This window comes from Fundidesulfovibrio magnetotacticus, assembly GCF_013019105.1.
Lineage (GTDB): Bacteria > Desulfobacterota > Desulfovibrionia > Desulfovibrionales > Desulfovibrionaceae > Fundidesulfovibrio > Fundidesulfovibrio magnetotacticus.
Genome location: NZ_BLTE01000024.1, coordinates 1 through 46,216, shown reverse-complemented (window position 1 = coordinate 46,216; position 46,216 = coordinate 1). Strand labels below are relative to the sequence as shown.

Here is a 46,216-nt window from a genome sequence, read left to right as displayed (position 1 = left end):
CGAACTCGGAAGTTAAGCCCTCCTTCGCCGATGATACTGCCAGGACCGCTGGTGGGAAAGTAGGTCGCTGCCAGGATCCTTTAAACAAGCCGCCCGCTCTTTCGAGCGGGCGGCTTGCTTTGTTGCAACCTCAGCAACCCCTCCTCCTCCACGGGCGACCTGCTCAATACTCGAACTCGCGGGCGGGATACTGCCCAGAGGCCCCGACCGTTAGCCCAGGCTCAGGGTTCCACTATCCATTCATTCCAGTAGAAGCGCGCCATACACGATTCGTCAATGGAGACTTCCGCAGGAGAGAAAGTGGTTGCGGTCGTTCGCGGTGTGTGGTCAGACCCGGGCAGTCATCATCAGGGAAATGGAACACCATGCATTTCGCACCATCCTCGCCCATCGGCATCTTCGACTCCGGCGTGGGCGGGCTCACCGTGGCCCGCGCGGTCATGGAGCGTCTGCCCCGCGAATCCATCGTCTATTTTGGCGACACGGCCCGCGTGCCCTACGGCGTGAAATCTCCCGACACCGTGGCCCGCTTCGCGCGCCAGATCGCGGAGTTCCTGCTGGCCAGGGACGTGAAGATGCTCATCATCGCCTGCAACACCATGGCGGCCGTGGCCTATGAAGAAATCCGCGCCATATCGCCAGTGCCGGTGCTGGAGGTGATCGACGCCGGGGCGCGCACGGCCGTGGCCCGCACGCGCAACCGCCGCATCGCCGTGATAGGCACCCCCTCCACCATCGCTTCCGGGGCCTACCTGGAGGCCATCGAGCGTCACGACGATTCGGGCATGTTCATCGCGGCCCAGGCCTGCCCCCTCTTCGTGCCCCTGGTGGAGGAGGGCTGGCTGGACCACCCCGTGACGCGACTCACTGCCTTCGAATACCTCACCCCGCTCCTGGCCCAGAACGTGGACACTCTGGTGCTGGGCTGCACGCACTATCCGCTGCTCAAGCCCATGCTGGCCTCGGTGATGGGGCAGGGCGTGCGTCTGGTGGATTCGGCGGAGGCCGTTTCGGAGCGCGTGGAGGACCTTTTGCGGGCCATGGACCTGGAAAACCCCGGCCCTGGCGAACCCGAGCACGTCTTCCACGTCACCGACGTGCCCCAGCGCTTCAGGGAGGTTGGCGAGCGCTTCTTGGGCCGCAAACTGGGCACGGTACTCGTGGAGAGCATCTGACGGTTGACGGAATGGCCCGTCCCTCATTCAGGGAGATGCATCACAAAGGGGCGACATGGTTCATTGAAAAAGTCCATCCCCTCTCCGTTACGATCGCGACGCAATGGAGGCATAGCATGAAAGGACTCGACGTTCCATACTGGACCAAAGAAACGGCAGCCCAGTGGGCGCGAACCCAACCCGCAGGAGGTGGAACATGCCCGCAGGCAAGACGGTCATCGTCATCCGCGAGGAGGACGTGACCATCCGAAAGAAGCAGGCCCCGCCGTCGCGCGCGCAGCGCGACCGCACGGTTTACACACGCAAGGAGAAGCACCGGCGCTCGCGACCGGAACGGAACGAAGAAACGCCCGGCAGGCAGGGCCCGCCGGGCGTTTTCGTTTTATTGAGGGGGGGGTCGGTTAGTCGGTCAGCCGCTCCTCGATGAGCTTCTTGGCGCGCAGGGCCAGCTGGCTCACCTCGGGCTTTGAGATCTGATCGTCCGCGCCCACGGCCTCGCCCTTGTGACGCAGCTTGTCCGTGATGAGCGAGGAGAACAACAGCACGGGCAGCACGCGCAGCATGTGGTCGTCCTTGATGCGCTTGGTGAGGTTGTGGCCGTCCATGGTGGGCATTTCGATGTCTGAAACCACCACCTGCACGTAGTCCGTGATGTCCTTGCCTTCTTCCTCGGCCTTCTGCTTGAGGATCTGCAGGCGCTCCCAGGCCTGGAGGCCTGTGGTGACCACCTCCACGTCGAAGTTGGCCTTTTCCATGAGGTCGCGCAACATCTCGCGGATGAGGGCCGAATCGTCGGCGATGAGGGCGCGGTAGCGGTTGCTGGAGCGCCAGTCGATGCTGGTGTCCAGGCGCAGGCCCAGCTGGGGGTTCAGGTCGGCCACGATTTTTTCCAAGTCGAGCAGGAAGACGATGCGGTCCTCGAGCTTCACCACGCCCGTGATGGATTCCCCCGAAAGGGTGGAGACGTAGTTGTTGGGCGGCTCCACGGCCTCCCACGAAAGGCGGTGGATGCGCGTGACGCCCGAGACCATGAACGCCGTGGTGACCTTGTTGAACTCCGTGACGATCACCTTGGGCGATTCCAGTTCCACGCGGTTCTTGTCCAGCCAGACCGAAAGGTCCACCAGGGGGATGATGTGGTTGCGCAGGTTGAACGCCCCAAGCACGGAGGGGTGCGACACCTCGGGCAGGGCCGTGATCTTGGGCAACCGGATGATCTCCAGCACCTTGGCCACGTTGACCCCGTAGTAGCCCTTGTAGGACTTCTTGTCGGCCGGGGCGTCCTCGGGCAAGGCCTCGTCGAGGAAGAACTCGACGATTTCGAGTTCGTTTGTGCCGGCTTCCAAGAGAATGTTGGTCTGGGCCATTGAAGTCCTCCAGGTCTAGAGCGTGCGCAGGGCCGATTCCACGGCATCGATAATCTTTTTGGGGGTAGACGCCCCCGCTGTCAAGCCGATGCGGGAGAGCCCGCGCATCTTTTCAAGCGGCAGTTCGGCGGCGGTCTCCACCAGGGCGCACGGCGTGCCCTGGGATTGGGCCACTTTGGCCAGACGGCGGGTGTTGCCGGATTCGCGCCCGCCCACCACCACCATGAAGTCAACGGACCGGGCCAGGGCGATGGCTTCGGCCTGGCGCTTCTGGGTTGCGTCGCAGATTGTGTGCAGCACGGGGATGGCGCGGCCCAGGGTGGTGAAGAGGTGGTCGCGTATGCGCTCGAACTCCTCTTCGTCCTGGGTGGTCTGGGCTGCCAGGAAGTAGGAGTCGGCCCGGTCGAGGGTGTGGCCCTGCAGTTCTGCCAGGCTGTCGAAGATGATGGCCCCGTGGGAGGCGTGGGAGAGCAGGCCGCGCACCTCGGGGTGGGCTTCCTCGCCGTAGAGCAGGAGAATGCCGCCCTCGTCGGCCTGCCGGGCAATGAGTTTCTGGGCCTTGGTCACCTTGGGGCAGGTGGCGTCGGCTATGATGGCCCCGCGCGCCCGCAGGCGCTCGAACACGCCCTTGGGCACGCCGTGGGCGCGGATGAGCACCACGGCCCCCGGCTCGATGACTTCGGGGTCCTCGCAGAGGCGCACGCCGCGCTGGGCGTATTCCCTGAGCACCTGCGGATTGTGGATGAGCGGGCCGAAGGTGTAGATGGGCGCCTCGGACGCGTTGCCGGCCAGAAGTTTGTCGAGCTTGCGCAGGGCCAGGTCGACCCCCATGCAGAATCCGGCCGTCTCGGCCCTAAGAACGTCCATCCCATTCCTCCCTGATGTGCGCCCCGTGCAACCCGCCGGGCGCGGAAGCCGAGGCGGCGATGGCCTCCACGATCTCCTCCAGGCGCTCCCACGAAGTACACGATGACGCCTCCTGGCGCAACGCGCGCGCGCCGAGGAGTCCGCGCACATAGCGCGGCACGATGGAGCGCATGCGCAGAAGAGACTTCTCGGGCCTGCCGTGCACGCGGATGAGTTCGGCGTGGCGCCGCACCAGCCTCGCGATCTCCGGCCCGGAGGGCGCGGCCAGCGTGCCCGACAGGAAGTGGCGGAACACGGCCGGATCGTAGAGCGCGCCCCGGGCGAACATCACGCCGTCCACGCCGGTGGCGTCCAGGCAGCGCCTTGCGTCGTAGGCGTTGAAGAGGTCGCCGCTGGCCATCACGGGCACGCGGGATTGGGCCTTGAGCCGCGCCAGGTGCTCCCAGGCCGCCGTGCCCGAATAGCCCTGGCGGGCGTGCCTGGGATGCAGGGTGAGCCAGCCCGCGCCCTCGTCCTCCAGGGCCCGGGCCAGCTCGAACACCAGGGGCTCGGGCTCGCCCCAGCCCAGGCGCAGCTTGACGCCCGCCCGGCCGGGACCGGCCTTGGCGGCCATGACCCGCACGATCTCGCGCAGCAGCGCGGGCTCGCGCATGAGCGCCGAGCCGCACCCGGCCTTGACCACCTTGGGAACGGAGCAGCCGCAGTTGAGGTCGAAGTATTCGTAGCCGTGCTCCAGAAGGTGGTCCATGGCGCGCTCGAACATCTCGGGCTCGCAGCCGAAGAGCTGCACCACCAGGGGGGCGTCGCCCGGCAGGGTGTTCAGGAGGTCGCGCGTGCCGTGGGAGTGGAACACCAGGCCCTTGGCGCTGACCATCTCGGTGACGGCGCAGGCGGCCCCGTATTCCCGGCAGAGCAGGCGGAAGGGCAGGTCTGAATATCCGGCCAGGGGGGCCAGCCAGGGCAGGCCCGGACCGATGGGGGGAAGGCTCATGACGGCCGGTTCCTCGGGGGGTGGAGTGGGCGCGATGGAGTGCCGCGCGGCCGCTTAGTACCCGCTGGTGGCCGCGAAGGCAACAGCGCGTCGGCTTTCGGAAAACAGGCCGTGGCCGCGCCAGGAGGCTCCGCGCCCGCCTTGACCTGGACGGGTGTTTTGCCTATCCGTAACCGTTCAGGCCCGGCACGTCCCGTGTCCGTATGATCCTAATCAAAGAGGAACCTATGTCGCCGAAATCCGAGCTGATCTGGTTCGATGGAGCGCTTGTGCCCTGGGAAAAGGCCCAGGTGCATGTGATGACCCACACGCTGCACTACGGCGTGGGCGTGTTCGAGGGCATTCGGGCCTACAAGAGAGCGGGCGGCGGCTCCGCCGTGTTCCGTCTGGCCGAGCACGTGCACAGGCTCTTCGATTCGGCCAAGATCGTGGAGATCAAGATCCCCTACACCGAGGCCCAGGTCACGGAGGCCATCCTCCAGACGCTCAAGGCCAACAAGATGGCCGAGGGCTACATCCGCCCCATCGCCTTCATCGGCACGGGCCAGTCCATGGGCGTGTTCCCGGGCAAGAACCCCATCCACACGGCCATCTGCGTCTGGCCCTGGGGCGCGTACCTGGGCGACGAGGCCCTGGAGAAGGGCATCCGCATCCGCACGTCGTCGTTCACGCGCCACCACGTCAACGTGATGATGACCAAGGCCAAGGTCTGCGGCAACTACGTCAACTCCGTGCTGGCCAAGAACGAGGCCCTGGCCGACGGCTACGACGAAGGCCTGCTGCTCGATACCGAGGGCTACGTCTCCGAGGGCTCGGGCGAAAACATCTTCATGGTGGTGGACGGCGTGATCAAAACCCCGCCGCTGACCTCCATCCTCTCGGGCATCACCCGCGACTGCGTGATCACCCTGGCCAGGGACCTGGGCTACGAGGTGCGCGAGTCGCGCTTCACCCGCGACGAACTCTATACCGCAGACGAGGCCTTCTTCACCGGAACCGCCGCCGAGATCACCCCCATCCGGGAGCTCGACCGCCGCGTGATCGGCCAGGGCAAGGCCGGTCCGGTGGCAAAGGCCATTCAGAAGGAGTTCTTCAAGGTGGTCAAGGGCGAGAACACCAAGTACGCCTCCTGGCTCTCGGGCTACGAACTCTAGAAGATCCATCGCCGGGGGAGGGCCGCCCCTTCCCCGGCATCCACCATGTCCAGCCAGAGCCTTACCGCCAAATACCGGCCCCAGCGCTTCAGCGAGGTTGCAGGGCAGGAAGCCGTCAAGACCATCCTCTCGCGCGCCTCGGCAGAGGACAAGGTCGCGGCCGCCTACCTCTTTTCCGGCACGCGCGGCGTGGGCAAGACCACCCTTGCCCGCGTCCTGGCCAAGGCCCTCAACTGCCTCAAGGCCCCCACGCCGGAGCCCTGCAACGAGTGCGCCCAGTGCCGCCAGATCACCGCGGGCGTCTCGCCCGACGTGGTGGAGATCGACGCCGCCACCCACGGCAACGTGGAGGAGGCCCGCCGCCTCAAGGAAGACATCGGCTACGCGCCCCTGCAGAGCCGCTACAAGGTCTTCATCATCGACGAAGCCCACATGCTCTCCAAGGCGGCCTTCAACGCCCTGCTCAAGACCCTGGAGGAGCCGCCCGGGCGCGTCACGTTCATCCTGGCCACCACCGAGCCCCACAAGATCCTGCCCACCATCGTCAGCCGCTGCCAGCACTACGTGTTCAAGCGGCTGCTCCAGCCCGAGCTGGAGGCGCACCTGGGCGCGCTGCTCGACCGCGAGGGGATCGCCTTCGAGCCCCCGGCCGTGAGCCTCATCGCCCGGCGCGGCGCGGGAAGCGTGCGCGACTCCATGTCGCTCCTGGCCCAGGTGCTGGCCATGGGCCGAGAGACCCTGCGCGAGCAGGACGTGCGCGACGTGCTGGGTCTGGCCGGTCAGGACGTCTTCCTGGCCCTCATGCAGGCCTTCAAGGACCAGGACTGCCTGGAGGTGAGCAGCGTGCTGCGCTCCGTGCTGGACCGGGGCCTGGACATCGGCTTCTTCCTGCGCGAACTGGCCGCCTGCTGGCGCGACATGTTCCTTCTGAACCAGGCGGGCGAAAAGGCGCTTTCCACCCTGGAGCTCACCGAGGAGGAGGGCAGGCAATGGCTCGCCTGGGCCCAGCTCTTCGACGCCCGGCACATCCACGCCTGCTGGCAGATGACCCTGGAAGGCCAGCGCCGCGTGATGACCAGCCTGGAGCCGGCCATGTCGCTGGAGCTTCTGTTGCTCAACCTGGCCTACGTGCCAAGGCTCCTCTCCCTGGAGGCCCTGGAGGCGCGATCCGCGCCAGCCCAGGGTCCGGGCGGACAGAACGCCGCGCCCCGGCCCGCGCCGTCGCGACCGGCCCCCCACGGAGTCCAGCCGCCCTTCGGCGCGCAGCCCCAGGGCGGACGCTACATCCCTCCGACGCGGCCGGACGCCCAGGCCGCTCCGCGCCCAGGCCCCTACGGCGCGCCCGGCCAGGCCCAGGGGGCGGTTCCGCCCAGGCCTTCGGCCCCGGCGTCCCCGGCGGCGGTCCATGCCCCGGCCGACCCGGAGGACCCCGACGCGGAGCCCGACGCCGAAGACTTCGAGCAGCCCCGGGAGATCCCGGCCGTCACGGCCAAGCCCCTCGGTCCGGCCACGTGGAAAGGGTTCGTGGCCCACGCCCGGCACGAGCTGCGCGAGAACGCGCCCCTCAAGGTGGCCGTCTCCCAGCTTTCGGGGATCTACGAGGACGGCGGGCTCCACGTGGAGGGCAACGATTTCCAGCTGCGCCAGTTCAAGGACAACCGCCAGAACCTGGCCGCGCTCCAGGCCCTGGCGGACGCCTACTTCGCCCGGCCCGTGCGCATCCGCTTCGGGGCCGCCGCGCCCAGGGCGCAGCTTTCCCAGAAAGAACTCAGGACCAGGGCCGAGAACTCCGCCCTGTTCCAGGAGGCGCGCGAAACCATGGGAGCGTACATCATCGACGTGCGCTCCAAGGCGTAACGCCCGAAACCACCACCGGAGGAAACCATGAAAGGCATGGGTGACATGCTGCGTCAGGCTCAGATGATGCAGCGCAAGATGCAGGAGATCCAGGAAGACATGAAGAAGCGCACCGTGGAGGCCACCGCCGGTGGCGGCATGGTCACCGTGGTGGCCACCGGCGCGCAGGACATCGTGTCCATCGCCATCGACAAGTCCGTGGTGGACCCCGCGGACGTGGACATGCTCCAGGACCTGGTGCTGGCCGCGGTCAACGACGCCCTCAAAAAGGCGCGCGACCTCCAGCAGTCCGAGATGGCGGGCCTCACCGGCGGCCTGAAGATCCCGGGGCTTTTCTAGCGTCTCGCGGGGGAGATGCCGGGACGTTCGAAGCGCGCCGCGGTCCGCTTGTTTCCCGGCGTCGTCTTGTCCGCGCCGTGATGGAGTGCGCGGACAAGGCCTCCGGCCCACGCCCGAGGGCGGCCCTGACGGCCGGTCCATGAAGCCGACGGGCCGGTGGGGGCGCAAGTTCCCCGGCGGCCCGCCACGCGGGCGCGGAGGCGCCCGACAACCCGAACCGGACATTCATGAAAGCACTGCCCAAGCCGTTGGCCGACCTGGTGGCCGAGCTCTCCTCGCTACCGGGGCTAGGCCCCAAGTCCGCGCTGCGCGCGGCGCTCACGCTGCTCAAGTGGCCCAAGGCCCGCACCCAGGGCCTCGGCCGCGCCATCCACGACCTGCGCGAGAACCTCTTTTTGTGCTCCGGTTGCGCCGGGCTGGCCGAGTCCGACCCGTGCCCCATCTGCGCCGACCCCGCCCGCCACGCCGAGCAGCTCTGCCTGGTGAGCGAGTGGGACTCGCTGCTCTCCCTGGAGGAGACCGGCCTCTACAAGGGCCGCTACCTCATCCTGGGCGGGTTGCTCTCGCCCCTGGACGGCGTGGACCCCGGCAGCCTGGAGTTCGACCGCTTCCAGGCCCGCCTTTCCGAAGGCGCGGTACAGGAGGTAATCCTGGCCCTGGGCTCCACCCTGGAGGCCGAGGCCACGGCGAGTTTCGTGAAAAACCTCGTGGAGCGCTCCCACCCGGGCGTGCGCCTGACCCGCCTGGCCCAGGGCATCCCCCTGGGCGCGGAGGTCAAGTACGTGGACCGCGAGACGCTCAAACAGTCCATGATCCACCGCCAGAACGTCTAGGACCCATGCCCAGCGAAATCACCTGCGAGGTGCACACCGTCACCTTCTTCAACGACTCCACCGGCTGGCTGGTGGCCAAGGTGCGCGTGCCCGGCGAGCCCGGCACGGTGAGCATCGTGGGCGTGATGGGCCAGGTGACCCCGGGCGAGACGCTCAAGCTCGCGGGCGAGTGGACCACCCACCCGCAATACGGACGCCAGTTCGCGGTGGAGCGCTTCGAACAGCAGATGCCGGCCTCGCTCACGGGCATCAAGCGCTACCTGGAGTCCAAACAGATCAAGGGCGTGGGGCCGGTGCTGGCGGGCAAGCTCCTGGAGGCCTTCGGCGACAAGGTGCTGGAGGTGCTGGACGAGACGCCCGAAAAGCTCCTGAAGGTGAAGGGCGTCACGCCCCGCGTGCTGGAGAAGATCACCAACAGCTGGAACGAGCAGCGCGAGGTGCGCGGGCTCATGCTCTTCCTCCAGACCCACGACGTGCCCACCACCTTCGCCCAGCGCATCTTCAAGCACCACGGCGCGGGCGCGGTGCACAAGCTCAAGGAGAACCCCTACGGGCTGGCCCACGAGATCCAGGGCATCGGCTTCAAGACCGCCGACGCCATGGCCCTCAAATTGGGCTTCGCACACGACTGCCCCCAGCGCCTGGAGGCGGCCATCGTCTACGGCCTGTTCAACCTCTCCGACTCGGGCCACCTCTTCGCGCCCCGCGACAAGCTCCTGGAACGCGTGGACGCCCTGCTGGGCGGCGTGGGCGCGCACCTGCTGGACGAGGCCCTGGAAAACCTGGCCGTGCAGAAGCGCGTGCGCGTGGTGAATCTGCCCCAGCAGGGCATCGAGGAGGCCGTCTACCTCACCCATTTCTACAACTGGGAGCGAGAAATCGCCGAGCGCCTCCACGCCATCGCCAGCCACCCGGCGGCCTCCCTCTCGGAGAAGGTGGCCAAGACCCTGCCCGCCGTGGAGGCCGAATCGGGCATCACACTCTCCAGCGAACAGCATCTGGCGGTCTCCCAGGCCTGTTCGGGCAAGACCTTCATCATCACCGGCGGTCCGGGCACGGGCAAGACCACCATCACCCGCGCGGTGGTGCGCGTGCTGGACCGTCTGGGCCTCAAGGTGAAGCTCTGCGCCCCCACGGGACGCGCCGCCAAGCGCATGAGCGAGGCCACGGGCTTTCCGGCCTCCACCCTGCATCGGCTCCTGGGCTCGGAACCCGGGGGCAGATTCTCCCACAACGAGGAGAAGAAGCTCAAGGCCGACGTGGTGGTGGTGGACGAGGCCAGCATGCTCGACGTGAGCCTCTTCCTGAACCTCCTGCGCGCCCTGCCCCTCACGGCGCGTCTGGTGCTGGTGGGCGACGTGAACCAGCTGCCCTCCGTGGGCCCCGGTAACGTTCTGGGCGATCTGCTCGACTCCGAAACCATGGAGCAGGCGCGCCTGACGCACATCTACCGGCAAGCCCTGGAATCGATGATCGTGGTCAACGCCCACAGGGTGAACGAGGGCAAGCTGCCGGTGCAGTCGCCCAAGCCGCCCCCGGACGCGGATTTCTTCTGGGTGGAGTGCGACGACCCCCTGGACGTGCAGGCGCGCATCATCGACCTGGTGTCCACGCGCATCCCGCGCACCTACGGCTTCGACCCGCTGCGCGACATCCAGGTGCTCTCGCCCATGCACAAGGGCGAGGTGGGAGCCCAGGCCCTCAACGAGCTGCTCCAGGCCCGGCTCAACCCCCGCGGCCGGGAGGTGGTCCGGGGGAAGTCGCGCTTCCGCGTGGGCGACAGGGTCTTGCAGATGCGCAACAACTATGAAAAGGACATCTTCAACGGCGACCTGGGGTGGGTCGTGGAGGCCGATCCCCGTGAACAGTCGCTCACGGTGGATTTCGACGGCCGCATCGTGCCCTTCGAGTCTTCCGAACTGGACGAACTGGCCCTGGCCTACGCCGTGAGCGTGCACAAGTCCCAGGGCAGCGAATACCCCGCCGTGGTGATGCCCGTGGTCACGCAACATTTCGTGATGCTCAAGCGAAACCTCATCTACACCGCCCTGACCCGCGCCCGGAAACTGGCCGTGATTCTGGGCGCGAAGAAGGCCCTTTCCATAGGCCTGGGCGCGGTGGGCGCCTCCAAGCGTCATACACACCTGCGCTACCGGCTCCAAGAGAGCTTCAACCGCTAGCCTGGACCAAAAAACACGCACATGCTCGTGAAGAAAACCGTCAGCCTGGCCCTGCGCGTGGGCCTGGTCGGAGCCTGTCTGGTCTACGCCTTCTGGGGCGTCAATTTCCGGGAACTGGGGGGGGCCTTCGCCCGTTTCGACGCCACGGCCCTCGTGGTCTCCACGTTGTTTTCCTTCCTGGGGTGGGGGGCCATGGCCCTGCGCATGCACTTCCTTTCGGGCTACACCTGCGGCAACTGGGTGGGGCTCAAGGCCTTCGTGCTCTCCATGGCCGTGAACAACGTGGTGCCCGCCAAACTGGGCGAGCTGGCCAAGGCCTTCTACCTGCGCAAGGAGTGCGGCTATTCGCTCAGCCAGTCCATCAGCATGGTCTTCTGGGAGCGCTTTTTCGACCTGAACGCCATCCTGGCCATGGGCCTTGTGGTGGCTTTCCACTTCAAGCTCAAGATGGCCTTCTTCCCCCTGGCCGTGGGAGTGGGCTCCATCTGGGCCTGCCTGTTCTTCGTGCGCAAGTGGCCGGAGAAGGCCGAGAAGATCATCGCCCTGGTGCCCGTGGCCAGGCTGCGGGAGTTCATCTACGAGGTGAAGCTCCAGCTGGTGCACGGGGTGACCCTGCGCTACCTGATCGGCCTGGGCTTCTATACGGCCCTGGTCTGGGCGCTCTACGCCATCCCCACCTTCATGGTCATCTCCTGGGTGGCCGGGCTCCAGCTGACCATGGGCCAGATCCTGGCCGTGTTCATCCTCTCGGCCCTGGGCATGGCCATGCCTTCCTCGCCCGGCTCCGTGGGGGTGTTCGAGGCGGCCGTGATCTTCGGGCTTGGGCTTTTCAAAGTGGACAAGGAGCTGGCCCTGGCCATCGGGCTTGTGATCCACATGATGCAGTACATCCCCACCACGGTGACCGGGCTGATGGTGCTGGCCAAGAGCGGTCTCTCGCTGCGCAACCTGCGGCGCAGCGGGGAGGGGCTGGACGCATGAGCGCGCGCCCCTGCGTGCTGACCATTGCCGGGTCCGATTCCGGCGGAGGGGCGGGCATCCAGGCCGACCTGAAGACCTTCATGGCCCACCGCTGCTACGGCGCCAGCGTCGTGACGGCGCTCACCGCCCAGAACACCCGGGGGGTTACGGGCATCCACGCTCCGGAACCGGGCTTCGTGGCGCTCCAGCTGCGCACCGTCCTGGAGGACATCCCCGTGGCCGCGGCCAAGACGGGCATGCTCTTTTCGGCGGCCATCGTGGAGGCCGTGGCGGCGGGGCTCGAACGCAAGCGTTTTCCCCTGGTGGTGGACCCGGTGTGCATTTCCCAGAGCGGTCACGCCCTGCTCAAGGGCGACGCCCTGGACGCCCTGCGCCGCCGGATGCTGCCCCTGGCCGACCTGGCCACGCCCAACCGCCCCGAGGCCGAGGCTCTGACCGGCATGGCGGTCACGGACCGCGAGAGCCTCTTGGCGGTGCTCGAAAAGCTCCTGTCGTTCGGTCCCCGGGCGGTGCTGCTCAAGGGCGGGCACATGGAGGCCCGGGACGGCGAGCTTATCGACTGGCTGGCCCTGCCCGGGCAGGAACCCGAGCCGCTTCCCGTACCCCAGGTGGACACCCCGCACACCCACGGCACGGGCTGCGCCCTGTCGGCGGCCATCGCCGCACGGCTGGCGAGGGGAGAGGCCTTGCGCGACGCCGTGCGCGGGGCCCAGACATTTCTGAACCGCGCCCTTGTCGCAGGCTTCGCCGTGGGGCGCGGCGCTTCGCCCCCCGACCATCTGGCGGATTTCGGCGAGTCGTGCTAGGGCGTTTCGCCCCGATGCGAGAGTGGCGGAATTGGTAGACGCACCAGATTTAGGATCTGGCGGGCAACCGTGGGGGTTCGAGTCCCCCCTCTCGCACCAAGTCATTGTTCAGGCCGTGCTGAACTGTCGGCATCCTGCCGTTCGAGGGAGGTCGTGACGGCGCTGGAGGGGCGGCAGGTCCCTCATTTCCGGCAAGCGTGGCCGGTCCGCAGCGGAGCCCTTTCTGCTGTCAGCGCCGTCGACCTTTAAGCCCGATACCCCGGGGCGCACTGTCCGTCAATTCGTGGCGTGGCGCGTCCTGTGCGCTCCCGCGGCCGCACGGCCGCCTTCTCCTACTTGTCCCTGAACCGGCGGTAGCAGCCGATGGTGTCCTCGCAGGCCCCGCCCTCGATGCGGCGCGGCGACGCTCCCACCCAGGTGTGCGTCACTGTCTGGAGCCTGGCGTCGAATTCGCTCACGCACATCTGGAGGCTGCCCCGGTCCATGTCGAAGAAGATCACGGCGTTGTGGTCTCCGCAGTCGTGCGGTTTGCACAGCGTTGCCATGAGCACGTCGCCCGAGCGCGTAAAGGGCGTGTTCACCGTCCAGCCCAGCACCTTGCGCAGCCACCTGGCATCCACCGAATTCGCCACCAGGGCTTTCACGGCCTTGTCTTCGAAGAACGATCCGTATTCGCCCCGATAGCCCAAGGGATAGCGGCCTTCCCAAACGGCCAGGGAAGCCGGGGGAGGTCCCGCTGTCTTGCCGGGTTCCGCGCTCGTCGCGCTCGCCTGGGTCAGCGTCAGAAGCAGGATGAGAGCAGGGAGGAAGGTGCGCATGGGGGATTCTCCGGGATGGGGTTCTCGTGTCGCCCCTTGGGGCGCGTCAGGCGGCCGGACCGGGAATGTGGAAGACGAACTCGGTGCCTCCGTTGGAGCGCATTTCCATGTTGCCGCGCAACTGCCCCACCAGCGTGCTCACGATCTGCAGGCCCAACGAAGTGGCGAGCTCCACCTTGAAGCCGTGCGGGAGCCCGAGGCCGTCGTCGCGGATGGTGAAGGCCATTTCGCCGTCCTCCTGGACGCCGCGCACCTCGATGTGGCCGGACGCGCGACCCGTGAAGGCGTGCTTCAGTGAGTTGGTGACCAGTTCGTTGAGCACCAGGCCGAAGGGGATGGCCTGGTCCAGGCTCAGGTTCATGGGCGGGATGTCCACGGAGAGGGTGATCGTCGACTCCGTCCTGCAGGAGGCCAGCAGCCGGGAGAGGAGGGTCTCCACGTAGTGGCGCACGTTGATGCCGGAGAGGTCTCCGGAGCGGTAGAGTTGCTCGTGGACGAGGGCCATGGACATGACGCGGCATTGGCAGTCGCCCAGCACGCGAAGGGCGTCCTGGTTGTCGACGCCCTGTCCCTGGAGGCTCAGCAGGCTGCACACGATCTGGAGGTTGTTCTTCACGCGGTGGTGGATTTCGCGCAGGAGCACCTCTTTCTCGTGCAGGGAGGCCGAGAGGGTGTCCTCGGCGCGCTTGCGGTCGGAGATGTCGTTGGCGAAGCCCAGGACGCGGTCGTCCGAGAGCTTCACGGCCGAAACCTCCCACCAGCGCACCGCGCCCTCCCGGGTGAGGTAGGGCAGCACGCCCACGGTGGCCCCTTTGGCGGCGACGTTCTCCATATGCAGTCGCCCCACCCGGCGGGCGTTGCCCGGCAGGAGGTCCAGCAGGGTGAGGCGCAGCAGCTCGGCTCGCGAGTGGCCGGTGACCTCGCAGGTCATGGGGTTCACGTCCACGAGGCGGCCCTGGCCGTCGGCGATGAAGATGGCCAGGGGCGCGTGCTGGACATACATCCTGTAGCGCTCTTCGCTTTCGCGGATGCGGCGGTCGGATTCCATGGCGATGCGCATTGTTTTGTCGCGCAGGCGTTCGTTGAGCCAGAGCACGCCCGTGGAGAAGGCGATGAGCACCACGCCGGACAGCAGGATGAGCGTGTAGCGGGTGCGCGTGCCGGACTCGGCGTCGGCCAGGGCCGGGGCGTACTGGTCGAGGGGCATCGTGACGCTGATGCCGCCCCGGATGTCCCCTTCCTTGTAGCCCTGGCGGGCGTGGCACTTCAGGCAGGGCTTTTCGGTGATCATGGGGCGCATGAAGCGCAGTACGGGGCGTCCGTCCTCGTCGTCGAAAGCGATGAATTCCGGGACGCCTTCCTGGAAAGAGCGCAGGGCCTGCGCCTCCCAGGCAGTAGGTGCATTGGCCGCTCGGATGGGGTCGAGGCTGGTGATATGCCCCTTGAGCCCGGCGGCCTCCTGGGCGATTTCGTGGACCATGCGGGTCATGTAGGCGGGATTGACGAGCGTGAGGCGCTTGCCGTCCGGGGTTGTGATGTCCCGGCCCGGCACGTCGAGGTGTTCGTTGGGGTGCAGCGACTCGCTGATCTCGGCGTACACGCCGCCCAGTTTGGCGGCCCAGCGCCGGTAGGTGATGTCCTTGTCGTAGGCGATGCGGGCCTCGGTGAGGGCCGCGAAGCGCATGGAGCGCACGTCGTCCTTGATGGCCTTGGTGTAGAGGACGTAAATACAGCAGCACCACGCCAGAAGCGCGAGAATGTTGAAGAGGATGATCCGGCGGTAGTGTCCCATGAGGCCTTCGGTCGTCGCCGATGCGGGCCGCGAGGCAGTAGCTGAAAGGCGGACGAAGGGCGGCGCCGCGCAGTTTGCCCGCGGGGATTTCTATGCGCGTATATCATTTTTCGCGCTGGAGCAATTGCGGCGAAGGCCGAGCGGGAAGTCGGGACGGGACGCAAAAATTGGTAATGCCACTTGACCAAATTGAATCGTGATGCGACATTGGCCAAACCAATTTGTCGAGGTCTGCCCATGGTTCTCCAGCCTGTCGAAAGCCAGAGACTCTACCAGCAGGTCGCGAGCCAGGTGGCCGAGGCCCTGGCCGGTCGGGAATGGCAGCCAGGGCAGCGCCTCCCTTCCGAGCGCGACCTGGCCTTGCGCTTCGGCGTGAGCAGGCCAACCATCCGCGAGGCCATCATCGCCCTGGAACTCCAGGGCCTGGTCGAAGTGCGCACCGGGTCGGGCATCTTCGTCAAGGACCTGCCCGCCGAGCCCGGGCAGGCCGTACGCGCCTCCATGGACCAGGGGCCCAGCCCCTTCGACCTCATCTCCGCGCGCATCGTCATCGAGGGGGAGCTGGCCGCCATCGCCGCCCGGGACATCACCTCCGAGGAGATCGAAGGCCTGGCCGAAGCCATCGGCAAGATGGAGGCGGACATCGAGACGGGAACGCAGGAGGTGCTTTCCCACGAGGATGGCGACCTCCTGTTCCACGCCCGCATCGCGGCCGTTTCCCGCAATTCCGTCCTGCGCGCCATCGTGCAGGACCTCTGGGAGGGCATGCGGCATCCCCTTTTCCAGGCCATCTGCAGGAAAGTGAAGCTGCCCACCAACGCCAGGCGTGCGGCCAAGGACCATCGCGTCATCCTGGACAGGATCGCCGTCGGGGACGCCGAGGGCGCGCGCGCGGCCATGCGCCGCCACCTGGAGCAGGTGCGCCGCGTACTGCTGGGCGAATAGGCCCGCAAAGGAAACAACCCCATGAACACGAACTGGACCATGCACGAGGACAGGCTCTTCCCGGCAGACCCCGGAACACGCGGCATAGCCCGCCGACTCTACGCCGAGGTGAAGGACCTGCCCATCGTGAGCCCCCACGGCCACACCGATCCCCGCTGGTACGCCGAGGACGTCCGCTTCCCGGACCCGGCCGTGCTCTTCCTCATTCCGGACCACTACGTGTTCCGCATGCTCCACAGCCAGGGAGTGCCCCTGGAAGCCCTGGGCGTGCCCCGCGTGGACGGCGGCCGGACCGAAGCCGACCCGCGCGCCATCTGGCGCCTCTTTGCCGAGAACTACCACCTGCTCAGGGGCACCCCCTCGCGCATGTGGCTGGAACACGTGTTCCTGCACGTGTTCGGCATCGAGGAGCGCCTGGAAGCCGCCAACGCGGAGAGCTTCTACGACCGGCTCGCCGCCAGGCTGTCCCTGCCGGAGTTCCGATGCCGGGCGCTCTACGAGCGCTACAACATCGAGGTGATCGCCACCACGGATTCCCCGCTGGATTCCCTGGAACATCACAAGGCCGTGCTGGACAGCGGCTGGAAGGGCAGGGTGGTCCCAACCTTCCGCCCGGACCCCTGCGTGGACCCGGACTTCGAGGGCTTCGCGGCCAACGTGGCCAGTCTCGGCCAGCTCACCGGCGAGGACGCCGGATCGTGGAAAGGCTACCTGCGCGCCCTGGCGGCCAGACGGGAATTCTTCAAGTCCCTGGGGGCCACGGCCACGGACCACGGCCATCCCTCGGCGGCCACGGCCGATCTCGACGCTTCGGAGTGCGAGCGCCTTTTCCACAAGGCCCTGCGCGGCACGGCCACCCCGGCCGAAGCCGAGCTGTTCCGCGCACAGATGCTGACCGAGATGGTGCGCATGAGCCTGGACGACGGACTGGTGATCCAGATCCATCCCGGCTCCTTCCGCAACCACAGCCTGGACATCCACACCCGCTTCGGGCGCGACAAGGGAGCGGACATCCCCTCCCGCACGGACTTCGTGCACGCCCTGAAGCCCATGCTGGACAGGTTCGGGCACGAGCGGGGCCTCACGGTGATCCTCTTCACCCTGGACGAATCGGCCTACAGCCGGGAGTTGGCCCCTCTGGCCGGGGTGTATCCGGTCCTTCGGCTGGGTCCGGCCTGGTGGTTCCACGACAGCCCCGAGGGCATGATGCGCTACCGCCGCATGGTCACGGAGACTGCGGGCTTCTACAACACCGTGGGCTTCAACGACGACACGCGGGCGTTTCTTTCCATACCCGCCCGGCACGACGTGGCCAGAAGGGTCGACTGTTCCTTCCTGGCCGACATGGTGGCCACCCACCGCCTGGACGAGGACGAGGCCGTCCTCTTGGCGCGGGAGCTGGCCTATTCCCTGGCCAAAAAGGCTTACCGCCTTTGATTCGCGCGGATCGATTTGGTCGACGAGACACCCTGTTCCACAAGGAGGAACACATGGCCACGAAAGCGATGCGTTTTTTGATGGCGGGCGCGCTGATCCTGTCCCTGGCGGGACAGGCCTTCGCCCAGAACAAGGTTTCCCTCAGGAGCGCCGACACCCACCCCGAGGACTATCCCACCGTCCAGGCCGTGAAGGCCATGGCCAAGACGCTCGAAGAACAGTCCAAGGGACGCATCACCATGAAGGTTTTCCCGGGTCGCCAGCTGGGCGAGGAAAAGGACACCATCGAGCAGACCATCGCGGGGGCCATCGACGTGAACCGCGTGAACATGGCGCCGCTCAACAGCGTGGCCCCGCCCACCGCCATTCCCGGCCTGCCCTTCATCTTCCGCTCCGTGGAACACATGCACAAAGTCATGGACGGCCCCATCGGCGACCAGATCCTGGACTCGCTGGAGCCCTACGGCCTCATCGGCCTGTGCTTCTACGACTCGGGCGCGCGCTCGTTCTACAACTCCAAGAAGCCCATCAACACGCCTGAAGACATGAAGGGCATGAAGATCCGCGTGCAGAACTCCGACCTGTTCGTCTCCATGGTGGCCGCCCTCGGCGCCAACGCCACGCCCATGGAATTCGGCCAGGTGTACGAGGCCCTTTCCACCGGCGTCATCGACGGCGCGGAGAACAACTGGCCCTCCTACGAATCCACCCGCCACTTCGAGGTGGCCAAGTTCTACTCTCTGGACGAGCACTCCATGTCCCCCGAGGTGCTGGTGGTCTCCAAGGTGACCTGGAACAAGCTCTCCAAGGAAGACCAGGCCCTGCTGCGCAAGGCCGCCAGGGAGTCGGTGCCCGTGATGCGCAAGCTCTGGGCCGAGCGCGAGGACAAGGCCCGCAAGGTGGTCGAGGCCGCGGGCAGCAAGATCAACACAGTCAACAAGGAGCCCTTCATCAAGGCCATGGCTCCCTTGTACGACAAGTTCGCCAACACCCCCCAGCTCAAGGACCTGGTGACGAAGATCCAGGCCGTTCAGTAGGCACGGATGCCGCCGGACGCCGCCAGGGCGGCGTCCGGCCCCCCCATCAAGGAGACCTTCATGACGTCCGCGCTGGAAAGACTGACGGCATTCAACACCCGGATCGCACGTCTGTGCATGCAGTTCAGTGCGATAGGGCTCGTCTATTGCATTGTTGTCATCGGGTGGCAGATCTTTTCGAGATACATCATGAACGACAGCCCACAGTGGTCCGAGACGTCGGTCCTGTTCGTCATGGTGTGGTTCATCATGATCGCCGCGGCGGCCGGGGTGCACGAAAAGACGCACATAGGCATCTCCTTCACCCTGGACCTTATGCCCCGGCCCATGCGCAAGGCGTGCTCCATGCTCATTCATGTGGTGGTCGGGACGTTCGGCGGGTGCATGGTCTACTTCGGCTGGCAACAGGTGATGACCACCTGGGGGCATGTCATCCCCACCCTGGGCATCTCCACGGGCCTGAGCTACCTGCCGTTCCCCGTGGCGGGGTTGCTTTTCGTTCTCTTCAGCATCGAGCATTTCTGGCGCGCGGCCAGGGACTAGGAGGGTCAACATGGAACTCTGGGTGCTGTTCGGCTCCTTCCTGGTCCTCATGCTCATCGGGGTGCCCATCGCCGTGGTGTTGGGCGTCTCCAGCCTGATCACCATCGTCTACATGGACATTCCCCCCATGGTGGTGTTCCAGCGCATGGCCTCGGGCATGAACTCGTTTTCGCTCATCGCCATCCCGTTCTTCATCTACGCGGGCGAGATCATGCAGTACGGCGGCATCTCCGACCGGCTGGTGCGCCTGGCCAGCGGCATGGTGGGCCACATCCGGGGAGGGCTTGGCCTGGTGAACGTGGTGGCCAGCATGTTCTTCGGCGGCATCTCGGGCTCCGCCGTGGCGGACGCCTCCGCCCTGGGCACCACGCTCATCCCCATGATGAAGCGCAAGGGATTCGGCACGGACTACGCCGTGAGCGTAACCGTCACCGCCGCCACCATCGGGCTCATCATCCCGCCCAGCCACAACATGATCATCTATTCCATCGCGGCGGGCGGGACGGTTTCCGTCACCAACATGTTCCTGGGCGGCTTCGTCCCCGGCGTGCTGGTGGGCCTGTGCCTCATGGCCGCCGCCTACCTCATCGCTGTGAAGCGCAACTACCCCCGCGAGCCCTTCCCGGGGTTCGCGGCCCTGCTGGCCTCCTTCTTCGGGGCGCTGCCGGGCCTGCTCACCGCCGTGATCATCATCGGCGGCGTGCTTTCGGGCATCTTCACGGCCACGGAGTCTTCGGCCATCGCGGTCATCTACGCGGTCGCTGTCACGGCGCTGGGCTACAAGTCCCTCAAGTGGGAGGATTTCAAGCGGGCAACGGTGAACGCCACGCGCACCACGGCCCTGGTGCTGCTGATCATCGGCACGGCCGCGTCCTTCGGCTGGCTGCTGGCCCTGAACCAGGTGCCCGCAAAGCTCTACGAGATCCTGCGGGCCGTGTCCGACAATCCCTACGTGATCATGTTCATCGTGAACGCCATCCTGCTCTTCCTGGGCACGTTCATGGACATGGCCCCGCTCATCATCATCTGCACGCCCATTTTCCTGCCGGTGATGAAGGCCGTGGGCATGGACCCGGTGCAGTTCGGCATCGTGCTCATGATCAACCTGGGCATCGGCCTGTGCACCCCTCCGGTCGGGTCGGTGCTGTTCGTGGGGTGCGCGGTGGGCAAGATCAAGATCGAGGAGGCCATGCGCGCCATCTGGCCGTTCTACGCGGCGATGGTCGTGGCGCTCATGGCGGCCACCTACATCCCCTGGATAACCCTCATCGTGCCGAAATATCTTGGCAAGTAAGTCGGGGAGAGCCCTCATGAGCAACACGGAAACGGAGCGTTTTCTGGCCGGACTGTTCGGCATGACCGGCAAGACGGCCGTGGTGGTGGGCGGAACGGGCGTGCTCTGCGGGGCCATGGCCAAAGGGCTGTGGCGGGCGGGCTGCCGGGTCGTGCTGGTCGGCAGGGACGAGTCCAAGGCCCGCGCGCACCGCGAAGCCTGGGGCGCGCCCGAGGACGAGGTGCTCTTCGCCAGGGCCGAGGCCACCAGCAAGGCGGACCTTCAAGCTGCACTTGAACTTTCCCTGGACCGTTTCGGCGGCGTGGACGTCTGGGTGAACGGGGCGGGCGTCAATTCGGCCACGCCCTACCTGGAGATCGCCGAGGAGGAATTCGAGCGCATCGTCCGCACGAACCTCCTCTCCGTGCACCTGGGGTGCCAGGTGGTCGCCTCCCACTGGACAGGGGCGGGCAGGGGCGGCTCCATCATCAACCTGAGCTCCATGTCCGCGCTGAGGCCGTTGTCCCGGGTGTTCACCTACAGTCTCACCAAGGCGGCCGTGTGGAACCTGACGCAGAACCTGGCCCGCGAATGGGCAGGCAGGGGCATCCGGGTCAACGCCCTGTGCCCGGGCTTCTTTCCGGCCGAGCAGAACCGCAAGGTGCTCGACAAGGACCGCATCGCCTCCATCATGCGCCAGACCCCCATGGACCGCTTCGGCGAGGCGGAGGAGCTTGTGGGAGCAACCCTCCTTCTGGCATCGGACAAGGCCGGCAGCTTCATAACCGGAGCCAACCTCGTGGTGGACGGCGGATTCGCCGTCACTTCGATCTGACGGAGCAGAGCATGGAAGCCATCAAGGCCCCCCTGGGGGCATTCCTCGTCCACCAGGGAGAAGGCCGGGACAAGCTGACCGACGCCCTTTCCGGCACGTTGGGTTCGGATGTCGTGGCGGCGTCTCTCGCGCCCGCCGGGGGCGGCGTGGCGGGCGTCATGGACAAAAGCGGAGTGGAGCACGTCTTTTCGGTGACCCCGGGCGCGCCCCTGCTTTCCCTGGCGGAGGGTACGCTCGATCATGCGGGCGGATACTCCCTGTCCTTAGGACGCTCCTGCCCGGCCAACCTGCCCGCGCTCCTGGCCGCCATGCCCTCGCTCACCCCGGGGGCCACCGGGCTCGCCCCCTCCTTCGGCTTCGGAGACCGCATCGGCCTGGCCACCCCCGGCCATGCCGCGGCCATGCGCGCGGCCGGGGAGGGCCTTGTCCCCATCTTCTGCCAGCAATCCATCCGGGAGATGACCCGCACCCGCCGCACACCGCCGGAGGTGATGTCCGACGCCGTCTTCGGGGCGCTGCGCTCCGGCTGGACCGGCCCCACCGGCGCGGACGCCGACCACCTGAAAACCTTCGCGGACGTGGACGTGACCGCCGCGTCCGGCTTCGTCTTCTTCACCATCGATCCCTCCGACCACGTGGACCAGAACGCCGGGGGGTACGACGGGGCGGAACTCGAGAAGCGCTTCGAGGCCATGGTCCAGGCCGGGCAGGGGGGCGCGGAGCAGGCGGCCGGGCTCTACGAGGGCAAATCCTTCGATCTCGGCACGGGCGCGGTCGCCTTCGACAGGCAGACCCTGTACCGGGCCGTGGTGAAGTACGGCCGCGCCCTGGACCACATCCAGGCCATGGCCGCCCACATCGCCGAGGTCCGCGCCGGGAAGCCCTGGGAGATCGAGGTCTCCGTCGACGAGACCGAGGAGCCCACCAGCGTTGCCGAGCATTGCTACATCGCCATGGAACTCAAGCGACGGGGCGTCGCCATCGTGAGCCTCGCCCCGCGCTTCCCCGGAGCCTTCGAGAAGGGCGTGGACTACCGGGGCGACCTGCGCGAACTGCGCGACGTGCTGGCCCGGCACGCCGCCGTGGCCGAGCGCTTCGGCCCCTACAAGCTCTCCCTGCACAGCGGATCGGACAAGTTCGGGGTCTACCCCCTGCTCGCCAAGGCCACCAGGGGCGTCTTCCACGTGAAAACCGCCGGGACCAGCTACCTGGAGGCCCTGCGCGTGGCCTGCCGGGCCGACCCGGACCTGTTCCGCGAAATCGTCGGGTTCTCCCGCGCCCGCTTCGACACGGACAAGGCCAGCTACCACATCTCGGCCGTGCTGGGCGGTTCTTCCCCGCCGGAGCGTCTCGACAAGGGCGTGCTCGAAGCGGCCTACCTCGGCTACGACAACGGCCGCCAGATACTGCACGTCACCTTCGGTTCGGTGCTCACCGCCCCGGGGGCGCGGGGCGGGCCATCCTTCAGGGAGCGCCTGGCGGCCCTGCTCAAGGAACACCGCGCCCTGCACGAGGAAGTGCTTCGCATCCACTTCGAGCGCCACCTGCGACCCCTGACGGGAGCCTAGGCCGAGCATGGAGAGCATCCCGCCCTCAAAGGCCGCCGCCCCCCTGGTGCTGGCCCTCGATGTGGGCTCCACCACCACCCGCGCCGGAGTGTTCGACGCGGGAGGCAGGCTGGTGGAGGGGCTTGCCGCCGCCGCGCCCACCGTCCTGCGCGGCGATCCGGACGGCCAGAACACCGCCGACCCCGACGCCCTGCTGGACGGACTCTTCTCCTGCATCGACCGGGTGCTGGCCGATGCGGGCGACATGGCCCGCTCCATCAAGGCCGTCGGCGGATGCTCCTTCGTCTCCAACCTCATGGCCGTGGACCGCGACGCGCGGCCCATGACCCGGCTCTCCACCTACGCGGACCTGAGTTCCGCCGGGGAGGCGGAGTTCCTGCGCCGCGAGTTGGACGAGGAGCGTTTCAGGCAGCGGACAGGGTGTCGCTTCCACCCCAGCTACGCCGCGCCGCGCCTGCTGCACCTCAAGCGCCACCGGCCCGAGGTGTTCCGTTCGGCGGCAAGGTTCGTCACGCTGGGCGAGTATCTGGAGCTGACCCTCTTCGGGAAGGCCCGCGCCAGCTTCAGCGCGGCTTCCTGGTCCGGACTCCTGGATTCGCGGGAGCTGCGCTGGGATGAGGAGCTGCTGGGCCGCCTGGAGCTCACGCCGTCGCTGTTCTCGCCCCTGGCGGACCTGGACGAGCCCTGCACGGGGCTGGCCGACGGCTGGCACACGCGCTGGCCCGCCCTGGCGAACATCCCGTGGTTCCCCCTGATGGGCGACGGGGCGGCCGCCAACGTGGGCACGGGCTGTGCCTCGCCGGAACGCGTGGCCGTGACGCTGGGCACCACCAGCGCCGTGCGCGCGGTAACGCCCGGCGCGCCCGGCATGCTGCCCAAGGCCCTGTGGCGCTACCGCCTGGACCGTGAACGCTCCCTGCCCGGCGGGGCGCTCACAGAGGGCGGGTCGCTGCCCGCCTGGATGCGCGAGGTGCTGCGCCTGGGCGCTCCGGAGGATGTGGAACGCGAGGTGGCGTCCATGAAGCCTTGCTCCCACGGGCTGACCGTGCTCCCGCTCATGGCGGGAGAGCGCGCGCCGGGCTGGTCCGGCAAGGCCAACGGGGCCGTGCTGGGCATGACCCTGGCCACGCGGCCCGTGGAGATTTTCAGGGCGGGGCTGGAATCGGTGGCCCAGCGCCTGTACATGGTGCTGGAGGAGCTTGCCGCCGTGCTGCCCGGACGATTCACCGTGGTGGCCGGAGGCGGGGCGTTGCGGGCCTCGTCGGCCTGGCGGCGCATCCTCACGGACGCCGTGGGGCGCGAGGTGCTCTTCCCGGACGTGGAGGAGCCGTCCATGCGCGGCGCGGCCCTGATGGCCCTGGAGGCCCTGGGCGTGGTGCGCGACGTGGCCGACCTTCCCGTTCCCGAGGGGACCGCCCTCGCCCCGGACGCCGGGGCCCACGCACTCCACCTGGAGGCCGTCGAGCGCCAGCGCGCGCTCTACGCGCAGGTCATCGCCAACGCATAGGGAGCCCCGCCATGAGCACCCAAGACATCGCCCGGGCGGGGCTGTCCGCCATGGGCCGGAACCGGGCCCCGGTCCGCGCGGACGAGGGGAGCGGACGCCCCATGCAGCACTAAACCATAGCGAGGCCACACCATGAATGCCTTCAATCTGTTCATGCCCACCCGCATCCTTTTCGGTCCCGGGCGCCTCTCCGAGCTGGGCTCGACACCCCACCTGCCGGGCGGCAAGGCCCTTGTGGTCACGGGCGCGAGCGGCGCCATGGAGCGGGCGGGGATCCTGGGCAGGGTGGTCCGAGCCCTGGAAGGCCGGGGCATGGAGGCCGTCGTCTACGCGGGCGTCACGCCGAACCCCGTGGAGTCCTCCATCGACGAGGCGGCGCGTCTGGCGCGCGAGCGCTCCTGCGACGTGGTGATCGGCCTGGGAGGCGGAAGCCCCATGGACGCGGCCAAGGCCGTCGCGGTGGCCGCCACGAATCCCGGCCGTTTCTGGGAGTACGTGCAGCGCGGCACGGGCGGACGCAGGCAGCCCGAGAAGCCGCCGCTGCCGATCGTGACCATCACCACCACGTCGGGCACGGGCTCGGAGTGCGACCCCTGGGCGGTGATCAGCCGCCTGGAGAGCAAGGAGAAGCTGGGCTTCGGGTTCGAGAGCACCATCCCCGCGCTGGCCATCGTGGACCCTGAACTGACCATCGGCCTGCCCCCCGCCCAGACGGCCCACACCGGCATGGACGCCTTCTTCCACGCCGCGGAGACCTTCCTGGCCACGGTGAGCCAGCCAGCCTCGGAGCTTTTCAGCCTGGAGTCCGTGCGTCTCATTTCCAGGCATCTGCCGACGGCCATCAGGGACGGCTCCAACCTGGAGGCCCGCGCGGGCATGGCCTGGGCGGCCACGGCGGCGGGCGTCTGCCAGACGCTTTCGGCCAACATCGTGCACCACCCCATGGAGCACGCGCTCTCGGCCATGAATCCCTCCCTGCCGCACGGCCTGGGTCTGGTGATGCTCTCCCGGGCCTTCTTCGGCATCCTGGAATCCCGCAAGCCGGAGGCCTTCCTGGCGCTGGCCGGGGCCCTGGGCGCGGACGACGGGAAACCCATGCCCTTCGCGCGGGCGCTCGAAGACCTTATCGCGCGGTGCGGACTTGACGGCGAAAGGCTTTCCGGTCACGGCTTCTCGCCGTCCGACGTCCGGGCCTTGACCGACAACGTCTACGCCACGGTGGGACGGCATTTCGACATCACGCCCGTGGCGCTCTCGCGCGAGGACGTGGCGGACGTTTTCACCAAGTCCATGTAAGGGGGACGCCCATGGCAGACGGAATCGGATATCTGGACAAGGGGTTGAGCGAGGCCGAAGTTCGCTCCGTCATGGAGCACGGCGCGCCGAGGAAGGCGTTCGCGGGCAAGCGCGTGCTGGTCCTCACGCCGGACACCACGCGAACCTGCCCCCTGCCCATGATGATCAGGAACCTGGCCGAACTCATGGTCCCCCACGTGGCCTGCCTGGATTTCATGGTGGCCCTGGGCACCCATCAGCCGCTGCCCGAGCGTGAGATCGAGGAACTCTACGGCCTCACGCCCGAGACGCGCGCGCGGCTGCTGCCCGGGTCCAGGCTGTTGAACCACCGCTGGGACCTGCCCGACACCCTCAAGGTGATCGGGCGGCTCTCCGACGAGGACGTGCGCGACATCTCGGGCGGACTCTTCGCCCAGGGCGTCGACGTGGCCATCAACCGCCACGTGTACGACTACGACCTGATCGTGATCCTCGGGCCGGTGTTCCCCCACGAGGTGGCCGGTTTCTCCGGGGGCGACAAGTATCTGTTCCCCGGCGTGGCGGGGGGCGATTTTCTGCACTTCACCCACTGGCTGGGCGCGGTGGTCACCTGCTGGGACACCATCGGCATCCGGCAGACGCCCGTGCGCGAGGCCCTTACGCGGGCGGCCAGGCTGGTCACGGTGCCCAGGCTGTGCATGTCCATGGTGGTGCGCTCCAAGCAGGAGTTGGCGGGGCTCTACGTGGGCGAGACGCGCGAAGCCTGGACCATGGCCACGGAACTTTCCGCCAAGCTGCACATCGTCACCAAGGACAAGCCCTACCACACGGTGCTGGGCACGGCGTCGCACATGTACGACGAGCTGTGGGTGGCGGGAAAGGTGATGTACAAGCTGGAGCCCGTGGTTGCGGACGGGGGCAGGCTCATCATCCACGGCAAGCACATCACGCGCGTCTCGGACACCTGGGGCGAGCTGATCAAAAAGGTGGGCTACCACTCGCGCGACTACTTCCTGAAAAGGATGGACCAGTTCAAGGACGTGCCCTGGGCCGTGCTGGCGCATTCCACGCACGTGCGCGGCCTCGGCCGGTTCGAGGACGGGGTGGAGATGCCGCGCATCGAGGTGATTCTGGCCACGTCCATCCCGGAGGAGGAGTGCCGCCGCATCAACCTGGGGTACATGGACCCGGACGCCATCGACATCGAGGCGTACCGGGGCCGAGAGGACGAAGGCGTCCTGCTCGTGGAGGACGCGGGCGAGGTGCTGCACCGCCTGAAGCCCCGCTGAGCGCCGAGGGGCCGTGCCCGCCAAGGGGAGGCTCCCGCCGGAGCGCGGGCGTCAGCGGCGGGCGGAGCGGGGGCGGTTCACGCTTTCCTCTTCGACTCCGGGAACTCCTCCCTCCTGGGCACGAACACGTCCAGCACGGTGACGACGCCCGGCCCGGGCACGGCCAGGGCGTGGGGGACGTTGGAAGCGATGCGCACCACGTCGCCGCTTCGCACCGGGTGTCGCCTGCCGTCCACGATGAAGACGCCGTGCCCGTTCTGCACGGTGCTGGCCTGCTCGTGAGGGTGGGCGTGGAGGGCGGGCGAGTCGTCCGGCGAGAGCTCCACCAAGGCCAGGGTGTAGCCCGCTCCGTGCACCACCTTGCGCCGGACCCCCCGTGCGGGGATGTCCCATTCCAGATCGTCCCAGTTCAAGTGTTCGCCAGGCATGCGGCAGGCTCCTTGGGTAGACGTCGCGACGCGCCGCCGCGCGTCGCCTGACACTCTAACCGGGCGCGGACCGGCGCACAAGTTCCGTCGGCCCGGCACGGAGTACGGGGCAGGCCTGCCCGGAGGGGAGCGCCGCCAAAAAGAAGGAGGCCCCTCAGTGGGTTACACTGAGAGGCCGTTGTTCTCTTGGTAGCGAGGGAGGGAATTGAACCCCCGACACTGCGGATATGAGCCGCATGCTCTAACCGACTGAGCTACCTCGCCACAAATTGCCGCTCGCGGCAGGAGGGGCTAAGTACACGGTTGCCCTTCCCTTGGCAACCCCCCTTCGCAGGATTTTTCACGAAGGCCAGAAGACGAACACCGCCAGGGCCAGGAGCAGCCGGTACACGGCGAAGGGCCGGAGCGTCATGCGGCTCACCAGGCCGATGAACCACTTCACCGCCAGCCACGCCGAGAAGAAGGCCGTCACGAACCCCACGGCCAGGAACTGGAGGTCGGCCATGCTGAACTCCGCCCAGCTCTTGTAGAATTCGTACCCCGTGGCCGCCAGCATGATGGGCACCGCCGCCACGAAGGAATACTCCGCCGCCAGCTTGCGACGCGAACCCAGGATCATGGCCCCCAGGATTGTGGAGGCCGAACGCGAGAACCCGGGCCACAACGACAGGCACTGGAACAGGCCGATGCCCAGGGCCAGGGCGGGCGATACGTCGTCGAAGTCGTGGTATTTGTCGCGTCCGCCGCGCCTGGACTCCACGATGAGGATCATCACCGCGCCCGCCGCCAGGGCCAGGGCCACCGGCAGGGGGGCGAAAAGATGCGCCTTGATGGCCTTGCGCGCGAAGAGCCCCAGCAGACCGGCCGGGAGGCAGGTGAGAAACAGGAGCATCAGCCCGCGCGTTCCGGTGAAACGCTCGCGCGGCCGGGGGACAACGAGCCCCGCGAAGCGCTCGCGGTACATCACCACCACCGCGAGAATGGCCCCAAGCTGAATGATGATGTCGTACGAGGCGGCCTTCTCTCCCGCATGTCCCAGGAGCGCACCCGTGAGAATGAGATGCCCCGTGGACGACACGGGCAGGAATTCGGTGACGCCCTCGACGATGCCGAGAATGATGGAACTGAGCCAGGGGTCCATGCGATGTCCTTGCTGACGGCGCGGCTGCGGTTCTTAGGGGAATGCGCCAGGCGGCGCGCCGGGCATGGGTACGACGCGCGGGCGATCCTTGCAACCCCTCCGTGCATAAGATACAAAGATGATTGCCGTTTGGTAATGCTTGCAGCACCAGGAGAAACTTCCCATGAGCACCGTGATTCCCCAGTCCGAATTGATGCGTAACGCCGTGTCCTGGGTTTCCGAAGCCCTTGCCAAACCGGGGGCTTCCCTGGCCAAACTCCTGGGGGAGGCGGGCATGCGCTTCAACCTGAGCCCCAAGGAACAGGAGTTCCTCAAAGACTTTTTCAAGGACTCCCAGGCGAACTGACGGCCCGTGCGGCGGGGTCCGCCCGAGCCGCCGCAAACCCAGGATACCCAGGCATGACCCCCATTCTCCAGCGGGCCGTCTCCAAGGCCACTTGGCGGCTTCTGCCGTTTCTTTTCGTGCTCTACATCGCGGCCTACCTGGACCGCATCAACGTGAGCTTCGCGGCCCTGGGCATGAACAAGGACCTCGGCCTGGACCAGGCCGCCTACGGCTTCGGCGCGGGCATCTTCTTCCTGGGCTACGTGCTCCTGGAGGTGCCCAGCAACCTGGTGCTGGCGCGCGTGGGCGCCAGGCGCTGGATCGCGCGGATCATGGTCAGCTGGGGGCTTGTGACCATGGCCCTGGCCTACGCCCAGGGGCCGGTCTCCTTCGCGGCGCTGCGCTTCCTGCTGGGGGCGTGCGAGGCGGGGTTCTTTCCCGGGATCATCCTCTACCTCACCTACTGGTTCCCCCACGCCAGCCGGGCGCGGGCCGTGGCTCTGTTCATGACCGCCACGCCCGTGGCGGGTCTGGTGGGCAGCCCCCTCTCGGGCTGGATCATGGGGCTGCACGGCGTCTGGGGCCACACGGGCTGGCAGTGGCTCTTCCTGCTGGAGGGGCTGCCAGCCGTGCTCCTGGGCGTGGCGGTGTGGTTCACCATGCCCGCGGGACCGGCCAAGGCCGCATGGCTGACCCCCGACGAGCGCCAGGCCCTGGCCGGGGCGCTGGAAGCCGAGGGCGCGGACGCCGGGCCGGGACGCCTGCACGGCGTGCGCCAGGGGCTGACAAGCCCCGTGGTGTGGCTCTTCGGCTTCATCTACTTCTGCTCGGTGCTGGCCATGTACGGCCTGGTGATGTTCCTGCCCCAGATCGTGGCCCAGGTGACCGGGGGCGACGCCCTGTCCGTGGGCTTTCACGTGATGGTGGCCTACGGGTTCGCGGCGGTGGGCATGGTGCTCATCGGAGCGAGTTCGGACCGCTTCGCGGAGCGGCGCTGGCACGTGATCGGCTCCATGGGCCTGTGCCTGTGCGGCATGGTGGCCCTCTCGGCGGCCACGGGCCTGGCGGGCGTGCTGGCCGGGGCGAGCCTGGCGGCCATGGGCATCTGGGGCGTGCTGGGGCCGTTCTGGGGCATGGCCACGCGCTGCCTGGGCGGCGCGGCCGCCGCGGCGGGCATCGCGCTCATCAACTCCCTGGGCAACGTGGGCGGCTTCCTGGGGCCGTACCTGATGGGCTGGGTGAAATCCAACACCGGGCACTACTCCGAGGCCTTCCTCTACGTTGCCGCTGTGATCCTCCTGGGCATGGCCTCGGCGCTCCTGGTGCGGCAGCCCCGACGCAACGGCTGAGACCCCGCGCGGCCCGGCCCTGCTGCCGTCTGACGGGGCAGGCCTTCCGAAGCCTTCCGCCGGACAACGGATCGCTCATGGGGTCGGGGCAGCCCCCGGCATCCATTCGAGCCCCATGTCCTTCTCGGCCATGCGTTTGGCCAGGGCCATCTGTTCGGCCCGGCAGGTGGCCTTGCCGTCGAGCATGGCGGCCGTGACGGCGCGCAGGATCTGGGCGTAGCGCGGCCCGGGCGGCAGGCCCATGGCCTTCAGGTCCGCCCCGGCCAGTTCCACGCGCAGGGTGCGCAGGGTGGTCAGGAAGAGCGAGATGGAGCGCTGCACGGTCTCCTTGGGATTGCGCGCCATGAGGTAGAGCACGCCTTCCAGGGGCAGGTCCTTGAGCAGGAAGTAGAGTTCGCTGTGCAGCCCGCGCCGGTAATCCCACTCGAAAATCTGCTGCGCCGTGTTGCGGATGGAGTGGCGCAGGGCCAGGAAGCTCTCCTCCAGATGTTTGGAGAAGCCCAGGCGGCGGGCCACGCCCTGCACCTGGTCGTCCTCCATGCCGGCGCACAGGCCCAGGAAGTAGATGCGCCAGACCTCGGGCTTGGGCTCCACGTAGAGCAGGGCATACCACGTGATGACGCGCTCGGCCTCGGCGAGCACCTCGTCCTTGCGCGGGTCCAGGGCCAGGTCCGGGTGGATGGCGGCCAGGAGCTTGAGTTCGTCCATGCGCCGGATGCTGGCCAGGGGCCTGTCGTCCTCCATGATGTGGCGCATCTCGTGGAACACGCGCGGCCCCGAGAGCTTGTGCACGAACTGGTTGGCGATGGCGTTTCTGATGAGACGTTCGGTCTGCGCGCCGATCTTGAAGTGGAAGCGCTGCTCGAAGCGGATGGCCCGCAGGATGCGCGTGGGGTCCTCCACGAAGGAAAGGGAGTGCAGCACGCGGATCATGCGGTCCTTGAGGTCGCGCTGGGCGTCGAAGAAGTCCACGAGCCTGCCGAAACGCTCGGGCGAGAGGTGGATGGCCAGGGCGTTGATGGTGAAGTCGCGCCGGTAGAGGTCCATCTTGATGGAGGAGAGCTCCACCGTGGGCAGAGCCGCCGGATACTCGTAGTATTCCAGGCGCGCGGTGGCCACGTCCACGCGGTTGCCGTCGTGCAGAAGCACGGCGGCGGTCTGGAACTTGTGGTGGCTCTTCACGCGTCCGCCCAGCTCCCGCGCCATGGCCTCGGCGAAGAGGATGCCGTCGCCCTCCACCACCAGGTCCAGGTCCAGGTTGGGCCTGCCCAGGATGAGGTCGCGCACGAAGCCGCCCACCACGTAGGCCTCGTAGCCCATGGACTTGGCCAGGCTTCCCGCCCGCTTGAGCAGGGCCAGCAGGCCCTTGGGCAGGCGGTCGCGCAGGTGCCCGGCCATGCTGCGCTCGCCGCGCCTGCCCGCGCCCACGGTCTCGGGGATGCGCGCGGGCTCGCGCACGAGCACGTTGATCAGGTCCGTGCGCGTCACCACGCCTGCCACCTTGCCGTTCTCCACCACGGGGACCAGGCGCTGGCGTTGGTTCAGGATGATCTCTGTGATGCGGTAGAGCTCCGTGGCGGGCGCGACGCACAGCGCGCCGTGCACCATGTACTCCCCGGCCTGGGAGCCGCCCAGGCCGTGCTTGACGGCCTTGTCCACGATGTCGTGCTCCAGGATGCCCACGCATTGCCCGTCTCCGGCGTCCAGCACGGGCACGGCCTTGAGGCCGAAGTGGGTCATCACCTCGTCGGCCTGGGCCAGGGTCTGGTCCTCGCGCACGGTCTTGGCCGGGGCGCTCATGAGCGAGGCGGCCAGGATCTGCGGGTTCACCTGGGAGTAGAGCAGCCCGAAGAGGTCTTCCCGGGCCTGGGTGAGGGTCTTGTCCTTGAGGGAGGCCGAGGCGGCGTAGGCGTGGCCGCCGCCGCCCAGCGAGGCGCAGATGCGGCCCACGTCCACGTCGGCGGTGCGCGAGCGGGCCACCAGGTGCACGCGGTCCTTCATGAGGGCCAGGGCGAAGAGCACCCGTATGTTCTGCATGTCCATGAGCTTGTGGGCCAGAAGGGCGAAGTCGCCCACGTAGTTGTCCATGGCGGTCTGGGCCACCACCACCTCCACGCCGTTGATGTCGTAGGTGGCGGCGGATTCGATGAGCGCGCTCATGATGGTGATCTGCTCGGCCGAGAGCTCGCGGGTGAGCAGCTCCGAGAGGGTGGCCATGTCCATTCCCTGGGATTTGAGCCACGCTCCGGCCTGGAAGTCCTCCTCCACGGTGGATGTGAAGGTGAAGGAGCCCGTGTCCTCGTAGATGCCCAGGGCCAGGAAGGTGGCCTCGTCGGGGGTGAGGGAGAGCCCCCTCTCCCGGATCAGGTGCGTGAGGATGGTGGTGGTGGAGCCCCAGGGCCTGACCACGCTCACCTGTCCGGGAACGTCCTCCTCGGTGTCGGGGTGGTGGTCGTAGAGGTGCACCTCCACGCCCGGGCGCTCCAGGAGCGGGGCCACGTGGGAGACGCGGGAGCGCTGGCGCGTGTCCACGAGCACCAGGGTGCGCACGGAGTCGGGGTCGATGTCCTTGAAGGTCTTGAAGTTGAAGAGGTAGGTGGCGCTCTGGATGAAGAAGTTGCGAAGGTTCTTCTCCTGGCTGCCGGGGAAGATGAGCGTGGCGTCCGGGTAGAGCTTGCTGGCGGCGATCATGGCGGCCAGGGCGTCGAAGTCTGCGTTGATGTGGGCGGTTACGACCGTGGGAGCGGACAAGCCCTTGGCAGGCTTGGGGATCATGAATCCTTCCTTGAAGTCTTGGACGCCCCGGCCGGGGCCTTGGAGCGGGGATGGTGGCTTCTGTGCACCCCCATCAGGCGTTCGGCCTGCACGTGGGTGTAGATTTCGGTGGCGGAGATGTCGGCGTGGCCCAGGAGCAGTTGCACGGTGCGCAGGTCGGCCCCGCCTTCCAGGAGGTGGGTGGCGAAGGAGTGGCGCAGGCTGTGGGGGGAGATCTCCTTGCGGATGCCCGCCTCAAGAGCATAGCGCTTGATGAGCTTCCACACGGCCTGGCGCGTGAGCCCCTTGCCGGAGCGGTTGAGGAAGAGCACGTCCTGCACCGGGCGGAAGGCCTGGCGCACGGTCTGGAGGTAGCGGGCGAGCAGGTCCTGGGCCAGGGCGTGGATGGGGGCCAGACGCTCCTTGGAGCCCTTGCCGAAGACGCGCAGCACGCCGGTCTGGGAGTCGAAGTCCAGGGGAGTGAGGCTCACCAGTTCGGAGACGCGCAGCCCCGCCGCGTAGAGCAGTTCCAGCATGGCCCTGTCGCGGAAGCCCAGGGGCGTGGAGAGGTCCGGGCGGGAGAGCAGGGCGTCCATCTCCTCGCGCGTGAGCACGTCGGGCAGGGTGCGCGGCAGCTTGGGCGTTTCGATGAGCGCGGCGGGGCTGGCCTCCAGCCATCCCTCGGCCACGGCGTGGGCGTAGAAGCCGCGCATGCTGGAGAGCATGCGCGCCAGGGAGCGGCTCGTGAGCCCCTTCTGGCGCAAAAACATCAGATAGAGGAAGATGGTCTGGTCGGTGGCGGTCTCCACGGAAGAGGCGCGCACCTCCAGGAACTCGTGGTACTGGAGCATGTCCTGGGAATAGGCCGCAAGGCTGTTCTCGGAGAGCCCCTTCACCACCAGGAGGTGTTCGAGCCAGGCGTCCACCCACGGGTGGGGCGCGCCGCGCTGCTGTTTGGTTTTAGTTGACACCGCAGGTGGCCTCTTTTTATGACCGGGGCTCGTTTTATCCCATTTCTCGCGCCCGCGCGCAACCGCCCAAGGAGCGTAACATGCCTCAGTTCGCGATGGCCGACCGCCTGGCCGCACTCCCCCCATATCTCTTCGCCGAAATCGACCGCGTCAAGAACGAGGTCAAGGCCCGCGGCGTGGACATCATCAGCCTGGGCATCGGCGATCCCGACATGCCCACCCCGGACTTCATCATCGAGGCCCTGCACGCGGGCGCCAAGAAGGCCGAGAACCACCAGTACCCCTCCTACGTGGGCCTGCGCAGCTTCCGGGCCGCCGTCTCCAAGTGGTACCAGGGCCGCTTCGGCGTGGACCTGGACCCCGACAACGAGGTGGTGAGCCTCATCGGCTCCAAGGAGGGCATCGCCCACTTCCCCCTGGCCTACGTGAACCCCGGGGACCTGGTGCTGGTGTGCACCCCCAACTACCCCGTGTACAACGTGGCCACGGGCTTCGCGGGCGGCGTCACCAAGTTCCTGCCCCTCACCGACGCCAACGACTTCCTGCCCGACCTGGACGCCGTCTCCGACGCCGAATGGGCCAAGGCGAAGATGATCTTCACCAACTTCCCCAACAACCCCACCTCGGCCTGCGCGCCCAAGAGCTTCTACGAGAAGCTGGTGAAGAAGTGCCGCGAGACCAACACCATCCTGGTGGCCGACGCGGCCTACACCGAGATGTACTACAACGAGGCCGCCAAGCCCATCTCCGTGTTCGAGATCCCCGGGGCCAAGGACGTGGCCATCGAGTTCCACTCCCTCTCCAAGACCTACAACATGACCGGCTGGCGCATCGGCATGGCCGTGGGCAACGAAGGTCTGGTGAAGGGCCTGGGCAAGATCAAGGAGAACGTGGACTCCGGCATCTTCCAGGCCGTGCAGGAGGCGGGCATCGCCGCGCTGGAGCAGGGCGACCCCTACGCCGAGAAGTTCCGCGCCGTGTACAAGGAGCGCCGCGACGCCCTGGCCGCAGGCCTCAAGAAGCTGGGCATCGAGTTCCGCCTGCCCGAGGCCACCTTCTACTTCTGGTGCAAGGTGCCCAAAGGGTACGACTCCAAGGGCTTCGTGACCAAGGTGCTCCAGGAGACGGGCGTGGTGCTCACCCCCGGCAACGGCTTCGGCTCCCCCGAGGCGGGCGAGGGCTACTTCCGCATCGCCATGACCGTGGGCAAGGATAAGCTCGAGGAAGCCCTGGCCCGGCTGGCGAAGATCTAGCGCAGGGCAGGGCGACGCTCCGCCGCACGGCGGGAGCGCGAGAGCAGATGACGAAAGCCCCGGAGCGGCATGGCCGCCCCGGGGCTTTTTCGCGTTTCACGGGTCCTGCGCGGGCAGCACGTTGGCCCGTCACGGACGGGCTGCAAGGAAGCCCTACGTCACCCCGGGAGTCTGCCGGATCAAGGACGCCGCCCGACTTCTCCGGGCAGTTCCAAATCCGCCGCGCCCCCGGGGCGCTCAGTGCAGGATGACGCCGATCTTGCTCAGTCCCTCGCGCACGGCCACCACGCTCCAGTTGCGGCCGCAGCATTTGGCGTACTGGTAGAGCGCGCCGAAGTCGTCGCGGGGGTTGAAGTCGTCGAAGACCACGACCGTTCCCTTCCTGATGAGCGGGTCCAGGGTCATCAACACGTAGAGCGTGGACGAGAAAAGGTCCGCGTCCATGTGCAGCACCAGCTGGTTCTGCGGCCGGAAGTCCGCCAGGAAGGCGTTGAGCGTCTGGTTGAACCAGCCTTTGATGAAGCGCACGCGGGGGTCGTCGATGTCGGGGATTTCTCCGTTGGTGGTGAACGCGCCCTTTTCCTTCTGCCCTCCCACCCAGTCCTCGGGCAGACCCTCGAAGCTGTCGAAGCCGAAGAAGCGTGAGCGCTCGTGGCGGTTCACGCCGAGCCACTGGCCCATGCTCTGGCCACGGTAGACGCCGAATTCCAGGAGGTCGATGGGGCGGTTGCCCACGGCCTTGTCGTGAACGGCCTGATAGAGGACGTGCCTGTCCTTGTATTCGTAGTTGATGGGCACGACCTTCTTCAGCTTCTCGGGCATGATCACGTTGAAGAGCGTGTCGTAGTATCCCTGCTCGAAGAAGTTGTGATCCTTGGCGAGGAAGGCGCGCGCGGCGTTCATGGCGATGTACTGGCCGGCCGGGTTCATGGTTCCCCCTGTCGTTCGTGTTCGGGCTGTGCGGCTTCCGCCGTGGCCGCCTGCAGAGCCGGTTTCGTGCTTGTGGACCGCTTCCGATGTTTTCCGGCTGCTCTAGGGCAGCAGGAAGTTCGGGAATTTCTGCCGGGTGGTGCGCCAGTCGCCCTGGGGCTGGTAGCTTGGGCCGGGATCGGCCGCTCCGGGCACGGTGGCCACGGTGGGGCGCACGTTGCTCTGTCCTGGCGTCTGCTGCTCCATGAGGTAGGCCACTGGCCTGCTCATGGGGATGACCCGGCTGGTCTTGGCCAGAACGTCGTTGTTGCGGGCGTCGATGGCCTCCATGTTGAAGCGAACGCCCTGAGGCGAGGCCACGTAGGTGCCCGTGACCACGAGGGTGCCCTGGAAGCGCCTGGTGGCCAGGGCGCGGGCGTCGCGCGTGAGCATGAACTCGCCCTGGCTTTTGTCGAACACCACCTCGGAGGTCTTGCGCACCTCCTGCACGTAGTAGCCGCGCGCCGTGAGGGCCTGGGCCGTCTGCTCGGCCACGGCCCGGGCCAGAGGGGCGGCCTGTGTCAGGTTGTTCAGGTCGGCTGGCGTGGCCACGATCACCCACTGGAGCCCGCGCGTGGTGGTGTGGTCGAAGCCCAGGCGCGCGGCCAGCTGGGCGTCCAGGTCGTCGGCCATGGCCTGGGCGGCCTGGGGGTAGTACTCGTTCATGTCCGGCTTCTTGTTGTTCCAGGGCATGGACTCGCCGACCCCCTGGACCAGATAGGCCATCTCGCCGTTGGCCATGGGCGCGCAGGCGGAGAGCGCAAGCAGGGTGAGCAAGGCGTAGGGTTTCATGACTGTGCTCCTAGCGAAGGGCTTTGAGGGCCCGGTCGGCCGCGTCGATTTCGGAGTCGCAGCGGCGTTCGAGGTCCATGTCCCTGGCGGTGGCCTTGGCCAGCTGGAAGTGCTCCCTGGCCAGCAGGTAGCGTCCTTCCTGCTTGTAGCGCAGGCCCAGGGCGAAGTGGTCCAGGCTCGACGCGTCCTGGGGGATGACGATGGTGGAGCTGCCCTGGCAGGCTGCCAGGGCGAGCGCCAGAAGGATGACGGCTGGGCGCATGGCGGCCTCCTACTGGGGAGCCGGGGCCGGGGCCGGCTGGGGTTGCGCTTCCGGAGCGGGTTTTGCCTGGGCCGGTTTCTTGGTCTGGGGGGCCTTGGCGGCCGCGTCCACGGGCTCGCAACCGGGAGGGCAGGGCTGCGCGGTCTTTTTTGGGGTCTTGCGCGGCGGGGCCTTCTTGGGAGCGGGCGCGTAGGGGGTGGCCTGGCGCGCGCCGGACCCTGGCGGGTCGTTCACGTCTCGCGCGCCGATGAGCGTGGGCGGCGTGGGGCGTAGCCCCGTGGGATCGGGCAGGCCCAGGATGCGTCGCAGCACGGGGGTCATGGGCATGAGCACCGAGCCCGTGCGCAGCACGCGCCCGCCGGGTTCCACCAGCCGGGCGTTGACGAACACCGTGTCGCGGTCCACGTAATAGGAGCCAGCCAGCACGGCCAGCTGTTCGGCGGGTTTGCCTTTCTTCGAGCGCGCCGGGGCGGGGGCCTTGCCTCTGGCGTCGCGCACGGCGAAGCCCCGGCTGGAGAGTTCGTAGGTCATCTGTTCGCCCAGGAGCCTGCCGAAGGGCGTGGCCGCGCGGCTGTCCTGCTCCACGAAGGCCGACGGAATGCTGACGACTCCTCCCAGGGACCCCATGCCCGTGGGGCCGCCGGTGATCTGGGCGGCCAGTTCGCGCGCGAAGAGCCGGATTTCCTCGGCGTCGTTCATGGAGACGGGCGGCTTGGCGGCCGGACCGGGGGCGTAGTCCACATAGCCGCCCTTGCCGTCGGGAACCAGGTAGCCCTGGCGCGCGCCGGTGGTGTCGCGCACGTTCACCGACACTCCGTTGACGGTGATGGAGCGCGGCGTGGAGACCTCCATCTGCGCGCCGGGGTTCACCGGCCCCACGGTCTGGGCGTGTGCCGCCTGGGCGGCGAGGAGCAGGGCGGCGAGTGTGGCGGCGCGCATTGGCGGATCCTCCGGGAGAATTTGGCGGCCCGATGGGCCGGGCTTGCGTCCGGCGGCGGATTCTGCCGCCGGGCGGGGCGCGCTTACCTCCTGGCAAAGACCGTGCCGTTGCTGACGCTACGGGGCTGCCGGGGTGGCTCTCCCGGGCGACGCGGACGTGGGATTGTCCGGATCCGAGGCGGTCGCTGCGAAAGCCCTTGCGGATTTCTCTTGAAAATGGTTTATCAAATGAGAATGTTCCGCGCGTCCGACGGGTGCGCACGAACCATAAACCAAACTGTAAGGAGTTGACATGACTCAGAAAAACGGCGTGTACAAGTGCGATCTGTGCGGCAATATCGTGGAAGTGCTCCATCCCGGCGGCGGCGATCTGGTCTGCTGCGGCCAGCCCATGAAGTATTTCGAGGAAAACACCGTGGACGCGGCCAAGGAAAAGCACGTCCCGGTGATCGAGAAAACCGCCACGGGTTACAAGGTCATGGTGGGCAGCGTTGCGCACCCCATGGAAGAAAAGCACTACATCGAGTTCATCGAGCTCATCGCCGACGGCAAGGTCTACCGCCAGGACCTGCTGCCCGGCCAGAAGCCCGAGGCCGAGTTCTGCGTGCAGGCCGAGAAGGTGGCCGTGCGCGAGTACTGCAACATCCACGGGCTGTGGAAGTCGGAGGCGTAGAGGCATGCTGCACGACAAGATGGATGCCGCTCTCAACGAGCAGGTGAAATGGGAGCTGTGGTCCTCCTACCTCTACCTCTCCATGTCCAGCTACTTCCAGGACATGGGGCTCGCCGGTTTCGCCAACTGGATGAAGGTGCAGGAGCAGGAGGAGAAGTTCCACGCCGACAAGTTCTACAACTACACCATCGAGCGCGGCGGGCGCATCCGGCTCCAGACCCTGGAAGCTCCCCCCAGCGACTGGAAGACCCCCCTGGCCGCCTTCGAGGACACCCTGAAGCACGAGCAGGGCGTCACCGCGCGCATCAACGGCCTTATGGACCTGGCCATCGAGCTCAAGGACCACGCCACGGTGTCCTACCTGAAGTGGTTCATCGACGAGCAGGTGGAAGAAGAGGCCAGCGTGCAGGACATCCTGAACAAACTCAAGCTGGTGGAGGGCAATCCCTCGGCCCTGTACATGCTGGACAAGGAGTTGGCCACCAGGGTCTTCACGCCTCCGGTGGCGTAGCCATGGCCGTGGAGGCCGCCGCGTCGGCGCTGTGCAGGCTCCTGGAGCTTCAGAGCGAGGCCATGGACTTCTACGACATGGCCAAGGAGCGTTGTCCGGCCGAAGTGGCGCGCGCGGTCTTCGCGGTTCTGGGGCGCGACAAGCGCCGCCTCACGGCGAAACTCGCGGCGGTGCAGGCCGCGTTGCGCGCGGGGCAGAGCCTCGCCACGGCCTGTGCTCTGGTGGAAAACGGGGGCGGGAAGGCGGCTTTCCCGCCAGGACTCCTGGAGCGTGGGGAAACCTGCCTCCAGGACGACCAGATGCTCACCGTCGCCTTCCGCCTGGAGGAGGCCTGCCTTCGTCACCTGGAGAACTCCCTTCTGGACGCGAGCGATACCCAGGAGCGGTTCATCCTGGATCAGGCCCTTGAAGAAGAGCGCAGACACTGGGTGTTGCTCTCGGACCTGCGCCAGTATCTCGAAAGGCCCGCAGGCTCGTCCGGCAACGATTAACCAGACGGCCGCAGGGAATCCCCGCGGCCGTCTGGCTGCCTTCAAAATCGGCTTGGCGGCCTTGAGACGGCCCAGCGCGGAGCGCATTCCGGAGCAGGGCGGCTATGCCGCCCGCAAGCGGCTCTCGCGAACCACGGCAACGGGGTTCATCATCTGGCAGGCGGCCGCCGGGCTTCCCGGCGGCCGTTTTCACTACGGCCCGGGAGGGCTTCATGAGCGCATCGAGCGTCACGGTTCTTGTGGGTGGCGAAGCGGGGCAGGGGCTCGTCACCGTGGGGGATTTCCTGGCAAAGGCCCTGGTGCGGGCTGGTTACGAAATCCTGGTGGTGCAGGATTACCTGTCGCGCATCCGGGGAGGGCACAACACCTACTGCGTGCGCGTGAGCCCCGACCCCGTGCACGCCCCGCCCGAGAACGTGGACCTCCTCGTGGCCCTGGACCAGGCCAGCCTGGCCCTGCATGGCCCGCTCCTGAGTCCGGGGGGCCTGGCCCTGGCCGGGGAGAAAACCGACCTGGGCGGCCTGCCCGGCCTCAATGTGCCGTATTCCCGGCTGTGCCCCCGGCCGGTCCATGAGAACATGGCCGCCCTTGGCGTGCTGGCCGGTCTCTTGTGCCTGGAGCGTTCCTGGCTGGAGGGGCTCATCACCGAGCGCTTCGCGGCCAAGGGCGGGGACGAGGCGGCCCTGAACCTCAAGGTATTCTCCGACGCCCTGGACTGGACCAGGGAGAGCGGCGCAAGCTTCGCCTGCCTGCCGCCCCCGATGCGGCGGGAGAAGCGGCTGTTCCTGAACGGCAACGAGGCCATCGCCCTGGGGGCCATGGCGGCTGGCGTCAATTTCTGCTCCTTTTATCCCATGACTCCGGCCACATCCGTGGCGGCGGCCCTGGTGGCTCCCGGCGGGCGCATGGGCGTGCTCACCGAGCAGGCCGAGGACGAGATCGCGGCCGTGAACATGGCCCTGGGCGCATCGGCTGCCGGGGCGCGCGTTCTCGTGCCCACCTCGGGGGGCGGCTTTGCCCTCATGGTGGAGGGGGTGAGCCTGGCGGGCATGATCGAGACGCCCCTCACGGTGGTGCTGGCCCAGCGTCCCGGCCCGGCAACGGGGTTGCCCACGCGCACCGAGCAGGGCGACCTGAACCTGGTCGTTCACGCCGGGCACGGCGATTTCCCGCGCGCCGTCTACGCCCCCGGGACACCCGAGCAGTGCTTCGACCTGACGTTTCGCGCCGTGAACCAGGCCGAGAAGTGGCAGAGCCCCGCCTTCGTGCTCACCGACCAGTACCTGGCCGACTCCTACCGCGCCGTGGCCCCTTTCGATCTGGAAGCCCTGCCGCCGCTGGACTTGCCCGGGCTGGAGACCCCGGACCCGCACGGCTACGAGCGCTACGCCCTCACCGAAAACGGCGTCTCGCCGCGCCTGATTCCCGGATTCGGGGAGCACCTCGTGGTGCTCGATTCCGACGAGCACACCCCCGACGGACACATCACCGAGGACCTGGGCGTGCGCGTGCGCATGGTGGACAAGCGCCTGCGCAAGGGACGCGGCCTGGAGGCCGACGCCGTCGCCCCCTCCCTTGCGGGCGATGCGGCCCCCGAGGTGCTCCTGGCCTGCTGGGGGTCGAGCCTGGGGGCCTGCCTGGAGGCGGCCCAGACCCTGCGGGAGCGGGGCACGTCCGCCGCCGTGCTGCATTTTTCCCAGGTTTGGCCTCTTGTCCCGGAGAGCTTCCTGCCGGTCCTCGAAGGCGCGGGGCGCGCCGTGATGGTGGAGGGCAACCCCTCGGGGCAGCTGGCCAAGCTGATCCGCCAGGAGACGGGCTTCGCCTTCCACGGGCTGGTGACGCGTTACGACGGACTGCCCTTCACCGCGGGGTATATCCTTGCGCGCCTCGGGAGCCCGCAAGGAACTTCGACCGTCGCCGGAGAGGAGGTGTCGGCATGATCCCCATCGACCGCTACGGCAACATCGAGACCGCCTGGTGCCCCGGCTGCGGCAACCACGCCATCCTGGGGGCGGTGAAGAAGGCCCTCTCCCGGCTGGAGCTGGCCCCGCACCAGGTGCTGTTGTGTTCGGGCATCGGCCAGGCGGCCAAGGCCCCGCACTATCTGCGCTGCAACTGTTTCAACGGCCTGCACGGACGCGGCCTCCCCCCCGCCCAGGGCGCGGCCCTGGCCAATCCCGGGCTCGCGGTGATCGCCGAGAGCGGCGACGGGTGCAGCTACGGCGAGGGCGGCAACCACTTCCTGGCCGCCATGCGCCGCAACGTGGGCATGACGCTCCTCGTCCACGACAACCAGATCTACGGCCTGACCAAGGGGCAGGCCAGCCCCACCACGGCCCAGGGGCAGGTCACCAAATTCCAGCCGGGCGGCGCGCCCTCCCTGGCCTTCCCGCCCCTGGCCGTGGCCGTGACCCTGGACGTGCCCTTCGTGGCCAGGGGCTTCTCTGGCGATCCGGAGCACCTGGCCGGACTGATCGAGCAGGCCGTGCGCCACCCGGGCTTCGCCCTGGTGGACATCCTCCAGCCCTGCGTCTCCTTCAACAAGGTGAACACCTTCGCCTGGTACAAGAGCCGCTGCTACAAGCTGGGGCCGGAGCACGACCCCACGGACCGCCGCGCGGCCCTGGACAAGGCCCTCGAGTTCGGGGAGCGCATCCCCCTGGGCGTGGTGTACAGGGGCGAGCGCGCGCCCTACCGGCCGGACCCGCGCGTGCGCAGGCCCCTGGCCACCTCGCGGCCGGACCTGGTCAAGCTGGCGAAGATCCTGGAGGAATACGCCTGAGACGGCGCGCCGCCCGCGGCGAACGCAAGACCCCTAACGACAGAACCATCCGGCCCGGCCGTCCTCGTGGCGTCCGGGCCGTTTCAGAAGAGGACGCCATGGACAAGTTCGCGCTCTTCGCCTTCCGGGGCGAAATCCCCTGTTTCGTGCACGTGATGCTCAACGCCATCGACCTGCGCGAGAAGGGGTATGAAGTTCAAGTGATACTTGAAGGGGAATCGGTCAAGGTGGTGTCCGAACTGGCCCGGGAAAGCCATCCCATGCACGCGCTTTTCGAGCGCACCAAGAGCCAGAACCTCCTGGCCGGCGCATGCCGCGCCTGCGCCCATCAACTGGGCGCGCTGGAGGCAGTGACCCGCGAGGGATTGCCGATCCTGGACGAGATGCACGGCCACGCGGGCATGGCGGGATGGATCGCCAAAGGCTATGCGGTGATCACCTTCTAGCGGAACCGGGCAGGCTGTGGCGGGTCGTCGATACGACGAGGCGCGTCCGCCCGGCGCGTATCCGGCCGGTGGACGGGGTCGTCCGTCTGCTCCGGCGCGCGGGACCACGGCGGTCGAAGCCCCGACGCCATCGGCCGCCACGCGATGCCGGTTCTTGCGGTGCGCGCCATCGCGAGGCGCACAGGCGGTAACGACGGCGCGGAACGCGAAAGCGCGTCAGGCCGACTCAGCGCGCGGGTTGGCCGAAGGCGGCGCTTCGCGCCGGGGCCTCAGCCCCTGGGGCGCACCGGCAAGGCGCGCGGGGCGAGCTCCCCGGAGGCGATGGTCACGGCTCGTCCGCCCAGGCGTACACGCACGCCGTCCAGTTCCACGAGCACCGTGCCGCCGCGCGACGAGGCCTGGTAGCCCGTGAGTTCGTTCGCGCCCAGCCGCTTCGACCAGTAGGGCCCAAGGAAGCAGTGGGCGCTTCCCGTGACGGGGTCCTCGTCGATGCCCGCGGCGGGGGCGAAGAAGCGTGAAACGAAATCCGCCCCGGGCCTCTCGGCCCGGCTGGTGACGATGAGCCCCCGGCCGCCCAGGGCGCGCACCCGCGCCAGGTCGGGGGCCAGGCCCAGCACGGCCTCCTCGCTTTCCAGCTCCACCAGCAGGTCCATGCGGTTGCGCTGCGCGCCCACGATGCGCGCGCCCAGGGCCTGGGCCAGCCCGTCGGGCACGGGAAGGGGGTGGCCCGGCTCGGCCGGGAAATCCAGCCAGATGAGGCCCTGCTTGCCGGGCGTGGCCGAGAGCCTGCCGCTGGCGGTCTCGAAGCGGATGGTCTCGCCCGGAGGGGCCATGCCGCCGCTCCAGAGCACGTGGGCACTGGCCAGGGTGGCGTGGCCGCAGAGGTCCACCTCCACGGAGGGGGTGAACCAGCGCAGGCCGAAACATTCCTCGCCGCTCACAAGGAACGCCGTTTCGGAGTGGTTCAGCTCCCGGGCCAGGGCCTGCATCCACTCGGCAGGCGCCGGGCGGTCCAGCAGGCAGACTCCGGCGGGGTTGCCGGTAAAGGGGGCTTCCGCGAAGGCGTCAACGGTCCAGAGGCGTGTGGCCATGACGGGTCCTTTCGATCAATCGTACTTCACGGCGCTGAAGCGCATGAGCTTGTCCCAGGTGTGGTGGGATTCGATGCGGCGCATGGTGCCGGTCTTGCCGCGCAGCACCAGGGAGTGGGTGACCGCGCCGCTTCCGGAGAAGGAGACGCCCTCCAGCCAGGTGCCGCCGGAAATGCCCGTTGCCGCGAAGAAGGTGTCGGGGCTGGTGACCAGTTCCTCGGCGGTGAGCACGCGTTTCAGGTCGACCCCGGAGTCCAGGAGGTTTTGGCGCTCCGAATCGGACTGGGGGTCCAGCCGGGCGAACATCTGGCCGCCCACGGCGCGGATGGCGCAGGCGGAAAGCACGCCCTCGGGGGTGCCTCCGGTGCCCATCATCACGTCCACCATGTCTTTGGGGTCCAGGGCCATGAGGGAGCCGGCCACGTCGCCGTCGGTGTGCAGCTGGATGCGCGCCCCGGCAGTGCGGATGTCCGCGATGAGCTGCTGGTGGCGGGGCTTGTCCAGCACGAAGACCACCAGGTCGTCCACGTCCTTGCTGAGGGCCTTGGCCACGGCCTTGAGGTTGTCGGCCACGGGGGCGTCCAGGTCCACGGCGTCGCGCGCGGCCGAGGGAACCACGAGCTTTTGCATGTAGAAGCTGGGGCCGGGGTCGAACATGGAGCCGCGCGGGGCCACGCCCACCACGGAGATGGCGTTCGGGCGGCCATAGGCCAGCAGGCGCGTGCCCTCCACGGGGTCCACGGCCACGTCCATGGCCGGTCCCGTGCCGGTGCCCACCTCTTCGCCGCCGTAGAGCATGGGGGCCTCGTCCTTCTCGCCCTCGCCGATGACGATGACGCCCGCGATGTTGATGGTGTCGAAGGAGAGGCGCATGGCGTCCACGGCCGCCTGATCGCCCGCGTTTTTGTCGCCTCGGCCCAGCCAGCGGGCGCTGGAAAGGGCCGCGGCCTCGGTGACGCGCACCAGGTCTAGGGCGAGGTTGCGGTCGGGTGCTTCCATGAACGATTCCTCCCTTGGGTCGAGTGGCTGCAAGACTAGTGGAATTCCAAAGCCGCGTAAAGACGAAGCGGGCTTTCCCCGATAAGGGAAAGCCCGCCCACGGCCCCGGACGGGACCAACGCTATTTCGCGCGGAAGGTGATCCGGCCCTTGGTGAGGTCGTAAGGCGAGAGGGCCACCTTGACCGAATCACCGGGGAGGATCTTGATGCGGAACTTGCGCATCTTGCCGCAGAGATAGGCCAGGACGTTCTGGCCGGTTTCCAGCTTCACCTCGAACACGGTCCCGGGCAGGGCCTCCTGGACCACGCCGGGGATCTCGATGCCTTCTTCTTTCGCCATGTGCAATACCTCCGGCGTTGAAGTGGAAAAAAAAGCCCCGTCCCAAGCGGGACGGGGCTTGGAAGACCGATTAGCGGCCGAAACTACCAGGGACGGCGCTGCTGGGGACGGTCGCCGCCGAAGGGGCGACGCTGGGGGCGCTCCTGGGCTTCGTTGATCTTCAGCGGGCGGCCGCCGAAGTTCTGGCCGTCAAGGGACTCGATGGCGGCCAGGGCGCCTTCGTCGTCCATCTCGACGAAACCGAAACCGCGCAGGCGGCCGGTCTCACGGTCGGTGATCAGGGCCACGGAGACAACCTCACCGTAGGGGGCAAAATGGGCGCGGACGGCATCTTCGGTGGCGGAGAAAGGCAGGTTGCCGACGTAAAGCTTCTTAGACATGTGCAATCACTCCAAAATTGATTTTGGCATTCATTCTTATCACATTGGAGCGAAGCACACGCTTGACCCAACTCTCAACAAGATCGATGCCGTTAACCGGGCTAAATTAACCATCCCCGTGCCGGAGTCAAGGGGAAATGTTGATCGCACCGCGCTTCGCAGCGAAAGAAATGCTGGGGCAGCCCGGCGGGTGTTTTCCGTCCGCCCCGCCGAGGGCGGCCCGCCGATTCATGACGAGCGTTTATCACCTTGATCGCCGCCGGGGGATCGCATCCGATCCCCCCGGCGGCCGGTTCCGGGCCGTGCGGAACGCTCAGGCGGAAGGCCTCGTCCGTCTTCAACGCCCCATGAAGTACAGGCTGCCCAGGTAGACGAAGACGCCCAGGAAGGCCACGTAGAAGAAGCAATACGTCAGCGTCTGGTTCAGGAGCCTGCCCTCCGAGCCCACGAG

General features: G+C 67.7%; 44 protein-coding genes and 2 tRNA genes. 28 read left to right on the top strand and 18 right to left on the bottom strand.

Annotation, left to right across the window (positions count from 1 at the left end; translation table 11 throughout):
* Positions 1-365 precede the first annotated feature (365 nt).
* The gene (gene murI / locus NNJEOMEG_RS18775; protein WP_173087004.1) at positions 366-1,175 is read left to right on the top strand and encodes a glutamate racemase; all 810 of its coding nucleotides are present in this window, start codon (positions 366-368) and stop codon (positions 1,173-1,175) included.
* Between the two features lie 401 nt (positions 1,176-1,576).
* On the opposite strand, the gene NNJEOMEG_RS18770 is transcribed toward murI, so the two are convergent.
* Genes NNJEOMEG_RS18770 through NNJEOMEG_RS18760 form a run of 3 tightly spaced genes read right to left on the bottom strand, consistent with a single transcriptional unit; the run spans position 1,577 to position 4,400 of the window.
* The gene (locus tag NNJEOMEG_RS18770) at positions 1,577-2,542 is read right to left on the bottom strand and encodes a chemotaxis protein (protein ID WP_173087003.1); all 966 of its coding nucleotides are present in this window, start codon (positions 2,540-2,542) and stop codon (positions 1,577-1,579) included.
* Between the two features lie 15 nt (positions 2,543-2,557).
* Entirely contained in the window at positions 2,558-3,409 is an 852-nt protein-coding gene (gene ispH, locus NNJEOMEG_RS18765; RefSeq protein WP_173087002.1) for a 4-hydroxy-3-methylbut-2-enyl diphosphate reductase, read from the bottom strand.
* On the bottom strand, positions 3,396-4,400 hold the full coding sequence (locus NNJEOMEG_RS18760) for a tRNA dihydrouridine synthase (protein WP_173087001.1): 1,005 nt from the start codon (positions 4,398-4,400) through the stop codon (positions 3,396-3,398). Before NNJEOMEG_RS18760 ends, ispH begins: the two co-directional genes overlap by 14 nt.
* Before the next feature lie 227 nt (positions 4,401-4,627).
* Here NNJEOMEG_RS18760 and NNJEOMEG_RS18755 point away from each other — a divergent pair, with 227 nt between their 5' ends.
* The 8 genes from NNJEOMEG_RS18755 (at position 4,628) to NNJEOMEG_RS18720 (ending at position 12,649) form a co-directional block, all read left to right on the top strand.
* Positions 4,628-5,554, top strand: coding sequence for a branched-chain amino acid transaminase (locus NNJEOMEG_RS18755; protein WP_173087000.1), 927 nt, complete (start codon positions 4,628-4,630; stop codon positions 5,552-5,554).
* Between the two features lie 45 nt (positions 5,555-5,599).
* A complete protein-coding gene (dnaX, locus tag NNJEOMEG_RS18750) occupies positions 5,600-7,411 on the top strand; it encodes a DNA polymerase III subunit gamma/tau (RefSeq protein WP_173086999.1) in 1,812 nt (603 codons plus the stop codon).
* A 27-nt stretch (positions 7,412-7,438) separates the two neighbouring features.
* Positions 7,439-7,750 carry a YbaB/EbfC family nucleoid-associated protein gene (locus tag NNJEOMEG_RS18745; RefSeq protein ID WP_173086998.1) on the top strand — a complete coding sequence of 104 codons (312 nt, stop codon included), beginning with the start codon at positions 7,439-7,441 and terminating at the stop codon, positions 7,748-7,750.
* A 227-nt stretch (positions 7,751-7,977) separates the two neighbouring features.
* On the top strand, positions 7,978-8,583 hold the full coding sequence (gene recR / locus NNJEOMEG_RS18740; RefSeq protein ID WP_173086997.1) for a recombination mediator RecR: 606 nt from the start codon (positions 7,978-7,980) through the stop codon (positions 8,581-8,583).
* Between the two features lie 5 nt (positions 8,584-8,588).
* Complete coding sequence (gene recD2, locus NNJEOMEG_RS18735) at positions 8,589-10,763, top strand: SF1B family DNA helicase RecD2 (protein WP_173086996.1); 2,175 nt, start codon at positions 8,589-8,591, stop codon at positions 10,761-10,763.
* Positions 10,764-10,784: 21 nt separating this feature from the next.
* Positions 10,785-11,744, top strand: coding sequence for a lysylphosphatidylglycerol synthase transmembrane domain-containing protein (locus NNJEOMEG_RS18730; protein WP_173086995.1), 960 nt, complete (start codon positions 10,785-10,787; stop codon positions 11,742-11,744).
* The gene (thiD, locus tag NNJEOMEG_RS18725) at positions 11,741-12,550 is read left to right on the top strand and encodes a bifunctional hydroxymethylpyrimidine kinase/phosphomethylpyrimidine kinase (protein WP_173086994.1); all 810 of its coding nucleotides are present in this window, start codon (positions 11,741-11,743) and stop codon (positions 12,548-12,550) included. Before NNJEOMEG_RS18730 ends, thiD begins: the two co-directional genes overlap by 4 nt.
* Positions 12,551-12,566: 16 nt before the next feature.
* Positions 12,567-12,649 (top strand) — tRNA-Leu (locus tag NNJEOMEG_RS18720).
* A 233-nt stretch (positions 12,650-12,882) separates the two neighbouring features.
* Here the strand turns inward: NNJEOMEG_RS18720 and NNJEOMEG_RS18715 are convergent.
* Both NNJEOMEG_RS18715 and NNJEOMEG_RS18710 read right to left on the bottom strand, forming a co-directional pair.
* Positions 12,883-13,368 (bottom strand): Ivy family c-type lysozyme inhibitor, encoded by a 486-nt coding sequence (locus tag NNJEOMEG_RS18715; protein ID WP_173086993.1) that lies wholly within the window; start codon positions 13,366-13,368, stop codon positions 12,883-12,885.
* 46 nt (positions 13,369-13,414) lie between these two features.
* On the bottom strand, positions 13,415-15,160 hold the full coding sequence (locus tag NNJEOMEG_RS18710) for a histidine kinase dimerization/phosphoacceptor domain -containing protein (RefSeq protein ID WP_173086992.1): 1,746 nt from the start codon (positions 15,158-15,160) through the stop codon (positions 13,415-13,417).
* A gap of 237 nt (positions 15,161-15,397) precedes the next feature.
* Here NNJEOMEG_RS18710 and NNJEOMEG_RS18705 point away from each other — a divergent pair, with 237 nt between their 5' ends.
* The 10 genes from NNJEOMEG_RS18705 to NNJEOMEG_RS18660 all read left to right on the top strand — a co-directional run bounded on the left by NNJEOMEG_RS18705 (position 15,398) and on the right by NNJEOMEG_RS18660 (position 26,869).
* Entirely contained in the window at positions 15,398-16,105 is a 708-nt protein-coding gene (locus tag NNJEOMEG_RS18705) for a FadR/GntR family transcriptional regulator (RefSeq protein WP_173086991.1), read from the top strand.
* Positions 16,106-16,126: 21 nt separating this feature from the next.
* Positions 16,127-17,542: a glucuronate isomerase gene (gene uxaC / locus NNJEOMEG_RS18700; protein ID WP_217270616.1), complete on the top strand. Its 1,416-nt coding sequence runs from the start codon at positions 16,127-16,129 to the stop codon at positions 17,540-17,542.
* Between the two features lie 53 nt (positions 17,543-17,595).
* A complete protein-coding gene (locus tag NNJEOMEG_RS18695; RefSeq protein WP_173086990.1) occupies positions 17,596-18,579 on the top strand; it encodes a TRAP transporter substrate-binding protein in 984 nt (327 codons plus the stop codon).
* A gap of 6 nt (positions 18,580-18,585) precedes the next feature.
* Complete coding sequence (locus tag NNJEOMEG_RS18690) at positions 18,586-19,122, top strand: TRAP transporter small permease (protein ID WP_308464646.1); 537 nt, start codon at positions 18,586-18,588, stop codon at positions 19,120-19,122.
* Between the two features lie 10 nt (positions 19,123-19,132).
* The gene (locus tag NNJEOMEG_RS18685; protein WP_173086988.1) at positions 19,133-20,416 is read left to right on the top strand and encodes a TRAP transporter large permease; all 1,284 of its coding nucleotides are present in this window, start codon (positions 19,133-19,135) and stop codon (positions 20,414-20,416) included.
* Between the two features lie 16 nt (positions 20,417-20,432).
* The gene (locus NNJEOMEG_RS18680) at positions 20,433-21,230 is read left to right on the top strand and encodes an SDR family oxidoreductase (protein WP_173086987.1); all 798 of its coding nucleotides are present in this window, start codon (positions 20,433-20,435) and stop codon (positions 21,228-21,230) included.
* 11 nt (positions 21,231-21,241) lie between these two features.
* Positions 21,242-22,798, top strand: a complete 1,557-nt coding sequence (locus tag NNJEOMEG_RS18675; protein WP_217270609.1) for a tagaturonate epimerase family protein — start codon at positions 21,242-21,244, stop codon at positions 22,796-22,798.
* A 7-nt stretch (positions 22,799-22,805) separates the two neighbouring features.
* Positions 22,806-24,305: a gluconokinase gene (locus NNJEOMEG_RS18670; RefSeq protein ID WP_173086986.1), complete on the top strand. Its 1,500-nt coding sequence runs from the start codon at positions 22,806-22,808 to the stop codon at positions 24,303-24,305.
* Positions 24,306-24,437: 132 nt separating this feature from the next.
* On the top strand, positions 24,438-25,601 hold the full coding sequence (locus NNJEOMEG_RS18665) for an iron-containing alcohol dehydrogenase (RefSeq protein ID WP_173086985.1): 1,164 nt from the start codon (positions 24,438-24,440) through the stop codon (positions 25,599-25,601).
* Positions 25,602-25,612: 11 nt separating this feature from the next.
* A complete protein-coding gene (locus NNJEOMEG_RS18660; protein ID WP_217270607.1) occupies positions 25,613-26,869 on the top strand; it encodes a lactate racemase domain-containing protein in 1,257 nt (418 codons plus the stop codon).
* Between the two features lie 77 nt (positions 26,870-26,946).
* Here NNJEOMEG_RS18660 and NNJEOMEG_RS18655 read toward each other — a convergent pair whose 3' ends face one another.
* From NNJEOMEG_RS18655 to NNJEOMEG_RS18645, 3 genes are all read right to left on the bottom strand, one after another.
* Positions 26,947-27,297: a cupin domain-containing protein gene (locus NNJEOMEG_RS18655; protein WP_173086984.1), complete on the bottom strand. Its 351-nt coding sequence runs from the start codon at positions 27,295-27,297 to the stop codon at positions 26,947-26,949.
* Positions 27,298-27,484: 187 nt separating this feature from the next.
* A tRNA-Met gene (locus tag NNJEOMEG_RS18650) sits at positions 27,485-27,561 on the bottom strand.
* 76 nt (positions 27,562-27,637) lie between these two features.
* Entirely contained in the window at positions 27,638-28,438 is an 801-nt protein-coding gene (locus NNJEOMEG_RS18645; RefSeq protein ID WP_173086983.1) for an undecaprenyl-diphosphate phosphatase, read from the bottom strand.
* A 163-nt stretch (positions 28,439-28,601) separates the two neighbouring features.
* On the opposite strand from NNJEOMEG_RS18645, the gene NNJEOMEG_RS18640 reads away from it, so the two are divergent.
* Both NNJEOMEG_RS18640 and NNJEOMEG_RS18635 read left to right on the top strand, forming a co-directional pair.
* A complete protein-coding gene (locus NNJEOMEG_RS18640; protein ID WP_173086982.1) occupies positions 28,602-28,784 on the top strand; it encodes a hypothetical protein in 183 nt (60 codons plus the stop codon).
* Positions 28,785-28,837: 53 nt separating this feature from the next.
* Positions 28,838-30,112, top strand: coding sequence for an MFS transporter (locus NNJEOMEG_RS18635; RefSeq protein WP_173086981.1), 1,275 nt, complete (start codon positions 28,838-28,840; stop codon positions 30,110-30,112).
* A 75-nt stretch (positions 30,113-30,187) separates the two neighbouring features.
* Here the strand turns inward: NNJEOMEG_RS18635 and NNJEOMEG_RS18630 are convergent, their stop codons facing one another.
* Positions 30,188-32,887, bottom strand: a complete 2,700-nt coding sequence (locus tag NNJEOMEG_RS18630) for a CBS domain-containing protein (RefSeq protein ID WP_173086980.1) — start codon at positions 32,885-32,887, stop codon at positions 30,188-30,190.
* The gene (gene xerD, locus NNJEOMEG_RS18625; RefSeq protein WP_235957035.1) at positions 32,884-33,837 is read right to left on the bottom strand and encodes a site-specific tyrosine recombinase XerD; all 954 of its coding nucleotides are present in this window, start codon (positions 33,835-33,837) and stop codon (positions 32,884-32,886) included. The genes NNJEOMEG_RS18630 and xerD overlap by 4 nt, the downstream gene beginning before the upstream one ends.
* 80 nt (positions 33,838-33,917) lie before the next feature.
* Here xerD and NNJEOMEG_RS18620 point away from each other — a divergent pair, with 80 nt between their 5' ends.
* Positions 33,918-35,090, top strand: coding sequence for an LL-diaminopimelate aminotransferase (locus NNJEOMEG_RS18620; RefSeq protein ID WP_173086978.1), 1,173 nt, complete (start codon positions 33,918-33,920; stop codon positions 35,088-35,090).
* Positions 35,091-35,327: 237 nt separating this feature from the next.
* On the opposite strand, the gene NNJEOMEG_RS18615 is transcribed toward NNJEOMEG_RS18620, so the two are convergent.
* The 4 genes from NNJEOMEG_RS18615 to NNJEOMEG_RS18600 all read right to left on the bottom strand — a co-directional run bounded on the left by NNJEOMEG_RS18615 (position 35,328) and on the right by NNJEOMEG_RS18600 (position 38,052).
* The gene (locus NNJEOMEG_RS18615; protein ID WP_235957034.1) at positions 35,328-36,020 is read right to left on the bottom strand and encodes a TylF/MycF/NovP-related O-methyltransferase; all 693 of its coding nucleotides are present in this window, start codon (positions 36,018-36,020) and stop codon (positions 35,328-35,330) included.
* A 102-nt stretch (positions 36,021-36,122) separates the two neighbouring features.
* Positions 36,123-36,851, bottom strand: coding sequence for a FlgO family outer membrane protein (locus NNJEOMEG_RS18610; RefSeq protein ID WP_173086977.1), 729 nt, complete (start codon positions 36,849-36,851; stop codon positions 36,123-36,125).
* A gap of 10 nt (positions 36,852-36,861) precedes the next feature.
* Positions 36,862-37,113: a hypothetical protein gene (locus NNJEOMEG_RS18605; RefSeq protein WP_173086976.1), complete on the bottom strand. Its 252-nt coding sequence runs from the start codon at positions 37,111-37,113 to the stop codon at positions 36,862-36,864.
* Between the two features lie 9 nt (positions 37,114-37,122).
* The gene (locus NNJEOMEG_RS18600; RefSeq protein WP_173086975.1) at positions 37,123-38,052 is read right to left on the bottom strand and encodes a hypothetical protein; all 930 of its coding nucleotides are present in this window, start codon (positions 38,050-38,052) and stop codon (positions 37,123-37,125) included.
* Positions 38,053-38,344: 292 nt separating this feature from the next.
* On the opposite strand from NNJEOMEG_RS18600, the gene NNJEOMEG_RS18595 reads away from it, so the two are divergent.
* From NNJEOMEG_RS18595 to NNJEOMEG_RS18570, 6 genes are all read left to right on the top strand, one after another.
* A complete protein-coding gene (locus tag NNJEOMEG_RS18595) occupies positions 38,345-38,725 on the top strand; it encodes a desulfoferrodoxin (RefSeq protein WP_173086974.1) in 381 nt (126 codons plus the stop codon).
* Positions 38,726-38,729: 4 nt separating this feature from the next.
* Entirely contained in the window at positions 38,730-39,236 is a 507-nt protein-coding gene (locus NNJEOMEG_RS18590) for a ferritin (protein ID WP_173086973.1), read from the top strand.
* Between the two features lie 2 nt (positions 39,237-39,238).
* A complete protein-coding gene (locus tag NNJEOMEG_RS18585; protein WP_173086972.1) occupies positions 39,239-39,727 on the top strand; it encodes a hypothetical protein in 489 nt (162 codons plus the stop codon).
* 212 nt (positions 39,728-39,939) lie between these two features.
* Entirely contained in the window at positions 39,940-41,667 is a 1,728-nt protein-coding gene (locus NNJEOMEG_RS18580) for a 2-oxoacid:acceptor oxidoreductase subunit alpha (RefSeq protein WP_173086971.1), read from the top strand.
* Positions 41,664-42,509: a thiamine pyrophosphate-dependent enzyme gene (locus NNJEOMEG_RS18575; protein ID WP_173086970.1), complete on the top strand. Its 846-nt coding sequence runs from the start codon at positions 41,664-41,666 to the stop codon at positions 42,507-42,509. The genes NNJEOMEG_RS18580 and NNJEOMEG_RS18575 overlap by 4 nt, the downstream gene beginning before the upstream one ends.
* A gap of 98 nt (positions 42,510-42,607) precedes the next feature.
* Positions 42,608-42,955, top strand: a complete 348-nt coding sequence (locus tag NNJEOMEG_RS18570) for a DsrE family protein (RefSeq protein WP_173086969.1) — start codon at positions 42,608-42,610, stop codon at positions 42,953-42,955.
* Between the two features lie 269 nt (positions 42,956-43,224).
* Here NNJEOMEG_RS18570 and NNJEOMEG_RS18565 read toward each other — a convergent pair whose 3' ends face one another.
* From NNJEOMEG_RS18565 to NNJEOMEG_RS18550, 4 genes are all read right to left on the bottom strand, one after another.
* Complete coding sequence (locus NNJEOMEG_RS18565; protein ID WP_173086968.1) at positions 43,225-44,046, bottom strand: PhzF family phenazine biosynthesis protein; 822 nt, start codon at positions 44,044-44,046, stop codon at positions 43,225-43,227.
* 15 nt (positions 44,047-44,061) lie between these two features.
* Positions 44,062-45,045: a class II fructose-bisphosphatase gene (gene glpX, locus NNJEOMEG_RS18560; RefSeq protein WP_173086967.1), complete on the bottom strand. Its 984-nt coding sequence runs from the start codon at positions 45,043-45,045 to the stop codon at positions 44,062-44,064.
* A gap of 121 nt (positions 45,046-45,166) precedes the next feature.
* Positions 45,167-45,385, bottom strand: a complete 219-nt coding sequence (gene infA / locus NNJEOMEG_RS18555; protein ID WP_173086966.1) for a translation initiation factor IF-1 — start codon at positions 45,383-45,385, stop codon at positions 45,167-45,169.
* 83 nt (positions 45,386-45,468) lie between these two features.
* Positions 45,469-45,765, bottom strand: coding sequence for an RNA recognition motif domain-containing protein (locus NNJEOMEG_RS18550; RefSeq protein WP_173086965.1), 297 nt, complete (start codon positions 45,763-45,765; stop codon positions 45,469-45,471).
* Between the last annotated feature and the right edge of the window lie 451 nt (positions 45,766-46,216).

Bases quoted from the DNA above. Each gene is read 5' to 3' on its own strand.
- NNJEOMEG_RS18745 (WP_173086998.1), top strand. From the start codon at position 7,439: ATGAAAGGCATGGGTGACATGCTGCGTCAGGCTCAGATGATGCAGCGC.
- NNJEOMEG_RS18570 (WP_173086969.1), top strand. From the start codon at position 42,608: ATGGACAAGTTCGCGCTCTTCGCCTTCCGGGGCGAAATCCCCTGTTTC.
- recD2 (WP_173086996.1), top strand. From the start codon at position 8,589: ATGCCCAGCGAAATCACCTGCGAGGTGCACACCGTCACCTTCTTCAAC.
- NNJEOMEG_RS18580 (WP_173086971.1), top strand. From the start codon at position 39,940: ATGAGCGCATCGAGCGTCACGGTTCTTGTGGGTGGCGAAGCGGGGCAG.
- recR (WP_173086997.1), top strand. From the start codon at position 7,978: ATGAAAGCACTGCCCAAGCCGTTGGCCGACCTGGTGGCCGAGCTCTCC.
- NNJEOMEG_RS18615 (WP_235957034.1), bottom strand. From the start codon at position 36,020: ATGAACCCGGCCGGCCAGTACATCGCCATGAACGCCGCGCGCGCCTTC.
- NNJEOMEG_RS18710 (WP_173086992.1), bottom strand. From the start codon at position 15,160: ATGGGACACTACCGCCGGATCATCCTCTTCAACATTCTCGCGCTTCTG.
- NNJEOMEG_RS18630 (WP_173086980.1), bottom strand. From the start codon at position 32,887: ATGATCCCCAAGCCTGCCAAGGGCTTGTCCGCTCCCACGGTCGTAACC.
- NNJEOMEG_RS18685 (WP_173086988.1), top strand. From the start codon at position 19,133: ATGGAACTCTGGGTGCTGTTCGGCTCCTTCCTGGTCCTCATGCTCATC.
- thiD (WP_173086994.1), top strand. From the start codon at position 11,741: ATGAGCGCGCGCCCCTGCGTGCTGACCATTGCCGGGTCCGATTCCGGC.
- NNJEOMEG_RS18635 (WP_173086981.1), top strand. From the start codon at position 28,838: ATGACCCCCATTCTCCAGCGGGCCGTCTCCAAGGCCACTTGGCGGCTT.
- NNJEOMEG_RS18715 (WP_173086993.1), bottom strand. From the start codon at position 13,368: ATGCGCACCTTCCTCCCTGCTCTCATCCTGCTTCTGACGCTGACCCAG.
- NNJEOMEG_RS18645 (WP_173086983.1), bottom strand. From the start codon at position 28,438: ATGGACCCCTGGCTCAGTTCCATCATTCTCGGCATCGTCGAGGGCGTC.
- NNJEOMEG_RS18695 (WP_173086990.1), top strand. From the start codon at position 17,596: ATGGCCACGAAAGCGATGCGTTTTTTGATGGCGGGCGCGCTGATCCTG.
- NNJEOMEG_RS18600 (WP_173086975.1), bottom strand. From the start codon at position 38,052: ATGCGCGCCGCCACACTCGCCGCCCTGCTCCTCGCCGCCCAGGCGGCA.
- NNJEOMEG_RS18585 (WP_173086972.1), top strand. From the start codon at position 39,239: ATGGCCGTGGAGGCCGCCGCGTCGGCGCTGTGCAGGCTCCTGGAGCTT.
- NNJEOMEG_RS18680 (WP_173086987.1), top strand. From the start codon at position 20,433: ATGAGCAACACGGAAACGGAGCGTTTTCTGGCCGGACTGTTCGGCATG.
- NNJEOMEG_RS18590 (WP_173086973.1), top strand. From the start codon at position 38,730: ATGCTGCACGACAAGATGGATGCCGCTCTCAACGAGCAGGTGAAATGG.
- NNJEOMEG_RS18660 (WP_217270607.1), top strand. From the start codon at position 25,613: ATGGCAGACGGAATCGGATATCTGGACAAGGGGTTGAGCGAGGCCGAA.
- NNJEOMEG_RS18690 (WP_308464646.1), top strand. From the start codon at position 18,586: ATGCCGCCGGACGCCGCCAGGGCGGCGTCCGGCCCCCCCATCAAGGAG.
- NNJEOMEG_RS18620 (WP_173086978.1), top strand. From the start codon at position 33,918: ATGCCTCAGTTCGCGATGGCCGACCGCCTGGCCGCACTCCCCCCATAT.
- NNJEOMEG_RS18655 (WP_173086984.1), bottom strand. From the start codon at position 27,297: ATGCCTGGCGAACACTTGAACTGGGACGATCTGGAATGGGACATCCCC.
- NNJEOMEG_RS18550 (WP_173086965.1), bottom strand. From the start codon at position 45,765: ATGTCTAAGAAGCTTTACGTCGGCAACCTGCCTTTCTCCGCCACCGAA.
- NNJEOMEG_RS18760 (WP_173087001.1), bottom strand. From the start codon at position 4,400: ATGAGCCTTCCCCCCATCGGTCCGGGCCTGCCCTGGCTGGCCCCCCTG.
- infA (WP_173086966.1), bottom strand. From the start codon at position 45,385: ATGGCGAAAGAAGAAGGCATCGAGATCCCCGGCGTGGTCCAGGAGGCC.
- NNJEOMEG_RS18595 (WP_173086974.1), top strand. From the start codon at position 38,345: ATGACTCAGAAAAACGGCGTGTACAAGTGCGATCTGTGCGGCAATATC.
- NNJEOMEG_RS18640 (WP_173086982.1), top strand. From the start codon at position 28,602: ATGAGCACCGTGATTCCCCAGTCCGAATTGATGCGTAACGCCGTGTCC.
- glpX (WP_173086967.1), bottom strand. From the start codon at position 45,045: ATGGAAGCACCCGACCGCAACCTCGCCCTAGACCTGGTGCGCGTCACC.
- NNJEOMEG_RS18670 (WP_173086986.1), top strand. From the start codon at position 22,806: ATGGAGAGCATCCCGCCCTCAAAGGCCGCCGCCCCCCTGGTGCTGGCC.
- NNJEOMEG_RS18610 (WP_173086977.1), bottom strand. From the start codon at position 36,851: ATGAAACCCTACGCCTTGCTCACCCTGCTTGCGCTCTCCGCCTGCGCG.
- NNJEOMEG_RS18675 (WP_217270609.1), top strand. From the start codon at position 21,242: ATGGAAGCCATCAAGGCCCCCCTGGGGGCATTCCTCGTCCACCAGGGA.
- NNJEOMEG_RS18730 (WP_173086995.1), top strand. From the start codon at position 10,785: ATGCTCGTGAAGAAAACCGTCAGCCTGGCCCTGCGCGTGGGCCTGGTC.
- NNJEOMEG_RS18575 (WP_173086970.1), top strand. From the start codon at position 41,664: ATGATCCCCATCGACCGCTACGGCAACATCGAGACCGCCTGGTGCCCC.
- NNJEOMEG_RS18605 (WP_173086976.1), bottom strand. From the start codon at position 37,113: ATGCGCCCAGCCGTCATCCTTCTGGCGCTCGCCCTGGCAGCCTGCCAG.
- NNJEOMEG_RS18665 (WP_173086985.1), top strand. From the start codon at position 24,438: ATGAATGCCTTCAATCTGTTCATGCCCACCCGCATCCTTTTCGGTCCC.
- NNJEOMEG_RS18565 (WP_173086968.1), bottom strand. From the start codon at position 44,046: ATGGCCACACGCCTCTGGACCGTTGACGCCTTCGCGGAAGCCCCCTTT.
- NNJEOMEG_RS18755 (WP_173087000.1), top strand. From the start codon at position 4,628: ATGTCGCCGAAATCCGAGCTGATCTGGTTCGATGGAGCGCTTGTGCCC.
- dnaX (WP_173086999.1), top strand. From the start codon at position 5,600: ATGTCCAGCCAGAGCCTTACCGCCAAATACCGGCCCCAGCGCTTCAGC.
- murI (WP_173087004.1), top strand. From the start codon at position 366: ATGCATTTCGCACCATCCTCGCCCATCGGCATCTTCGACTCCGGCGTG.
- ispH (WP_173087002.1), bottom strand. From the start codon at position 3,409: ATGGACGTTCTTAGGGCCGAGACGGCCGGATTCTGCATGGGGGTCGAC.
- uxaC (WP_217270616.1), top strand. From the start codon at position 16,127: ATGAACACGAACTGGACCATGCACGAGGACAGGCTCTTCCCGGCAGAC.
- NNJEOMEG_RS18770 (WP_173087003.1), bottom strand. From the start codon at position 2,542: ATGGCCCAGACCAACATTCTCTTGGAAGCCGGCACAAACGAACTCGAA.
- NNJEOMEG_RS18705 (WP_173086991.1), top strand. From the start codon at position 15,398: ATGGTTCTCCAGCCTGTCGAAAGCCAGAGACTCTACCAGCAGGTCGCG.